Annotated in this window: 42 protein-coding genes and 2 tRNA genes (1 of these 44 cut by a window edge); 23 read left to right on the top strand and 21 right to left on the bottom strand. The window is 33.9% G+C overall.

Features of this window, described 5'->3' with window-relative positions; all coding sequences use genetic code 11:
* The 4 genes in view from IEV10_RS04855 to IEV10_RS04840 are tightly spaced (at most 29 nt apart) and all read left to right on the top strand, a layout consistent with a single transcriptional unit that may run on beyond the window.
* Positions 1–230: the 3' end of a toxin-antitoxin system YwqK family antitoxin gene (locus tag IEV10_RS04855; RefSeq protein ID WP_188373559.1), read on the top strand. The gene continues 241 nt to the left of window position 1, outside the view; 230 of the gene's 471 nt are visible here — the last part of the coding sequence; its start codon lies off the left edge, out of view; its stop codon occupies positions 228–230.
* Positions 227–940: a glycosyltransferase family 2 protein gene (locus IEV10_RS04850; RefSeq protein WP_188373558.1), complete on the top strand. Its 714-nt coding sequence runs from the start codon at positions 227–229 to the stop codon at positions 938–940. The genes IEV10_RS04855 and IEV10_RS04850 overlap by 4 nt, the downstream gene beginning before the upstream one ends.
* Positions 940–2430: a cellulose synthase family protein gene (locus IEV10_RS04845; protein WP_188373557.1), complete on the top strand. Its 1491-nt coding sequence runs from the start codon at positions 940–942 to the stop codon at positions 2428–2430. Before IEV10_RS04850 ends, IEV10_RS04845 begins: the two co-directional genes overlap by 1 nt.
* A 29-nt stretch (positions 2431–2459) precedes the next feature.
* Positions 2460–3854: an MptA/MptB family glycosyltransferase gene (locus tag IEV10_RS04840; RefSeq protein ID WP_188373556.1), complete on the top strand. Its 1395-nt coding sequence runs from the start codon at positions 2460–2462 to the stop codon at positions 3852–3854.
* Here the strand turns inward: IEV10_RS04840 and IEV10_RS04835 are convergent.
* Entirely contained in the window at positions 3851–4135 is a 285-nt protein-coding gene (locus IEV10_RS04835; protein ID WP_188373555.1) for a hypothetical protein, read from the bottom strand. The two genes, IEV10_RS04840 and IEV10_RS04835, sit on opposite strands and share 4 nt — an antisense overlap.
* Before the next feature lie 206 nt (positions 4136–4341).
* On the opposite strand from IEV10_RS04835, the gene IEV10_RS04830 reads away from it, so the two are divergent.
* The 3 genes from IEV10_RS04830 to IEV10_RS04820 all read left to right on the top strand — a co-directional run bounded on the left by IEV10_RS04830 (position 4342) and on the right by IEV10_RS04820 (position 6475).
* Complete coding sequence (locus IEV10_RS04830; RefSeq protein ID WP_188373554.1) at positions 4342–4752, top strand: carboxypeptidase-like regulatory domain-containing protein; 411 nt, start codon at positions 4342–4344, stop codon at positions 4750–4752.
* 9 nt (positions 4753–4761) lie between these two features.
* Entirely contained in the window at positions 4762–5793 is a 1032-nt protein-coding gene (locus tag IEV10_RS04825; RefSeq protein ID WP_188373553.1) for a transglutaminase domain-containing protein, read from the top strand.
* Between the two features lie 154 nt (positions 5794–5947).
* A complete protein-coding gene (locus IEV10_RS04820) occupies positions 5948–6475 on the top strand; it encodes a nuclear transport factor 2 family protein (RefSeq protein WP_188373552.1) in 528 nt (175 codons plus the stop codon).
* Between the two features lie 3 nt (positions 6476–6478).
* On the opposite strand, the gene IEV10_RS04815 is transcribed toward IEV10_RS04820, so the two are convergent.
* Entirely contained in the window at positions 6479–8989 is a 2511-nt protein-coding gene (locus IEV10_RS04815; protein WP_188373551.1) for a DUF5686 and carboxypeptidase-like regulatory domain-containing protein, read from the bottom strand.
* Between the two features lie 85 nt (positions 8990–9074).
* Positions 9075–10052: a pyruvate dehydrogenase complex E1 component subunit beta gene (locus tag IEV10_RS04810; protein WP_188373550.1), complete on the bottom strand. Its 978-nt coding sequence runs from the start codon at positions 10050–10052 to the stop codon at positions 9075–9077.
* 240 nt (positions 10053–10292) lie between these two features.
* Here IEV10_RS04810 and IEV10_RS04805 point away from each other — a divergent pair, with 240 nt between their 5' ends.
* The 14 genes from IEV10_RS04805 (at position 10293) to lspA (ending at position 25601) form a co-directional block, all read left to right on the top strand.
* The gene (locus IEV10_RS04805) at positions 10293–11039 is read left to right on the top strand and encodes an electron transfer flavoprotein subunit beta/FixA family protein (protein ID WP_188373549.1); all 747 of its coding nucleotides are present in this window, start codon (positions 10293–10295) and stop codon (positions 11037–11039) included.
* 41 nt (positions 11040–11080) lie between these two features.
* Positions 11081–12043 (top strand): electron transfer flavoprotein subunit alpha/FixB family protein, encoded by a 963-nt coding sequence (locus IEV10_RS04800; RefSeq protein WP_188373548.1) that lies wholly within the window; start codon positions 11081–11083, stop codon positions 12041–12043.
* Positions 12044–12215: 172 nt separating this feature from the next.
* A complete protein-coding gene (locus tag IEV10_RS04795) occupies positions 12216–12824 on the top strand; it encodes a bifunctional nuclease family protein (protein ID WP_188373547.1) in 609 nt (202 codons plus the stop codon).
* A gap of 10 nt (positions 12825–12834) precedes the next feature.
* Positions 12835–13161, top strand: coding sequence for a hypothetical protein (locus tag IEV10_RS04790; protein WP_188373546.1), 327 nt, complete (start codon positions 12835–12837; stop codon positions 13159–13161).
* 104 nt (positions 13162–13265) lie between these two features.
* Positions 13266–14630: a NupC/NupG family nucleoside CNT transporter gene (locus IEV10_RS04785; protein WP_229719645.1), complete on the top strand. Its 1365-nt coding sequence runs from the start codon at positions 13266–13268 to the stop codon at positions 14628–14630.
* Positions 14631–14725: 95 nt separating this feature from the next.
* Positions 14726–15550, top strand: a complete 825-nt coding sequence (locus IEV10_RS04780) for a thymidylate synthase (protein WP_188373545.1) — start codon at positions 14726–14728, stop codon at positions 15548–15550.
* A gap of 3 nt (positions 15551–15553) precedes the next feature.
* Positions 15554–16024: a hypothetical protein gene (locus IEV10_RS04775; protein WP_188373544.1), complete on the top strand. Its 471-nt coding sequence runs from the start codon at positions 15554–15556 to the stop codon at positions 16022–16024.
* A gap of 11 nt (positions 16025–16035) precedes the next feature.
* Positions 16036–16866, top strand: coding sequence for an energy transducer TonB (locus IEV10_RS04770; RefSeq protein ID WP_188373543.1), 831 nt, complete (start codon positions 16036–16038; stop codon positions 16864–16866).
* A 60-nt stretch (positions 16867–16926) separates the two neighbouring features.
* The gene (locus IEV10_RS04765; RefSeq protein WP_188373542.1) at positions 16927–17859 is read left to right on the top strand and encodes a dihydrofolate reductase; all 933 of its coding nucleotides are present in this window, start codon (positions 16927–16929) and stop codon (positions 17857–17859) included.
* Between the two features lie 155 nt (positions 17860–18014).
* Entirely contained in the window at positions 18015–18899 is an 885-nt protein-coding gene (locus IEV10_RS04760; RefSeq protein ID WP_188373541.1) for an ABC transporter ATP-binding protein, read from the top strand.
* Between the two features lie 21 nt (positions 18900–18920).
* Complete coding sequence (locus IEV10_RS04755) at positions 18921–22502, top strand: M1 family aminopeptidase (protein ID WP_188373540.1); 3582 nt, start codon at positions 18921–18923, stop codon at positions 22500–22502.
* An 83-nt stretch (positions 22503–22585) separates the two neighbouring features.
* The gene (locus IEV10_RS04750; RefSeq protein WP_188373539.1) at positions 22586–24139 is read left to right on the top strand and encodes an NAD(P)/FAD-dependent oxidoreductase; all 1554 of its coding nucleotides are present in this window, start codon (positions 22586–22588) and stop codon (positions 24137–24139) included.
* A 51-nt stretch (positions 24140–24190) separates the two neighbouring features.
* Positions 24191–25084 (top strand): ACP S-malonyltransferase, encoded by an 894-nt coding sequence (fabD, locus tag IEV10_RS04745; protein ID WP_188373538.1) that lies wholly within the window; start codon positions 24191–24193, stop codon positions 25082–25084.
* A 13-nt stretch (positions 25085–25097) separates the two neighbouring features.
* On the top strand, positions 25098–25601 hold the full coding sequence (lspA, locus tag IEV10_RS04740) for a signal peptidase II (protein WP_229719592.1): 504 nt from the start codon (positions 25098–25100) through the stop codon (positions 25599–25601).
* A 35-nt stretch (positions 25602–25636) separates the two neighbouring features.
* On the opposite strand, the gene IEV10_RS04735 is transcribed toward lspA, so the two are convergent.
* The 3 genes from IEV10_RS04735 to IEV10_RS04725 are packed head-to-tail and all read right to left on the bottom strand — an operon-like array spanning position 25637 to position 29074.
* Positions 25637–26908: a metal-dependent hydrolase family protein gene (locus tag IEV10_RS04735; RefSeq protein WP_188373536.1), complete on the bottom strand. Its 1272-nt coding sequence runs from the start codon at positions 26906–26908 to the stop codon at positions 25637–25639.
* A gap of 7 nt (positions 26909–26915) precedes the next feature.
* Positions 26916–27935, bottom strand: a complete 1020-nt coding sequence (galE, locus tag IEV10_RS04730) for a UDP-glucose 4-epimerase GalE (RefSeq protein ID WP_188373535.1) — start codon at positions 27933–27935, stop codon at positions 26916–26918.
* 8 nt (positions 27936–27943) lie between these two features.
* Entirely contained in the window at positions 27944–29074 is a 1131-nt protein-coding gene (locus IEV10_RS04725) for a DegT/DnrJ/EryC1/StrS family aminotransferase (RefSeq protein WP_188373534.1), read from the bottom strand.
* Between the two features lie 111 nt (positions 29075–29185).
* On the opposite strand from IEV10_RS04725, the gene IEV10_RS04720 reads away from it, so the two are divergent.
* Positions 29186–30424 carry a 3-deoxy-D-manno-octulosonic acid transferase gene (locus IEV10_RS04720; protein ID WP_188373533.1) on the top strand — a complete coding sequence of 413 codons (1239 nt, stop codon included), beginning with the start codon at positions 29186–29188 and terminating at the stop codon, positions 30422–30424.
* Between the two features lies 1 nt (position 30425).
* Here IEV10_RS04720 and IEV10_RS04715 read toward each other — a convergent pair whose 3' ends face one another.
* The 15 genes from IEV10_RS04715 to mutS all read right to left on the bottom strand — a co-directional run bounded on the left by IEV10_RS04715 (position 30426) and on the right by mutS (position 56993).
* Positions 30426–31430, bottom strand: a complete 1005-nt coding sequence (locus IEV10_RS04715) for a LacI family DNA-binding transcriptional regulator (RefSeq protein WP_188373532.1) — start codon at positions 31428–31430, stop codon at positions 30426–30428.
* Between the two features lie 69 nt (positions 31431–31499).
* Complete coding sequence (locus IEV10_RS04710) at positions 31500–33329, bottom strand: T9SS type A sorting domain-containing protein (RefSeq protein WP_188373531.1); 1830 nt, start codon at positions 33327–33329, stop codon at positions 31500–31502.
* Between the two features lie 281 nt (positions 33330–33610).
* Positions 33611–34522 carry a glycoside hydrolase family 17 protein gene (locus IEV10_RS04705; RefSeq protein ID WP_188373530.1) on the bottom strand — a complete coding sequence of 304 codons (912 nt, stop codon included), beginning with the start codon at positions 34520–34522 and terminating at the stop codon, positions 33611–33613.
* Positions 34523–34545: 23 nt separating this feature from the next.
* Positions 34546–36093 carry an MFS transporter gene (locus tag IEV10_RS04700; protein WP_188373529.1) on the bottom strand — a complete coding sequence of 516 codons (1548 nt, stop codon included), beginning with the start codon at positions 36091–36093 and terminating at the stop codon, positions 34546–34548.
* A gap of 11 nt (positions 36094–36104) precedes the next feature.
* Positions 36105–37553 carry a glycoside hydrolase family 30 protein gene (locus IEV10_RS04695; protein ID WP_229719591.1) on the bottom strand — a complete coding sequence of 483 codons (1449 nt, stop codon included), beginning with the start codon at positions 37551–37553 and terminating at the stop codon, positions 36105–36107.
* Positions 37554–37620: 67 nt separating this feature from the next.
* On the bottom strand, positions 37621–38913 hold the full coding sequence (locus IEV10_RS04690; RefSeq protein WP_188373527.1) for a glycosyl hydrolase family 17 protein: 1293 nt from the start codon (positions 38911–38913) through the stop codon (positions 37621–37623).
* A gap of 7 nt (positions 38914–38920) precedes the next feature.
* Positions 38921–42379, bottom strand: a complete 3459-nt coding sequence (locus tag IEV10_RS04685) for a 1,3-beta-D-glucan phosphorylase, GH149 family (protein ID WP_188373526.1) — start codon at positions 42377–42379, stop codon at positions 38921–38923.
* A 96-nt stretch (positions 42380–42475) separates the two neighbouring features.
* Positions 42476–45265: a PKD domain-containing protein gene (locus IEV10_RS14385; protein WP_262890100.1), complete on the bottom strand. Its 2790-nt coding sequence runs from the start codon at positions 45263–45265 to the stop codon at positions 42476–42478.
* A gap of 24 nt (positions 45266–45289) precedes the next feature.
* Positions 45290–46138, bottom strand: a complete 849-nt coding sequence (locus IEV10_RS04675) for a glycoside hydrolase family 16 protein (protein WP_188373524.1) — start codon at positions 46136–46138, stop codon at positions 45290–45292.
* 13 nt (positions 46139–46151) lie between these two features.
* The gene (locus IEV10_RS04670) at positions 46152–47603 is read right to left on the bottom strand and encodes a glycosyl hydrolase family 16 (RefSeq protein ID WP_188373523.1); all 1452 of its coding nucleotides are present in this window, start codon (positions 47601–47603) and stop codon (positions 46152–46154) included.
* 8 nt (positions 47604–47611) lie between these two features.
* The gene (locus IEV10_RS04665) at positions 47612–50791 is read right to left on the bottom strand and encodes a glycoside hydrolase family 2 TIM barrel-domain containing protein (RefSeq protein WP_188373522.1); all 3180 of its coding nucleotides are present in this window, start codon (positions 50789–50791) and stop codon (positions 47612–47614) included.
* 309 nt (positions 50792–51100) lie between these two features.
* On the bottom strand, positions 51101–53929 hold the full coding sequence (locus IEV10_RS04660; protein WP_188373521.1) for a helix-turn-helix and ligand-binding sensor domain-containing protein: 2829 nt from the start codon (positions 53927–53929) through the stop codon (positions 51101–51103).
* A 162-nt stretch (positions 53930–54091) separates the two neighbouring features.
* Positions 54092–54175 (bottom strand) — tRNA-Leu (locus IEV10_RS04655).
* A gap of 40 nt (positions 54176–54215) precedes the next feature.
* Positions 54216–54287: transfer RNA gene (locus IEV10_RS04650), tRNA-Gly, on the bottom strand.
* A gap of 93 nt (positions 54288–54380) precedes the next feature.
* Positions 54381–56993: a DNA mismatch repair protein MutS gene (gene mutS / locus IEV10_RS04645; RefSeq protein ID WP_188374191.1), complete on the bottom strand. Its 2613-nt coding sequence runs from the start codon at positions 56991–56993 to the stop codon at positions 54381–54383.
* 122 nt (positions 56994–57115) lie between these two features.
* Here mutS and IEV10_RS04640 point away from each other — a divergent pair, with 122 nt between their 5' ends.
* On the top strand, positions 57116–57646 hold the full coding sequence (locus IEV10_RS04640) for an RNA methyltransferase (protein WP_188373520.1): 531 nt from the start codon (positions 57116–57118) through the stop codon (positions 57644–57646).
* Positions 57647–57671: the final 25 nt, after the last annotated feature.

The raw sequence follows: 57671 nt of genomic DNA, 5'->3' as shown, positions 1-57671 counted from the left end.
AAGGACATTATGAGGCTGACAAAAAGGTAAAATGGTGGATTTTTTATGACAATAATGGTCATGTTAATCATAAATGCCAACTAAGAAACAATCAAAAAAATGGCTATTGTTTAATGTATAAAAACGAAAAACTTACATCGGCTATTAAATATTCTTTGGGCAAAAAAATAAAAGAATGGACTGATTTTAGGTCATTCAAAAAAGAAAATAGATTAAGAGATCTTCAATGAGTAAAACCCATGCTAAGCAAAGCCGAAGTATAAAAGTCATCATCCCTGCTTATAATGAAGCAGAATCTATAACACATGTTATAAAAGACATTCCTAAAATAGTAGACGAGATTATTGTAGTTAGCAATAACTCTACAGATAATACAGAAACTAATGCAAGGAATGTAGGCGCAACCGTTTTAACTGAAAATCAAAGAGGTTATGGTTATGCCTGTCTAAAAGGTATGGATTATGTTGCCCAACAAGCTAACAAGCCAGATATTATTGTTTTTTTAGATGGCGATTATAGTGATTACCCAGAAGAACTTATTAAAATCGTCGAACCTATAATTAAAGAAGATATAGATTTTGTTATCGGCGCAAGAGACAAAAAACTTAGAGAAGCTGGTAGCATGACTGGTCCTCAAGTTTTTGGAAATTGGTTAGCTACTACTTTGATGAAAATCATGTTTAGGTCAACATTTACAGACCTTGGGCCGTTTAGAGCTATAAAATACGATAAGCTTTTAGCACTTGAAATGGAAGACAAAACCTATGGTTGGACTGTTGAGATGCAGCTTAAAGCATTGAAGAAAAAATACACATATAGAGAAATTCCTGTAAACTATCGTAACAGAATTGGTGTCTCAAAAGTTTCTGGAACGGTAAAAGGTGCTATATTTGCAGGCATTAAAATCCTGACATGGATTTTTAAATACAGTTTTAAGTAATGCTTTTAGAATCTATAATAATTGTTATTTATACGATTGCCATCATACTCATTTTTATGTATGCTTTGGCGCAACTCAATTTACTATATAACTACTTATCCTCAAAAAAGAAAAAGGACACTTGCAAAAAATTCGATTTATCCAAGTCTGAAGAAACACCATACGTCACTATACAGTTACCCGTTTTTAACGAGATGTATGTCATGGAAAGACTCTTGGAAAATATTGCTTTAATAGAATATCCTAGAGAAAAACTAGAAATACAAGTACTTGATGATTCTACAGATGAAACTGTTGATAGTACTCGTAATCATATCGAAAAATTAGCAGCCACTGGCCTAGACATAACACACATTACACGTACCGACCGTCAAGGCTTTAAAGCTGGAGCTTTAAAAGAAGGTTTAGAAATTGCTAAAGGTGAGTTTATTGCCATTTTTGATGCTGATTTCTTACCACAACCCAATTGGTTAAAACGTACAATTCCTTATTTTAAAAATGATAAAGTTGGTGTTGTACAAACACGTTGGGGACATATTAATCGTAATTATTCATTATTAACAAGAATACAAGCCTTTGCGTTAGACGCCCACTTTACTTTAGAACAAGTAGGCAGAAATAGTAAAGGACATTTCATCAATTTTAATGGTACTGCAGGCGTTTGGAGAAAAGACTGTATCATTGATGCAGGTAATTGGGAAGGTGATACGCTAACTGAAGATTTAGATTTAAGCTATCGTGCTCAATTAAAAAATTGGGAATTCAAATATTTAGAAGATGTTGAAACTCCAGCAGAATTACCTGTTGTGATTAGTGCTGCGCGCTCACAGCAATTCCGTTGGAATAAAGGTGGTGCAGAAAACTTCAGAAAAATGCTTTGGCGTGTAGTAAAATCTAAAAACATATCTACCAAGACAAAAGTACATGGCTTACTACATTTATTAAACAGTACGATGTTTTTAAGCATATTTACAGTAGCTGTTTTAAGTATTCCGATGTTGTATATTAAAAACGAATATGCACATTTACGTAACTACTTTTACGTTATGAGTTTCTTTGTAACAAGTACGATTATATTCTTTGTGTGTTATTGGTTTATGTACAAGAGTATTTATGGTAGTGGTTTTAAAAAGTTTTTCAGCTACATAGGTATGTTTTTTACCTTTTTCTCAATAGCCATGGGTTTTTCTTTACATAATTCTATCGCAGTATTAGAAGGACATATTGGCAAACGTAGCGAATTTGTACGCACACCAAAATTTAATATCAGTACACTAAAAGATTCATGGAAAGGCAATAAATATTTGCGTAAAAAAGTATCACCACATGTTATTATAGAAGGTGGACTAATGGCTTATTTTGGCTTTGGTATGTATAGCGCATTTGTGGTTGGCGACCAAGGTGGTGATTTTGGACTTTTTCCTTTTCATTTGATGCTTTTTATAGGTTTTGGCTATGTGTTTTTTAAATCTTTAAGTTCTAAAGCATAATAATTCAGAGGTTGCATTATCTTTAATCAATGCTAATAAATTCAAGCTTATTTAAATATCAAAAAATACCTTTATTGTATCTTTTGATTAGTATTGTGTTATATGCAAGTTTTGCATACAACTTGGTTCGTACTGAAGCTACAAAGCTTGTTTTGCTTTATATTTCTCTTTTTGTACTTGCTTATGTTCTAAAAAAAACTGCTGGTTTTAATTTCGGTTTTCTAGTATTAGCTTCTGTACTAGTTCGGTTGGTGTTTTTGCCTGCCATACCTAATTTATCACAAGATTTTTATCGTTTTATATGGGATGGTCGTATGCTTTTTGAAGGTTATAATCCTTATTTGTACTTGCCAGAATCATTTATACAAAATGGGGAATTCCCTATAGCGCAAGCTAAGGAGTTATATGATGGTATGGGTAAATTAAGTGCGTCACACTTTACCAATTACCCGCCAATTAATCAGTTATGCTTCTATATTGCAGCCTTAAGTTCTGGAAAAAGCATTGCAGGTGCTGCGTTAACCATGCGTATTATAATTATTGCTGCTGATATAGGAACGTTATACTTTGGAAAAAAGTTACTTGAAGCCTTAAAATTGCCATCGAGTCGAATTTGGTGGTATATACTTAATCCGTTTATTATAATAGAATTGACGGGCAATCTTCATTTTGAAGGCGTTATGATTTTCTTCCTTATTTGGAGCTTGTATGTATTACATTCTGGCAAATGGCAATGGGCTGCTGTCATTCTGGCTTGCTCTATTTCGGTCAAGTTAATTCCACTAATGTTTCTACCTATATTTTACTGGTGGTTCAATTCGCCTTCGCTTAAAAATCAAAATAAGTGGATTCCTGAAAAAAGAGCATTTTTAAAACTAGTAGGTTTTTATACTATAGTATTAGTAACAACTATCATTTTATTTATTCCATTTTTCTCTATGGTATTTGTAAATAATTATGCTGAAACTGTTGGGCTTTGGTTTAATAATTTTGAATTTAATGCCAGCATCTATTACCTCGCAAGAGAAATAGGATATGCAATTACTGGTTATAATGAAATTAAAATCATTGGCAGTATTCTTCCAATTGTTGCTTTATTAATAATTCTAGGATTTGCTGTCTTTAAAAAGAATTCCACCATACCAAAACTTACAAGCTCTATCCTCATTGCTTTTAGCTGTTATTTGTTTTTAAGTACAACCGTACACCCATGGTATTTGGCAACTCTGGTAGTGCTTTGCGTATTTACAAATTATAGATTTCCAATCGTATGGAGCTTGGCAATTATACTAAGTTATTTGGCATATTTAAGTATCGGTACTGCAGATAAGTCTGAAAACCTTTGGATTATTGCTATAGAATACAGCATTGTATTCTTTGCTTTTGTAAGGGAAATTGTCTTAAAAAAGAAGATTAGAATTTAGTCTTCAAATGTTTCTGGTGGCCGCTGAATATCCAAATCTTCTTCATAGGTTTCTTCATCATAATTTGCCATAGTCATGGCTAAAGTAGAACTCACCTTCACTAAATACTTAGTATCATCAGTAGCAACAGTTACTGCCTCTACAAGTTCATTCTTTGCATTTCTGAAGGATATAATATGTTCGTCATCATAACCATCAGGATACTTAGACACCAATAAAGACATTATTTCTGGTGTTAGTTTTTTAAAATCTACAATTACACGTTTAAGATTGTCTTTCATATCTCAAAATATAATGATTTATAAACCCTAAGATACAAATGAAATCTTTTCAAAAATTAAATCAATAAAAATATTTCATTACTATTCGATTAAGTGTTAACTCAATAAAATACTATATTTACTAAACCATAATCAACAATAACTCATCATTACTTGAAACTAAAGCCTATTGCTTATAGTTTTGAGTAAAACAAAATATATTAATTATGAAAAAAATTGCATTCTTACAAAACAGCACTTCTAATAAAGTGTTATTACTTATGGGCTTTATATTTCTAGCCACTATTTTATGTAACCCATTGCAAGCGCAGAACAAATCTATAACTGTAAAAGGTATTGTTAATAGCGAGATTGGCCCTTTAGATGGCGTTAGTATTTATCTTAAAAACTCTAAAACTGGTACAGTATCAAAAGCTGACGGTAGTTTTACTTTTCCTTCACAGTTAAAAGCAGGCGATGTTTTAATCTTTAGCTATTTGGGTTACGATAAGCAATCTGTTGTTATTACAGAAACGTCTAGTTACTTAGATATTTTCATGAAAGAAGCGCCAATTGATGTACTAAGTGCTGTCAATACTAATAAGCGCTATAAGAGCAAACGTTCAAAAAAGAACTAGACCCTCTGGATGAAATTTCGTTATTTTTTTAGTGGAATACTATTCGTTTTTGTGCTGATAGGTCAAGCTCAAGCTTGGGACTTTAACCATGTCAGTTTTAAAAAAGCAGATAGCCTTGCTATGGCTAACAGAGGTGCTTCATTAGACGATTTGCCAGAATTGGTATATAATCTCACCAATAGTTTGGAAACCGATGCTGAGCGGTTTAGAGCCATCTACCTATGGGTTTGTACCAATGTTAAAAACGACTACGGACTTTACGCAAAAAACAAACGTAAGCGTAAACGCTACCAAGATGATAGCCTAAAACTTGAAGCATGGAACGAAAAATTTAAAAAAAGGATTTTTAAAACACTTCTCAAAAGAAAGCGTACCATATGCACAGGCTACGCATACATGGTAAAAACCTTGAGTCAATTGGTAAATATTGATTGTAAAATTATTAATGGTTTTGCAAAAACAAGCTCTGGAAATCCTGAAGACCTTAGATATCCAAACCACAGCTGGAATGCTGTAAAACTAGACGGCAAATGGTACCTAAGTGACCCAACTTGGGCAAGTGGCGTACAAAATTTAGATAATGGTAGATTTAAGTTTGATTACAACAACGGTCTCTTTTTAGCACCGCCTAGATTGTTTGCTATTAATCATTTTCCTTTAGAAGCAGAATGGTTTTTGTTTAACGATGCGCAACCAACTTTTACAGATTTTTTAGAAGCACCTATTGTATATAATGAAGCCTATAAATTACTCACTGAACATAAAACTCCTCAAAAATTATACAATGAAGTGCCTCGTAACTATACCATGAATTTAGAATGCTTACTAAAACCCAACATCAACCCTAAGAAAATCTCTCTAGACATAGATGATGGGGTTAGTAACAAAACTGTAGTGCCAGATAACTATATTATAAAAAACCAAATACTCTATGTAAAACACAATCTTACAAAGTATGGTTTTTATGACATTCATTTAAGTATAGACGATCAACTTGTGGCAAGTTATGTCTATAAAGTAAAGCGGTTTTCTGAGAACTAATTTTGAATGAATACATAAAAACAAGCAAAATGTAATCTCATAACGGGTTAAATAATTAATTGTTTAAGAGCTTCGTCACACTAAAATATTCATAGAAAAATTTAGACTCCTACATTTTTACTATCTTTAATTCAATTCATCAAGGTCTAAATTTATGTCTAAAAAGCTGTTGTTATTTATCGCTCTTATAAGTCTATTTGCCTTACAAAGCCATTCCCAGTCTTTGACTAATCTTAAAGACATCAATAAAACTTGGGAGAAATTTTATAAGGCTTTTGACAACTTAGATTATACGCTAATGGCCAATATACATTCTGAAAAATTAATTCGTATATCTGGTGGAAATAGAATTACAGATTATAAAACTTATATCAACAATTACAAAGCTACTTTTGATAGAGCAAGAGAAAACAAAACCTCTAATACTATTGCGCTTCGTTTTTTTGAAAGGATAAGCAATGACTCTACCGCAAGTGAAAGAGGTGTCTATAAACTTACCCGAATTGAAAACGGGAAATCACCAAAATCATATTATGGCCAATTTCATGTTATTTTTATAAAAGAAAATAATACATGGAAAATACTAATGGATTATGATTCTAGTGAAGGAAATACCATAGGCGAAGAAGCATATCAAAAAGCTAGGGACATAAACAATTTTGATGCGTTCAAGAATAATTAAGCCCTAAAAGAAGAACCCAAAGCTTCCAGTAATACCAAAACGTCTAGCATCAGGTAAATCTAGATAATTTCCTCTAAAATTAAAATCTATTCGCAAAACTTTAAAGATATTGGCAACACCAACGCTATATTCATAATACACTCGAGAATCTGGCGCTCTTAAAACTATCTCAGCTGGGTTTCCAGTTGTACTTAACAATCTGTTTTCGTCAGATAACTCGCCCCAAACACCACGCACACCTAAAACAGCTCTTAGATTATACTTTTTCAAGAATGGAATACGTGAAAACACACGACCATTAAAATTATGTTCTATATGCAAAGACGTATATGTATCTGTTACAAACTCATAAAAATCTAACTGAGGAAATGTATTGTATATAGAAAAGAACGTTTGATTACCAGGCACAACACTTAGTAGGGCTAATGGGACTTCTCCAAAAGTTTTACCTGCCTCTACTGATGTAGTTAAACGTCCAAAACCTCCAACTTGCCAAGGTTGAATATACGAGAATTGTACTTTTGTATAATCAAAATCACTATTTAAAAACTCTTTATCTCCACGACTAATTTGTGCAAATAGTCGCGCAAAATTATCGTTCTTCTCCTTTCGCTCTACTCCAAAACCAGTCATCTGTCGCTTAGGATAATAAGCTGCTGAAAGTCTTGTTTCAAACTGATTAACTTGTGATGAGACACCACTTACGGTGTCAGGGTCATTATAGTCTAAACTAAACGTTGGTGATGCAGAGCGTAACTCCCGATAACTTCCATCTAAACGTAATACAAAATTACGTAATGGTTCTATAGAAAAGCCAAGGTTAGTAAGGTTAATATTGGTCAGTTTATCGTTAGCACCTGTACCTATCACCGCAGATGATGCCAAGCTTCGACCAAGAACATCCGTAGAACTTGTAAGGCTGGCTCCTATTTGTTCGACATCACGTCGGTTTCCTCCAAAAATAGTAAGTCGACTTTTCTTGTCAAGTAACCATTTCCCCGAAATACCATATTTAAACTTATCATCTCTAAACCCGTATGCCAAAAAGCCTTCTAGTCGCCATAAATCATTAGGCCCAAAATACGTACGTCCGCCTGCTCGTAATCGTAAACCTTCTACATCATTAAACCCAAACGTTGAAAATATAGGTCCATAATCAAGGTTTAAACTCGGAAACTCTATGTAACCCGATGCCAAAATACTTCCTAAGTTATATAGCCTTTTAAACTTCTTTACGGTTTTTAGCGTGTCTAACATTTTATAGACACCTTTTTCGTCTTTATTTAACGCTTCTAGCCTATTCTTTTGCCAAAAATCTTCTTCACGATTATAGACATCTGCATCATAGTTATACACAACTTTATCGTAATATTTTGAGTCTTTAGGCTGATCAAATTTGTAATTATCATAAAGTGTTGTTCGTTTTCCATAAACACCTCTAGACTTCTCCTTTTTATTTAATGCAAAATCAGACAGAAAATAATCACGCTTGATTAAAAACAGAGAATCATTAAGTACATCAAATTCTTGCTCAATATAGATTTCTTTTACCCAGTTTATATTTGCGCTTTTTGAAGCTTGAAGATTAATCTCTTTAATGGCATAGGTAGAATCATTGACCCAAAAGTCCCCTTTAAAAGTCAATTCATTTTTTCGTCTTGGATAATAAATAATATTATAACACCATTTATTATCTATAAAAGCACTATCCGAAAGCACATAGTTATAAGTCTGAACACCTGTACGACTCAGTGGACTTACAAAACTCTTATCAAAGAACTTAAGGTAATTATCATAAACATTATAATCAGAATATAAGTCGTCAATAAAGTCTATTATGATTTGATTATTACTAAAACCAGAGTTTTTATTTCCTATTAAATCTTCTCGTTTTTTTCCAAGCAAATTATCGCCCGAAACTTTTTTTACTGACTCATTTAAGAATATTGGTAAATAGGTTTTACCTGTAACTCGCGAGGTATCTACCTCTTCAAAAACAAATTCCATACCTCTAAAAAGCTTACTCTTTATAAGAGCACTATCTATGGTATTTAAATCAAACTCAACTTTTTCGTATTGGTCGTATTCGTATTGTTTAAACTGCTTTAACCCATTTTGCCGTTTACGTTCCCAAATTTTTTGAAGTATCGCAATCGCAGGATTTTCAGAGGCTTTTTTAGACTGCTTACCTGTAACAATAACCACTGCATCTAGAGCGGCCGCTTCTTCTTTTAGGGTGAATTTTAAGTCGTAATTAACACGTTTAGGTAATTGATACGTCAATATTTCATAACCTAGAAAAGACACTTCAATCGTCTTCCAATTTTCGTCAGACTCTAAATAGAATTTACCGTTTTCATTAGTTGTGGTACCAATTGTAGAACCTTTAAAAATTACACTTGCGTATGCAACAGGTTCATTATATTCATCAAAAACGTAACCGCTAACTTTTGTCTGTGCCAGTACAAAAGCAGAATTTAAGATTACAATAAGTAAGAGTAGTTTATGCTTCATATCAAAAAAACTTCATCAACTATTGTGCTAAACTTAAATTACAATAGAAGATGAAGTTTATGTAACGCAGAAATCTGCAATTTATTTATTTGTACATTACTTTTTTAACAGCTTTTATAACATCGGTATGATTTGGTAACCATTCTGCTAACAAAACTGGCGAATATGGTGCTGGCGTATCCGCCGTATTTATTTTTACAATTGGCGCATCTAAATAATCGAAAGCTTCAGATTGTACTAAATAGGTAATTTCTGTTGCTACGTTACCAAATGGCCAAGCTTCTTCTAAAACTACTAAACGATTCGTTTTCTTTACAGATTCTAAAACTGCTTTTCTATCCATTGGACGTACCGTTCGTAAATCAATAATTTCGCAAGAAATACCTTCCTTTTCTAATTCGTCAGCAGCTTTATAAGCTTCTTTTATAATCTTTCCGAAAGATACGATAGTAACATCTGTACCTTCACGTTTAATTTCTGCAACTCCTAATGGAATTGTGTATTCGCCTTCAGGCACTTCACCTTTATCGCCATACATTTGCTCACTCTCCATAAAAATAACTGGATCATCATCTCTAATTGCAGATTTTAATAATCCTTTTGCATCATATGGATTTGATGGCACTACTACTTTAAGGCCTGGTGTATTTGCAAACCAGTTCTCAAACGCTTGAGAATGTGTCGCTGCTAACTGACCAGCAGAAGCCGTTGGACCTCTAAATACAATTGGACATTTAAACTGTCCGCCTGACATTTGTCTGATTTTTGCAGCATTATTAATGATTTGATCGATACCAACTAGAGAGAAATTAAACGTCATATACTCTACAATAGGTCTGTTGCCTGTCATTGTAGACCCAATTGCTACTCCTGCAAAACCAAGTTCGGCAATTGGTGTATCTATAACGCGCTTAGCTCCAAACTCGTCAAGCATGCCTTTAGATGCTTTATAAGCACCATTATATTCTGCAACTTCCTCGCCCATTAGGTAAATGCTTTCATCTCTGCGCATTTCTTCGCTCATGGCTTCAGCTATTGCCTCTCTAAATTGAATCGTCTTCATACTTGTAGTTTTAATCGAAAAGCAAAAATAGGAATAATGAAAAATTATATAAATGAAATTTCTTTAAAATTTATTATGCACGCATAGTAAATATTTGAAAAAAAGTGCATATCTTCGTAACCGCTTTATTTGTAGATGGTTTTTGTACTTAAAACCCTATAAAACAAAGTGTTTAAGCAAAAATTACGATAACGTTATCGTTAACAAAATCATATTATATAAAAAGATAAAAGAACAGTTATGAAGATTTTAGTATGTATTAGTCATGTACCAGATACAACATCAAAAATTAACTTCACTGATGGTGATACTCAGTTTGATACTAATGGTGTACAATATGTAATCAACCCAAATGACGAGTTTGGTTTAACACGTGCTATGTGGTTTAAAGAAAAGCAAGGTGCATCTGTCGATGTTGTGAATGTTGGAGGACCAGAAACAGAGCCAACATTACGTAAAGCATTAGCTATTGGTGCAGATTCAGCAATACGTGTTAATACTGAAGCCAAAGATGGTTTTGCAGTTGCTAAAGAACTTTCTAAGGTGGTTACCGACGGTGGCTATGATTTAGTTATTGCTGGTAGAGAGTCTATTGATTATAATGGCGGTATGGTACCTGGAATGCTTTCTGGTTTAACTGGTGCTAACTTCGTAGCTAATTGCATAGGCCTTGAAGTTGACGGTACAAATGCCAAAGCAGTAAGAGAAATTGATGGTGGTAAAGAAACTGTAAACACGTCACTACCTTTAGTCATTGGTGGGCAAAAAGGATTGGTAGAAGAAAGTGATTTACGCATACCAAATATGAGAGGTATTATGATGGCTCGTAAAAAACCATTAAATGTTGTTGAACCTGTTGGTGCAAATAGCGAAACTTCGGCAAACAGCTTTGAAAAACCAGCTCCTAAAGGTGCTGTGAAATTAGTAGATGCAGATAATATAGATGAATTAATAAACTTACTTCACAACGAAGCAAAGGTGATATAATCTTTAATCGAATAAGTTTATAACCTTTTAAAAAAGAAAATATGTCAGTTTTAGTATATACAGAATCAGAAAACGGAAAATTAAAAAAAGCGGCTTTAGAATGTGTGTCTTACGCCAAAGCCATAGCAGATGAAATGGGAACTAGCGTTACCGCTGTTGCTATTAATGCAAATGACACTGATGCTTTAGGAAATTACGGCGCTTCTAAAGTTCTCAACGTCAATAACGACGTGCTTAACACTTTTAACGCCAAGCAATATGCTTCAGTAATTGAACAAGCAGCAAAGCAAGAAGGTGCTACTGTAGCTGTATTGAGCTCAAGTGCAGATAGTAAATATTTAGCGCCTTTATTAGCTGTAGGCTTAGAAGCAGGTTATGTTTCTAATGTGGTTGAGAAACCTTCAAGCCTCTCTCCTTTTACAGTAAAACGTACTGCTTTTACCAACAAGGCTTTTGCAAATACAGAAATAAGCACAGATGTTAAGTTAATAGGTTTATCTAATAATTCTTTTGGTGTAGTTGAATCTGGAGGTTCAGCTTCAGTAGAAGATTTCTCACCATCGATTGCAGATTCAGGAGTATCTGTTGAATCTGTCGATAAGGCAGTTGGAAAAGTAACTATTGCAGATGCAGAAGTTGTCGTCTCTGGCGGTCGTGGATTAAAAGGTCCTGAAAATTGGGGATTAGTAGAAAATCTTGCTGAAGTTTTAGGTGCAGCTACTGCATGTTCTAAACCAGTTTCTGATTTAGGTTGGAGATCTCATAGCGAACACGTAGGGCAAACAGGAAAACCAGTTGCTACAAACCTATACATTGCTATTGGTATTTCGGGAGCTATTCAGCATTTGGCAGGCATCAGTGCTTCAAAGGTAAAAGTCGTAATTAACACAGACCCTGAAGCTCCTTTCTTTAAGGCTGCAGACTATGGTATTGTTGGTGATGCGTTTGAAGTTGTCCCTGTTTTAACAGAAAAACTAAAAGCCTTTAAAGCGCAAAACGCTTAATTTTTTTACCTTTAAATAAACTAAAGAACTGTTTAGATAAAGCCAGTAGTTGGTAAAGTCAAAATTTAAACAGTTCTTTGTGTTTTACAACATTTCAAATTAAATTGATAATAAAACAAACCTATTCGAAGTTAACTTCAGAATATTTATAACCTCGATTATCGAGTAAATTATGAGTTTAGTACGCTTAAACATAAAAGGCATTTCGTATAGCCAAACCCAAAATGGCGCTTATGCTTTAATATTAAATGAGGTGGATGGTGATCGAAAATTACCAATAGTCATTGGTGCTTTTGAAGCTCAGTCTATAGCTATTGCGCTAGAAAAAGAGATTCGTCCACCACGACCATTAACTCATGATTTATTTAAAAATTTCTCAGATAGATTCGAAATAATTGTAAAACAAGTGATTATTCACAAGTTGGTGGATGGTGTTTTTTATTCGAGTCTTATTTGCGAGCGTGATAGTATCGAAGAAATCATAGATGCCCGTACAAGTGATGCCATTGCATTAGCGCTACGTTTTCAAGCACCAATTTTTACCTACAAAAACATCTTAGACAAAGCCGGTATTTATCTTAAAGTAAATCCAAAAAAGGAAGACCAAGATAGCATCTTAATGGATGAGCTTATTGCCGAAGAAATTGAAACTACGGTCTTAGGTGATGATATATACAAAGAGAAGTCTTTAGAAGAATTACATACACTTTTAGATGAAGCCGTAGCTAATGAAGACTATGAAGTTGCTGCAAAGATTAGAGACGAAATTTCTAAACGTTAATCCCACTCACATGAAACATTTTTTATTAGCTATTACAGCTATTTTTTTTGGACTTACAATTAGCGCACAAGAGTTAGAGAAAACAACTGATTCTATAAGCAATCAAATTGAAGAAAAAACCAATCCAATTAATGTAGCTGAGATAGTAGATTACAAAATCAATGATTGGCAACTATATGAATATACTATCTATGAAAAATATCCAGATAGTATTCAAGCAAAAAAAGAGTTTACAAAAGGAAAAGAATTTATAAGCCTTGGAAAAAACGGAGAATACGTCTCTATACTAAATAACACTTTTAAAAAGGTATATGGCTTCAGAATAATAATCTTCTAGTATTCAAACAAAAAATTCCAACAACTGTTGATGTCTATTATGAGATTACAAAGCAAGATTCTAACCTGTTGGAATTAAAAAATGGAAATGAAGTATTAACTTATATTTCCTCTGAACATCCAAACTTCCTAAAAAAAGAAGAAGTTCAAGATACAATAATCCCTAGTGAAGGTTTCTCAATAACAAGCTTATGGAGAGGTGCTTTGGGGATGGTTACGTTAATCTTTATTGCATTTTTATTTAGTAGTAATCGTAAAGCCATAAACTGGAAAACGGTTGGTATTGGCTTAGCTTTTCAACTTCTCATTGCCATTGGAGTTCTAAAAGTTGGTTTTGTAAAAACAATCTTTGAGAGTATTGGTCAGGTATTTATCAATATTTTAGATTTTACTCGTGCAGGAAGTGAGTTTTTGTTTAGCGGAGTTATGGATGTTAATTCTTATGGTTTCATTTTCGCTTTTCAAGTGTTACCTACTATCTTATTTTTCTCTGCATTAACATCAGTACTTTTCTACTTAGGGATTATCCAAAAAGTGGTTAAAGCCTTTGGTTGGTTATTGTCTAAACTCTTAAAAATATCAGGCGCAGAAAGTTTGAGTGTTGCTGGTAATATTTTCTTAGGACAAACAGAGGCGCCATTGTTAATTAAGGCTTATCTAGAAAAAATGAATAAGTCCGAAATACTCCTAGTAATGATTGGTGGTATGGCAACTGTTGCTGGTGCTGTATTGGCAGCATATATCGGGTTCTTAGGAGGTGATGACCCTGCATTACGTTTAGTATACGCAAAACATTTATTGGCAGCTTCTGTAATGGCAGCACCAGGCGCCATTGTGATTTCAAAAATATTATATCCGCAAACTGAGGATATAAATACTGACGTAAAAGTTTCACAAGAAAAAATTGGAGCAAACCTATTAGATGCTATTTCCAACGGAACTACAGAAGGCTTAAAACTAGCTGTAAATGTAGGTGCCATGTTATTAGTATTTGTTGCATTCATCGCAATGATTAATGGCGTTTTGGGCTGGGTTGGAGATGTCACTACAATAAATGAATGGGTCATGGCAAATACGCCATACCAGACATTATCTCTAGAGCTAATTCTAGGCTACACATTTGCGCCTCTCATGTGGTTAATAGGCGTAGCCCAAGAAGATATGGCACTAATGGGACAGCTTTTGGGCGTTAAGTTAGCGGCAAGCGAATTTATAGGTTACATTCAACTAGCAGATTTAAAAAATGTAGCTAACGCAACGCATTTAAATTATAACAAATCGGTAATTATGGCTACATATATGCTTTGTGGTTTTGCCAACTTTGCCTCTATTGGTATTCAAATTGGAGGTATTGGCTCATTAGCTCCAGGACAGCGTAAGCAATTATCAAAGTTTGGAATGAAAGCTTTAATTGGCGGTACAATTGCCTCGTTAATTTCTGCTACTATTGCAGGAATGATAATTGGATAGTTTTAGTTAATAACTTTTTATATCATTAAAAGTCTTAAACTTTATGGTTTAAGGCTTTTTTTTATTTTTAACTCCACACAAAATGATGACGATATATGAAGCAATATCACGATTTAGTTAAGCATGTTTTAACTGAAGGTAACGAAAAAGGAGACAGAACAGGAACAGGCACTAAAAGCGTTTTTGGTTACCAAATGCGTTTTGATTTAAGTGAAGGTTTCCCAATGGTAACTACAAAAAAATTACACCTTAAATCTATTATATACGAACTACTTTGGTTCTTAAAAGGCGACACCAACATTAATTATCTTACTGAAAATGGCGTACGTATTTGGAACGAATGGGCCGATGAAAATGGGGATTTAGGACCAGTTTATGGCCATCAATGGCGCAATTGGAATGACGATGAAATAGACCAAATCAAAGACGTCATTGAGACTTTAAAAAACAGTCCAAATAGTCGTCGCATGATGGTTTCTGCATGGAATCCTTCTGTAATGCCGGATACATCAAAATCCTTTTCAGACAATGTAGCAAATGGCAAAGCAGCGCTTCCACCATGTCATGCATTCTTTCAGTTTTATGTCGCTGACGGAAAATTATCGTGTCAACTCTACCAACGTAGTGCCGATATCTTTTTAGGTGTGCCTTTTAATATTGCCTCTTATGCCTTATTTACCATGATGATGGCTCAAGTATGTGGTTATCAACCAGGCGATTTTATTCATACGTTTGGTGATGCGCATATCTACAATAACCATATGGAGCAATTAGAATTACAACTCTCACGTGACCCAAGACCATTGCCAAAAATGATTTTAAACCCTGAGGTTAAAAATATTTTTGATTTCGATTTTGAAGATTTCACTTTAGTAGATTACAATCCGCACCCTCATATCAAAGGTGCTGTTGCTGTTTAATTTATGAACAAACGTTTTATAATTGCACTTCTTTTTATTGGACTCAATAGTTTTGGTCAGAACGGTAAAACATTAAAAGAATTAGACTCTATAACAAAAAACGAAGCTGATGCATTTCCTATATTGGCAAAAAGCATCAAATTCCCTGTTTATAAAGGATGTCACAAAATTGAAGATGATGAAGAAGCAAAAAAATGTAGTATTAAAAAAATCAAGGATTTTATTAGTTTAAGCTTTGACTACGATATTGCTGACAAAGCGCTCCCTAAAGAAAAATCCACTCAATTTGAACTCAATTTTAAAGTTAACAAAAGAGGAAAAGTTGAAGGTGTAACCGCTAAAGCAAATCATAAAGCTATAGCAATTGAAGCCATTAGAACCGCTAAACGTATACCAAAATTTAAATCATCAGGCATGCTCAATGGTAGTCCAATTGATACGCCGATGACCATAACCATGATTATATACTTTTAGTCACAACAGATATGAAAAAAATAGTTCTAAGTTTCTTTCTTTTTATTTCAATTTTTTCTTTTTCTCAAGAAAACAAGCTAAAGTTTAATAGACCTTTTGTGATTTTTGAAGGCTGTGATGAAGCTGAGGATAAAGAGCGTTGTTATGACATCATGCTTAGTGAATTTTTTGCCAAGAAATTAAATACTACTGAGTTAAAAGAAAGAGTGTTTAATGAAGCAAAAAAAGATACTGTTATAGTAAGTTCTTACCTTGTATATAATGAACTTGGTAGTATCGTCACAAATTTTTCCCGTATATCATTACCTCTGAAAGATTCTAAAAAAGAAACTTTAGATATTATGGAACAACTCCCGTCTGTGAAACCCGTTTTGGATAAGTATAATAATGGTGTTTCGGAAGCCGTTGGAAGTATCTATGGTTTTTTATTAGACAGAAACAATGACAAAGTTGTTCCAATTTTAGGTTACGAACCTGAAGTTGTACCATTTGCTATTATTGAAAAAGTCCCTATCTATAAAGGATGTGACAAAAACTTAAGTAATGAAGACTTAAGAAAATGTATGGGTTCCAAAATATCAGAAATCGTTATAAAGAATTTCAAGTCTAAATTAGCTGGTAGACTTCGTCTATCTCCTGGTTATGTGAAAATTTTTGTAACGTTTAAAATCAATAAAGATGGTAAGGTCATTGATATTAAAGCACGTGCTACTCATCCAAAATTAGCTGATGAGGCTATAAGAGTAATAAAAAAGATTCCCAAAATGGATGCGCCAGGGTACCAACGTGGTAAGGCAGTAATAGTACCTTATACCTTACCAATCATGTTTGCTGTAGATTAGCAAAAAAGGCTTCAAAATTTGAAGTCTTTTTCGTTAAATTTAACTTATAAAATTAATCACATGTTCGGAAAAAAGAAACAGACTCCATCTATAGACAAAGATCAATTAGAACTTATCGAAAATGCACAAAGACGTATTAAGCAAAAGAAAAGACTTTACATTCATTTTGTAGTGTTCTTAATTGGGGCTGTTTTCTTAATAATTGCCAATACTATTTTAGGGATTGGCGAAGACTTTACAGTAGCAGGTATTAACTGGTTTGTTTATGCTATTCTAGCTTGGTTATTTTTATTTATCTATCATTTTATTAATGTATTTATCACCAATAAATTCATGGGTAAGGATTGGGAAAAATATCAAATTGAAAAATTAGTAGCCAAACAGCAACAACGCATTAACAAACTTGAAGCTGAACTTGAAAAAGATGACACTAAAATTAAAAAAACTCAAGTATCAGAAGAAGTAAAAATACCACCTACAACTATAGAAAATAAAGGCAATACGGGATTAACTATAATTGTTGCTGCTGGTGAAAACAATGCTATTGGTAAGGATAATAAGCTTATCTGGCATTTAAGTGATGACTTAAAGCGTTTTAAGCGTTTAACCAACGGGCATCATATTATAATGGGTCGCAAAACCTTTGAGAGCTTCCCAAAACCTTTACCAAATAGAATACACGTTGTTATTACACGACAAAAAGACTATAAAGCTCCAGAAGGTGTGATTGTTGTTAACTCTATGGCAGATGCTTTAGATGCTGCTCGCAAAGACGACAATCCTTTTATAATTGGAGGTGGAGAAATCTATAAGCAAGCCATGCCGCTTGCTAGTAAATTAGAAATTACAAGAGTCCATTCTGTTTTTGAAGATGCTGATACTTTTTTTCCAGAAATAAATACCTCTGTATGGAAAGAGCATAGTAGAATCACTCATAATGCAGATGAGAAACATGCACATGCTTTTTCTTTTATCACATACAAGCGTAAATAGTTAACGACTACCCTCAGGCAACCTTTCTTATAGATTTATCGTCTTTTAAAGTATAGATTCTTTTTTATAAATTGAATCGAAAATATTAATGACCATTGTAACACATACAAAAAATGGTCGTCTTACTAAAAACCATCAATCAAAAACTCCAATTAATGAGCACACTCAAAATCTCTAATTTATCAAAAACATATGCTAATGGTGTAAAAGCATTAGATGATGTTAGTCTAGAACTCGAAAACGGAATGTTTGGTCTTTTGGGACCAAATGGCGCAGGAAAATCATCACTCATGCGTACATTGGCTACCTTACAAGAAGCAGACTCTGGCTCGGCAAGTTTAGACGATATAGACATTTTAAAACAACCTGCTGATCTTAGAAAAGTTTTAGGATATTTACCTCAAGAGTTTGGTGTGTACCCTCGTATTACTGCAGAACAATTATTAAATCATATTGCGGTTTTAAAAGGTATTACCAATCCTAAAGAACGTAAACTCTTAGTAAGATACTTGCTAGATAAGGTTAACTTATTTGATAAGAGAAATAAATCTGTAAAAGGATTTTCTGGCGGTATGAAACAACGTGTAGGTATTGCACAAGCTTTAATTGGAAATCCAAAACTCATCATTGTAGATGAGCCAACTGCTGGTCTTGACCCAGGTGAGCGCAATCGTTTTTATAATCTTTTGGCAGATGTCGGTAAAGAAGTTATTGTTATTCTTTCGACACATATTGTAGATGACGTTAGGGAGTTGTGTACAAAAATGGCAATTATGAATTTTGGTGAAATCGTATATCAAGGTTCGCCACAAAGTGCCATTGATAATCTCGGCGGTAAAGTATTCCAGAAAATTGTAGAGAGAGACCAATTAAACGACTACGCCGCAGACTATAAAATTATCTCTAATAAAATGGTAGGTGGCCAACCATTAATACATGTATATAGTGAAGACCATCCGCAAAATGGTTTTGAACAAGTGACTCCAAATCTGGAGGATGTTTTCTTTTCAAAAATCAATACAGCAAACGTACTTGTTTAATTTTCATTAACCTTATATATCATGTTTAAGACATTTTTTCTATCGGAATTAAAGTATACCCTAAAACAACCTATGGTGTATATTTTTATGCTCATCTTAGGCTTAATGGAATTTTTTGCCACAGTGAGTGACAATGTACAAGTTGGAGGCGCTATTGGTAATGTATACAGAAATTCGCCTTATACCTTGACAATTCATGTTACAATATTTTGCATTTTCAGTTTATTAATGGCTGTAGCATTTTTTAATAATGCAGCATTACGTGATCATAACAATGAGTTTAACGAAATTCTATTTACCACACCATTAAGTAAACCAGGATACTACTTTGGACGCTTTTTAGGTGCATTGTTTGTATCTACACTTCCATTAGTTGGTGTATTTATAGGAATGCTTCTGGGAACGTATTTAAACTCCATTTTTAATTGGATAGATACAGAACGTTTTGGTCCATTCTATATAGAAGCTTTTGTCAATAATTATTTACTTTTCATTTTGCCTAATATGTTTCTAGCTGGAACAGTAATTTTTGCTATGGCCAACAAGTGGAAAAGCACAGTTATTTCTTTCGTTGGTGGTTTAGTCATTATCGTGGCATACATTGTTGCAGGTTCGTTTGCTTCGGATGTAGATAATGAAACAGTAGCTGCATTAACAGATATGTTTGGTATTAACACCTACTCTATTGAAACCAAATACTACACACCAGTTGAGAAAAATACATTAAGTCCTGGATTCTCTGGACTATTGTTATATAATCGATTAATTTGGATTGCAGTCGGTTTTGTTATTTTAGCTATTTCCTACTTTAGTTTTTCATTTAAGCAGAAAAATAAAAAGATTAAAAAAGTTAAGAACGAAACTAGTAAATCTGATAAGGTTTTCGACTTACCAAAACTTAATCCGTCTTTTACTGGCACTACTAATTGGCAACAATTCAAGAGTTTTTTCTACACTAACTTCCTGAGTATTATTAAGAGTGTAACCTTTAAAATTCTATTCTTATTCTGTATTATTATTTTAGTAACGGACCTTACTGGCGGTTTTGAATATTTCGGACTACAATCGTACCCTGTAACCTACAAACTCATCGATTCTATAAAGGACAATACAGATATATTCATCATTATTATTGTTGTATTTTTTAGTGGTGAGCTCATTTGGCGAGATAGAGATAATAAAATTAATGAAGTTATTGATGCTACAGCACATACATCATTTATCTCAATGGCCGCTAAAACTTTATCGTTAATTAGTATAGCTACTATCCTAAATCTTTTCTTTATCGGAATAGGTATTATATACCAATTACTAAATGGTTTTTCACGTATAGAAGTCGATGTCTATTTGTTAGATTTTTTCTATGATAATTTACCATTATTTATTGTATTTGGCGCAGTAACCATATTGGTACAAGTTTTGTCGAGTAATAAGTACATTGGATATTTTATTGCCATCCTTATACTTCTTGTTTTAGAGATTGTTCTTAGCATATTAGACATCAACTCTAATATGGTAGACGTAGCTGGTGGCCCATCTGTTTTGTATTCAGATATGAATAGCTTTGGACCTGGTTTAAAAGGCGCTTTATGGTTCAACCTATATTGGACTATTTTCTCAGTATTGGCCTTACTAATTGCAGGAGCTTTATGGAATCGAGGCTCTAAAAGTTCGTTATTGAGTCGAATTAAAACCGCTCGAAAAGAAGTCCCTAAAAGTTATAGAGGTGTCATTATTGGCGTTACTCTTTCATGGCTAGCAGTTGCAGCATTTGTTTATTATAATACGCAAGTATTAAACCCATATAGATCAGGTGACACCGAAGAGCAATTAATAGTAGATTTTGAAAAAACATATGGTAAATATCGCGATATGGCTACACCAAAAGTTACAGATGCCAAATATTATATAGATATATTTCCAAAAGATCGTGACGTCTTAACAAAAATTGAAATCGGATTAACTAATGCTACAGATAAACCAATAGATTCTGTCTTGTTTTTTAACAATGAAAATTGGGATACCAAAATCAATATTCCAAATAGTGAGATTGTTTTCAGAGACAGTACCTATTTAATGTCTATTTACAAAATGTCTCCACCATTACAACCTGGAGACACTATTAACGCAATTATAGAAGCTAATTACGTTACTAAAGGTTTTGAAAATGGACGCGGTAGCACACGGATTATTAATAATGGTACATTTTTAAATAATGGTGAAATTCTGCCAACTATGGGTTACAATTCAGGCTACGAATTAAATGATAAAAATCTTCGTAGAAAGTACGATTTACCGGAAAAAGAACGCACACCAAAGTTAACACCTGGTGTTACGGACTTGCATCAGGCAAATTACTTATCAGGCAGGCAAGCCGATTTTATTAATGTAGAAACTATTATATCAACATCTAAAGAGCAAACAGCAATAGCACCTGGTTCATTGATTAAGCAATGGGAAGAAGATAATCGCTCCTATTTTCATTATAAGGCAGATACACCATCGTTGAATTTCTATTCATTTATTTCTGCCGATTTCCAAATTGCTAAGCGCAAATGGAATGATGTGGATATAGAGATTTATCATGATAAAAAACATGATGTAAATATCGACATGATGTTGGATGCTGTAGAACGTTCATTAAAATATTACACCGAAAATTTTGGCCCATATTATCACAAACAAGCCAGAATTATAGAGTTCCCAAGATATGCCAATTTTGCACAAGCGTTTCCTGGCACGATGCCTTATTCTGAGTCTTTTGGGTTTATCACTAACCTTGAAGATGAAACTGATAATAATGTTATAGACTTTGTAATTGCTCACGAGATGGCGCACCAATGGTGGGCACACCAACTTATAGGCGCAGATATGCAAGGTGGCACATTTATGAGTGAAGGTTTTTCTCAATATTCTGCAAGTATGACGATGAAGAACATTACTGAAAACCCTATGAAAATGCGTAAATTTTTGAAGTATGATCACGATCGATATTTACGTGGGCGTAGTGGAGAACGCGAAAAAGAGTTACCGCTTTGGAAAGTTGAAAACCAATCTTATATACATTACGGAAAGGGTAGTGCGATTTTGTATGCCTTACAAGACTATATAGGTGAAGACAACCTGAATACCGCAATGAAAAGCTTCTTGGAAGAATACCGTTACGCTGGCCCTCCATATCCAAGTTCGCACGATTTTCTGCGCCATTTAGAACCGCAAGTACCAGACTCATTAAATTACTTAATCAAAGACTGGTTTAAAGAAATTACACTATACGATAATCGCCTTAAAGACGCGACTTACAAGAAACTAGACAACGGAAAGTATCAAGTAAAATTAGACATTGAAAGCTATAAGATAAAATCAGATAGTTTAGGAAACGAAACCCGAGTTCCTATGAATGACTGGATAGATATAGGTTTCTTTATGGATGACGATGAAGACCAATTATATGGGCAAAAACGACTCAAGTTTAATACCGACACATCGTCTTTAACTGTAGAATTAGATTCGCTTCCTGTAAAAGCTGCAATCGACCCAAGGCATATTTTAATAGATCGTGTTTACAAGGATAACATTAAAGGTTTGAGTATAGAAGAATAATAAAAATCATGTGAAAATTAAAAACACCCTTTCTATTTACTATAGTTAGGGTGTTCTTATATATAATTTGCTAATTTCGTCACATGATTAAAGCCTTTCAACTTCGTTTAAATTTGCATCAAGAAGGAAAACCTGATGGTTTACTTAATAAAGCGGCTTACGATTTAGACATTGACAAATCAAAAATTCACGGTATTAAAATTTTACGAAAGTCTATAGATGCTCGTAAAAAAAATATCATGTTTAATTACAAAGTTGAAGTATACATCAACGAGCCTATGCCTGAAAACTCAGCGTATAGTTTTGATTACAAAGATGTATCAAAAGCAAAACCCATACATATTATAGGCTTTGGTCCTGCTGGTATGTGGGCGGCATTACGTTGTATTGAGTTAGGTTTTAAACCTGTTGTGTTAGAACGTGGTAAAAATGTACAAGATCGTCGTCGCGATTTAAAAGCCATTAACCAAAATCATTTTGTTAACGAAGATTCTAACTATTGTTTTGGTGAAGGTGGTGCAGGCACTTATAGTGATGGCAAATTATATACTAGAAGCCTTAAGCGTGGTGATGTCCGTCGCATTTTTGAAAATCTGGTTTTTCATGGTGCTACAGAACAAATCTTAGTCGATGCGCATCCGCATATAGGCACAAATAAATTACCTAAAGTCGTTCAGAATATAAGAGAAACTATTCTAAAGTTTGGAGGCGAAGTGCATTTTGAATCTAGAGTTACAGATTTTAAAATAAAGAATAGTAAGATTGTTAGTATCCAGCTTCAAAATGAAAAAGAATTAGACGTTGACAAAGTCATTTTAGCTACAGGGCATTCTGCTCGAGACATATTCTACTTGCTTGACAAAAAAGAAATCCCATTGAAAGCCAAATCTTTTGCAATGGGTGTAAGAGTTGAACATCCACAACACATTATTGATGGCATTCAATACCATTGTAAAGGTGAGCCTCGCAATGAATTATTACCAGCTGCAGCTTATAGCTTAGTACAACAAGTAAATCATCGTGGTGTGTATTCATTTTGTATGTGTCCTGGTGGTTTTATAGTTCCTGCGGCTACGGCGAATGGTGAGGTTGTTGTTAATGGCATGTCACCTTCGAAACGAAATAATAAATATGCCAACTCGGGCATTGTTGTCGAGATAAATGCAGAACGCGACTTATATAAATATGAGCAATTTGGTGCTTTAAAAGGTCTCGAATATCAGAAGAATTTAGAACGCCTAGCCTTTACATCAGGTGGTCGGACTCAAACAGCACCAGCGCAACGTTTAACAGATTTTGTTGAAGGCAAATTATCTACAGACTTAAATGACACATCGTATCAACCCGGATTAAAATCATCGCCATTACATTCGTTATTTCCTAAACTCATTGGCGGTTCACTTAGAAAAGGTTTTAAAGCTTTTGGAGAAAAAATGAATGGTTTCTATACAGAAGAAGCAAATATTATAGGTGTAGAATCAAGAACATCATCACCAGTTAATATACCCAGAAAAGAGACTTTAGAACACCCTGAAGTTTCTAATCTTTTCCCATGTGGCGAAGGTGGCGGATATGCTGGTGGTATTGTATCTGCAGCAATGGATGGCGAACGTTGCGCAGAAGCGGCTTGTAAGTAACTAATTAAGAATATTTATCCTATTTTTGCACCACTAATTTGAAATTAAAAAATGAACGCATATATATTCCCTGGACAAGGTGCGCAATTCTCTGGAATGGGATTGGACCTTTATGAAAATTCGCCTTTAGCACAAGAGCTTTTTGAAAAAGCCAATAATATTCTTGGTTTTTCTATTACAGACATTATGTTTGAAGGTTCTGCTGAAGATTTAAAACAAACTAAAGTTACACAACCAGCTATCTTCTTACATTCTGTGATTTTAGCAAAAACACTTGGAGAGAGCTTTAAACCAGATATGGTAGCTGGGCATTCGTTAGGAGAGTTTTCTGCATTAGTTGCTGCTGGTGCATTAACCTTTGAAGATGGGTTAAGATTAGTATCTCAACGTGCGCAAGCCATGCAAAAAGCATGCGAAATTCAACCAAGTACCATGGCGGCAGTTTTAGGCTTAGATGATGATATTGTAGAAAAAATATGTGCCACTACTGAAGGTGTTGTAGTTGCAGCAAATTACAACTGCCCTGGTCAATTAGTTATTTCAGGAGAAGTTGAAGCCATTAACAAAGCCTGTGAAGCTTTAAAAGAAGAAGGTGCCAGACGTGCTTTAGTTTTACCTGTTGGTGGCGCATTCCACTCACCAATGATGGAGCCAGCTCGTGAGGAGTTAGCCGCGGCGATTGAGAACACAACGTTTAGTAAACCAAACTGTCCAATATATCAGAATGTAACTGCTTCTGCAATTACAGATGAAAATGAAATTAAAGCCAATCTTATTTCTCAATTAACCGCTCCTGTACGTTGGACACAATCTGTACAACAAATGATTGCTGATGGCGCTACACATTTTACTGAAGTTGGCCCAGGAAAAGTACTTCAAGGCTTAGTAAGAAAGATTAATCGTGATGCAGAAACAGCTTCTGCTACATTTGAAACTAACGCCTAAATCCCCATCGACTTTGAACAGAAATCTATTTATTGCGCTTATCATAATTTTTAATGTTGCTATTGACCAAATCTCTAAAGTGTTGGTTAGAGCTAATATTAGCGAAAACCCTCGTGAAGAAATTGAATTAATTGGGCAAAAATTTATTATGACCAATGTTTATAATGAAGGTGCTTTTTTAGGAATGGGTAGTGATATGCATCCAACACTTCATTTTATATTTTTAAAACTATTGCCTTTACTTGTTTTAGGCTATGTTATCTATTACATCACAAAAACCAAAAACTTAGACCGTACAAGTCTTATCGCATTTTGTTGTATTGTTGGTGGTGGATTAGCTAATGTTTTTGACCGCTTTGCTTTTGGAAAAGTAACTGATTTTCTATTTATAGATTTAGGAGGCGTATTTAAAACAGGTATTTTTAATATTGCCGATGTCGCTGTAACAACAGGAATGTTTATGCTAATTTTTAGCAACTTTATCATGAAGAAGAAAAAGGATACTGCTAACGCATAGTATCCTTTTTTATATCACACATGTATTCTTAAGCGTTACTGCTTATACACTTTTCCTTCTTTCATTACAAAGACTACGTTTTCCATTGTAGAGATGTTTTTGATTGGGTCATCATTAACAGCAATGATATCTGCAATAAAGCCACCTTTAATCTGACCCAGCTCATCTTCCATTTTTAGAATCATAGCATTGGTTATTGTAGCACTTTGAAGTGTTTCCATAGCTGGCATACCAGCTTCAACCATATAACCAAACTCTTTCCCATTATCACCATGAAAAAAAACAGCAGCATCTGTACCAAATGCAATACCTACTCCATTTTTATATGCACGGGCAAACATATCTTGAATTTTAGGTCCAATATCTAAAGCTTTAGGCACTATGATTTCAGGATAATACCCTTTAATTTTTGCTTTATCAGATACAAACTTACCTGCAGTAATAGTAGGCACAAGATATACATCGTGTTTTTTCATGAGTTCCATTGTTTCAGTACTCATTAACGTGCCATGCTCAATGGTTTTTACACCTCCTATTATAGCGCGCTGCATACCTTCATCACCATGTGCATGGGCTGCCACATGAAACCCATAGTCTTTAGCTGTTTCGCAAATAGCTTTAATCTCTTCAATAGTGAATTGCGGATTTTGTCCACTTTTGGCAACGCTCAATACGCCACCTGTTGCCGTAATTTTTATTAAATCGGCACCATTCTTATAACGTTGTCTTACAGCTTTTTTAGCATCTTCAACGCCATTAACTACACCTTCCTTTGGTCCTGGATTACCTATAAGACTCTTTTTAGCACCATTAGTTGGGTCTGCATGCCCACCTGTTGTCGCCAATGCTTTTTCAGCTGTAAATATTCTAGGCCCTTTTACTTTTCCTTGATTTATAGCATTACGCAAAGATACGTTTACTCCTGAACCACCTAAATCTCTAACAGTTGTAAAGCCATTCATTAAAGTGACTTCAGCATAATGTAAAGAATTATAGGCCACATCTGCATCGTTCAATGTGTATGCTTGAAGGTATTTTTTGGGGTTAGTTTCTGATTCAATATGTACATGCATATCTATTAAACCTGGCATGACCGTTTTAGATTTTAAATCTATTACATTGCCTGACTCTGGTTTAAGATATCCATCAACTACTTCTATTATTTTATTTCCTGAGACAATGATTGTCTTCTCACTTAAAACTTTTCCAGATTTTGTATCTACAAGTTTACCACAATGCAAATACGTATTTTGACCAAATGCACTAATGGCAAATAAAAAAACAAACAATTTTAATAATGCTTTCATATCTATTCTATTTAGTTCTTAATTTCTGTTCCCACTTCCAAGCATCAGACATGGCATCATCTAAGGTATATTTAGCTTTCCAACCAAGTTTACTGTTAGCTTTTGAAGTATCAGCAAAAGCAGCAACAACATCTCCTTTTCGCCTATGAGCAATTTTGTAATTCAACTTTTGACCTGAAACACGTTCAAAAGAATAAATAACTTCTAGTACAGAGCTCCCTTTTCCTGTTCCTATATTAAACACATCAAAATTAGAATCTTGCTCATTATTTATTAGTCTTTCTAAAGCGACAACATGCGCTTTAGCGACATCTACTACATGAATATAATCTCTAACACATGTACCGTCTTCCGTAGGATAATCATCCCCAAACACAGATAATTGTTCTCGCTGACCAATGGCCGTTTGCGTAATATAAGGCACCAAATTCTGAGGAATACCTATTGGTAATTCACCAATATTTGAAGAATCATGTGCACCAATAGGATTAAAATATCTAAGTGCGATTGTTTTTAAGTTTGAGTTTATTTTGCAAGAATCTTTTAAAATTTCCTCACCAATCTGCTTTGTATTTCCATAAGGAGATTGTGCTGGTTTAATAGCTGAATTTTCATCAATAGGATGTTTATCGGCTTCACCATAAACGGTACAAGAGGAGCTAAATATAAAATTCTGTTGCTTTAATTTTTGTAGTTCTTGCAACACATAAATTAAGGTAGCTACGTTATTTTCATAATAAAATAAAGGGTTTTCAACACTTTCGCCAACGGCCTTACTAGCTGCAAAATGTACAACACCATCTAAGCCTTGATGCTGTTCGAAAAAATATTGAACTTTATCTTTACATCTTAAGTCTAGCTCTTGAAATTCTGGAGTAACTCCTGTGATTTTAGTAATACCTTCTAAAACTTTGGTCGTCGAGTTTGATAGGTTATCTATAATAACAACATCATAACCTGCAAGCTGTAACTCTACTACTGTATGTGAGCCAATATAACCAAGTCCGCCTGTGACTAAAACCTTCATTTTATGAATTAATCGTCAATAAAGTCTAACACCGTTTTAGTGATAAAGTCTATTTGCTCATCATCCAACTCTGTATGCATAGGTAAAGAAATAACTGTTTCGCATAAATCTTCTGTTACAGGAAAATCACCAGAATTGTATCTAGGATCTGTGTATGCTTTTTGCAAGTGAAGTGGTATTGGATAATAGATACCACTTGGAATATTATTATCTGTTAAATGCTGTCTTAAAGCATCTCTATTAGAATTAATAAGTTTTAAAGTATATTGATGAAATACATGAGTAGAATAAGATGCTTTTACAGGCGTAACAATTTTTGGATGATTTTTGAAAGCCTCAGAATATTTAGCTGCTGCTATATTCCTGGCCTTATTATAACTATCCAATTGTCGTAATTTAATCCTTAAAATTGCTGCTTGAATACTATCTAATCTTGAATTCACTCCTACTTCATCGTGAACATATTGAACAGATTGTCCATGATTTGCTATTTTACGTAGTTTAGCTGCTAAAACATCATTATTTGTAAAAATTGCACCACCATCTCCATAGCATCCTAAATTTTTAGATGGAAAAAAAGAGGTACACCCAATTGTACCAATTGTACCTGCCTTTTTTTGAGATCCGTCTTTAAATATATAATCAGAACCTATAGCTTGGGCCGTATCTTCTACAACAAATAAATTATACTTCTTAGCTAAATCCATAATAGCCTCCATATTAGCACATTGACCAAACAAGTGAACAGGGACAATTGCTTTGGTTTTAGGCGTAATTGCTTTCTCTAAAGCTTGTACATCAATATCAAAAGTATCTGGTAGAACATCTACTAATACTGGTTTTAACTGAAGTAATGCGATTACTTCAGCTGTAGCAACATAAGTAAAATTGGCTGTTATAACTTCATCTCCAGGTTTTAACCCCAAAGCCATCATAGCCACCTGTAATGCATCAGTACCATTTGCACAAGGAATCACATGATCAACATCTAAATATTTTTCTAATTCAGATTGAAAATTTTTGACTTCAGGTCCATTAATATAAGCTGTAGAACTTACTACGTCTAAAACTGCATTATCAACATCTTCTTGTATATCTTGGTACTGACTTTTTAAGTCTACCATTTGGATTTTTTTCATTACTTAATATTTAATTATAATACGCTTTTGCTTGCAACGAATTTACAAAAATGTTATGTGTCGTCAATGTATTTAATTGAAAGAAATGTATTTTAGCACAAATCGAAAACGTTGAGATTATTTTATTCCATAGGAATTTATTTGACAAGCCTTATTTTACAAGTGCTTTCTCTTTTTAATCAAAAAATTAGACTTGGTGTTTCTGGAAGAAAAAGTACCTTTAAGATTCTTAGTAATAATATCTCTAGATTAGACAAAACTATATGGATGCACTGTGCATCTTTGGGAGAATTTGAGCAAGGATTACCAGTATTGCAAGAGCTAAAGATTAAATACCCTTCACACAAAATAGTTGTATCATTCTTTTCTCCTTCTGGTTATGAGGTTAAGAAAAATACATCAAACGCAGATGCTGTTGTTTATTTACCTCTTGATACTCCAAAAAATGCTAAACGTTTTATAGATAGTATTCATCCGGATTTAATTTTATTTGTAAAGTATGAAGTATGGCCAAACATAATTCTAGAAGCAAAAAAGAGAGGTATTAAATCACTGCTTATTTCAGCAACATTTAGGCCTAGTCAATCTTATTTTAAATGGTATGGCCATTTAATGAGAAACGCTTTGTTTTCTTTTGAGCATATCTTTACCCAAGATGAAAATTCTAAAAAATTAATTGAACGTATTGGTTATAAATCTGTATCTGTTTCTGGCGATACCCGTTTTGATCGTGTTATCAACCAATTAAAAACCGACAACACTGTTGATTTTATAGAAGAATTCACTAAAAATAATACCACTATTGTTTTTGGTAGCTCTTGGCCAGCAGATGACGCACTTTTTATTCCTTTTATTAATAGCACTAGTAATGATAGTGTAAAATACATCATAGCACCTCACAATATTAAAGCGAGTTATGTTGATTCTATTACAAAACAACTTAAGCTAAAAACTGTTTGCTTCTCTAATATGCATGGAAAGGATTTATCTGAATATAACGTGTTTATTCTAGACACAATTGGATATTTAGGGAAAGTATATAGCTATGCAGATGTAGCTTATGTTGGTGGTGCAGCAGGAAATACAGGACTACATAATATTTTAGAACCAGCGGTTTTTGGAACACCAATTATTATTGGAAAAAATCATAAGAAGTTCCCTGAAGCAGAAAAACTTGTACAACTTAATGGAGTTTCTGTTGTAAAAAACAGCAATGAACTAAATAACATCCTTTCATCTTTTATAAAAGATGAAAAATTAAGGAAAGAGCAAGGAAATATTAATTTGGGGTTTGTCCAAGACAATAAAGGTGCTGTTAAAAAAATACTAACCCATATTAAGAAAGTGTGACTTATACTTTTTTGCTAGTATCATTAAGGTTCAGTTGACTTTTTACCATAATTGTTTTATGCTTAACCCTACTTTTAGAGTTAAGTTCTTCTAATAATAATTTTGCCGAAGTTTCTCCTATTTCAAAACCTTTTTGATTTATCACTGAAATATTTGGACTCGATACATATTTTGAATCTGCATAACCAAAACCTATAATGGAAATATCTTCTGGTATGTTTTTACCAAGTAATTTAGCCTTATTTAAAGCCATAATACCTGTTATGTGATCAATAGATACAATTGCATCTAAATCCTTATTCTCTTTTAAGTAATCAAAGATTAATGGCCTAGGATTTAATTCTCTTCCCAACTTTAAAACTTTAGTTTTTAATCCAGCTTCTTCAATGGCTTTTGTATAACCATCTATCCTATATTTTCCAACACTTAATTCTTCTATGTTACTTATTAATAGAATATTTTTTCTGTTCTCTCTTTCTATAAAATATCTGGTGGTATCATAAACCGACTGATAGTCATTAACTATTACCTTGCTACAAGCCACATCATTAAGAACCCTATCAAACATAACTATTGGTGTAGTTCTACTTACATTTTCAAAATGTTTTATGTTGTGTTTTGTTTGAGTTTCTCTAGCAACTGCAACTATAAAACCGTCAACACTTCCTGTAGATAATAAATCAAAACTTCGCTGTTCTTTTTCTAAACTCTCATTAGAAATACACACTGTCATATCATAGTTATGGCTACCTAAGGTCGTTTCTATACCATGGACAACTTCTGCAAAAAAAGGATTCATAAGACTTGGCACAACAACGCCAACAACCTTAGTCTTACTAGATTTAAGTTGTTGAGCAATCCTATTAGGCTTATAGTTAAGCTCATTTGCTAGCTCCGTAACTCTACGTTTTGTGCTTTCACCTATTTCACTACTATCGCTTAAAGCTTTTGAAACCGTAGAAACTGAAACATTTAATAATTTTGCAAGCTCTTTAAGTGTGACCATTTTAATGAATTAAAAAGCCACATTAAATAATTTTAATGTGGCTTAATTTATATTTTATAAAAATACAGATTAATTCTTAACTAATTTTATTGTTTTTACTGCATCTCCAGAATAAAACTTAGCCAAATAAAGACCGGTCTTTAATCCAGAAGCGTCTATAGTCGTTTGCTGACTATTAGGATTTAAAGTCTGAACTCTTTTACCTAAAATATCATAAACTTCTATAGTATCAATAGTACTATTAGCACCTTCTATATTCCAACCATCATTTGTTGGGTTAGGATATACTCTAATAGAATTAATATCAAAATTGTTAGTACTAAAAGAACTTTCGTTAGCAGCAACGGTGAAGTTCCCAGGTACTCTAGTAGTACCATCATCATTAACTCTTACATAATATGTTGTACCATTTACTAATCCCGTTACAGCAGATGTACCTGGATTACAAGCAATCTGGGTTAATGCACCACAAGAGCCACTATAAACTGATAAGTTTGGTGCATTTGTTTGGAAGTAAGCCTCTTCAGTGATAGTGGCATCAAAAGAATACCAAACATCTGAAACAACACCTGTGCCACATGACACTCCTCCTTCTCCAGAATCTGTTGCTCCAATATTACTTATACTAAATGATGTACCATCTAGTGGAATTGAAGTAGCTGTTCCACATGTATCATTAGCTGGACCAACTTGATTATAAAAATAAACATTATCAAAATATAAGATGCCTTGTCCCTCAAGTTTCCATTGAACAATATCTGTTCCATCCCATGTTCCATTGATTAAAGCTGCGTAATTAGAAAAAGCTGTCAAAGGAATATCTACACCAATCCATTGACCTTGTACTAATGGCTCATCTTCATTTGCTCCACCACCACCAACAAAATATCTTGGTTCTTCTGCATTTCCACAACATATTGTAGTACCTAATGACGCATCTAAAGCAAAAAATTGAAAAGAAGAAGCGGTTTGCGCATAATAATCTAAGTGAACAAAATCATAAGAAGATACATCAACTGCATCCCATCTTGCTCCATAGAATCCATAATTCTCTATTCTTACTGCAGAATTACCATCTAAATCAACTTCAGAAAATACGGCAGGGTTACTCCCAAAATCATATAAATTTAGATTCGTTACACCTGAAGTATATGCTCCACTATATACTGATAGCACTTCTGATTGAGCAATTGTTGGCTCAGGAGCACCAGTAGTTGGAGCTTCTATACATGCCGCACAATCAGGCCCGCCGCAATCTACACCAGTTTCATTACCGTTTTGTATACCATCGTCACAAGTTGGTGCATTCTCAGTAGCAGTTATAACTACATTATCTACTAATATACTACCACCTGAACCATCGATAGGTGCTGTAGCCATATTAAAGAAGAAAATCAAAAGATTTCCATTGTTGTCGAAATCCGCAGGCGTTGGTGTCATATTGTATGTTAACCTTGTCCATTGTCCTAACATAGCTGCGTTTTGGATATTTTCATTATTTACAACAACAACACCTCCTCCATTTCTAGAAACTTGTGTTTGAAATTGTAAATTGGTATTTGATAAAGCAACATCAATTCTTATATCGAAAGAAATTGAGAGCGTGCTTGCATTACCAAAATTGAACATATTGTCTTCATATAGATACTGAAATGATCTTCCTGGACCCATGTCACCTGGATTATTTACTACACCTACACAACTTAATGAACCTGCAGGGTTACCATTTGTTGAATCAAAAGTTAAAGATTGTTCACTTGTAAAACCAGTATCAATAATCCTCCAATTATCCAATGCAGGTGGATCCGAGGTAAAAGGTAAATCTAAAATATCTGTTTGAGTTTGGGTAAAGCCAAACATAAAACACAATAAGAAAATAGCTAAAGTAATTTTTTTCATAGTTGATAAGTTTTAATTTAATGAATTACTAAAATTATAACATAATGTTTGAGAATTTCTCAAAATCAACACAACACAACACATACAAAGACTATTATATATGTTAAATATTGTAATATGCGAAATTCACAGTAGAATTGGGAGTTTATAGTATTTAATTATGTTTTCATATTATATGACATGTCTTTATTTAGTATTATGTTGTGGTAATGTTGTAGCATCCATATCCATACAACATGTTATACTAAAATAACCTCATCCATGAAAGGACAAAAAAAGGCTTAAAACTTAAGCTTTTCATGTTTATCCCAAAGTCCCCAATAAGCGCCTACATCACCTTCGTCTCCAGTTTTCCATGATTCATCAAATGATGAAAAATAGAAAATTGGGATATCATTTTCTTTAGTCCAATTCATAGCATCAATAAAATACTTCATAGCTGCTTCTGAGCCAGCTAAAGCGCCTTTTTCTCCACCACCTTCACTAGGCCAACCTGTTTCTGTAATAATTATTGGTTTTCCTTGAGCGGCATCTACTACCTGACCATACATAGCTTGCATATGACCTAAAGCATATTCTATAGGACAGCCTTCCCAATATGGATAAAGGTTAGCTAGTATTACATCTGAATGCTCTACCAATTCTGGATGACGAGAGAATTCGTAATAAGCATCTACATAACCCACAGGAATATCTAAACCAGATAATGCTTCTTTTACGCGTCTTATATAACCTAGCAATTCTTCTAGGGAAAGGTCATTTCTATACAAAACTTCATTTCCTACAGCAGCAACATCTACATGTCCAGCTTTAGCAAGTGCAATCAATCCTTCAATCTCTTTTTCATTATCATCTTTGTCATCACTTAACCAAGCGCCCACCAACGTTTTTAATCCGTATTTTTTTGCAACAACAGGGATATGTTCATTGCCTTCAATACATGAAAAAGAACGTATTGCACCTACATAAGGTTTTAAAATCTTTACACGTCGCTCTACTTGCTCTATACTGATTTCATCTCCTGGCTCTTGACCATCTTCGTACATGCTAAAACAAATACCATGCATCCCATCTTGAATAGTTTTGCGCCATAAAGCTTTTAATTCTTCTAAAGAATATTTTGATAAGTCAATACCTTGCGTATTGATTTGACTATAGTTAGATTTATAATATGATTCTTCTCTATAAGACATTATTTGATTTTTGTTTTATATCGTTATAATTCGCCTCTTCGTTTAACTAACTCTTCTTTAATTTCTTTTGCTCTACTTTCATTCAAGCTATATTTCCACATTACCCATACAGCTAATGCTGCAGTACCTGCAGGAACTATTATATCTGCTATCCTAAGATTATTCATAGTTTCTAAGGATTGTTCGGTAACATTAGGATCAAATCCAACTATACTAAGAATTACTCCTCCAAGAACAAGTGCCATAGATTGTCCTATCTTAACCATTAACCAGTAAATAGCTCCGAAGGTTCCTTCTTTTCGAGGCATCCCGTTTTCTAATTCATCTAAATCGCAAACATCTGCTGTCATGCTCATCATCAATGTAAAAAGTCCGCCCATTCCAAAAGCAAATAATGGGATTGGTAAGAATATTAACCAAGGAATTTCGCTACCTGGATCTATACTAAACCAAGACATACCTACACTTTCTAGCATAGGATTAAGAGATTCAAAAAGAGAACCAACACCAGAAGTTAAACTTTGACCTAGTTCAGTCTGGTTAAACTCACTATTTAATTCTTTATCAAAGCCCCACCATTTTAAAATATAACCTATGATAGATATAATAGTAGATATAATAAATGCTCTTCTCTTCCCCCATTTATTAGCCATTCTTGAAATGATAGGTATTACTATAAATGCAGTTATTATAGCATTGATTGTATTAAACCATGCAGGCCATGTTCCTGCTAGTTCATAACTACCATTATACATATAAAACACAATTATAAAAACACCAAACGCAGCTACTAATTGAAAACCATTAAATACTAAAAAAGTAGCGCCGCAAAGCTTCATAAATGGTTTGTTTTTTGATACTTGTAAGATACCTTGCCATAACTCCACCATATTTGACGATAAGGTTTTCCATGTGATCTCTTTACGATTTTCCATGTTAGCAGAATCGATACCTTTACAAAACAATGCAGGCAAAATTCCAAATACCACACACATGACTCCAACAATAAGAGCCATTGTGCGCACGCCTTCGGTTTGAGTATTAAAAGTGTTTGAGTCAGGTATAATAACATATAGCCAAGGAACAATCATCCAAGCTATTTGACCCATAGTATTTGAGAAAGCCATCAAACGCGTACGTTCATTATAATCAGACGTCATCTCATATCCTAGACCAACTAATGGTGTAGCAAACATGGTATTACCAATAAGAAATAACAATTGAATAATCATTACATGCCAAATGATGTAAGACTGAGATGCATTATCGTCAATTTGCCACATTAAGAAGAATAAAATTCCACTTATAATAGCTCCAACAAATATGTATGGGCGTCGCCTTCCCCAACGTGATTTTGTATTATCGGATATAAAGCCCATTATAGGGTCGGTAATCGAGTCAAATATTCTTGGTAAACCACCTAAAAGACCTGCCCATAATGGATCAACACCCCATGCTGTGAGTAAAAAGAATTGAATAAAAACACCTAATGTTCCTGGTAGAATATTCAATATGAAATGACCTGCACCAAAAGCAGATTTTTGACCAATAGGGACTTTAGTAGTACTCATAATTATATGGTTTAGTTAGTTGGTATCATTATTGTCTGAAGTGCTTGAGCACTAATAGTTATATGTTTTGATTTCCCGTTAAGAGAAATATTAAAATTCTTAGGCGTTTTCCCTTCGTTAAAAACAACTACTGCAATTGTTCCGTCAGGATTTTGGGCTGCTGTTATTTGAAGTTCTTTATCAGAATTCTCAACACCTATCACTTCTGCACTAGGCCGTATATATTTACTAAAATGAGCCATAACATAGTACAATGGGGTATAATACACCTCATCGCTATCCGGGTCAACAATTATTGGTGCTACACACCAATTCTTAAACCAATTTGGTCCACCTTGCCTATCTAAAACCATGTTCCAATCTACCCATCCATCTACCCAGTTATTTAGACACCCAATAATATCTCTGGCATATCTGTTTACAGGCGCGTATTTAGGGTGCAAGTATTTTTCTTCTTCTTTTGCCCAATCCCAACCCCAATCTGTCGCTTCTTTTCTCCAATACCAGGCATCATCTTTCCAAACTGGCACTTGAGAATCTATACAACCTTCGGTTTCTATTAAGTACTTATTTGGTGCTTTGTTATGAGCATACTGCAAATCTTCAGAGTAAATCTTATAAGTGCTTTCGTACCAATGTATCGCTGTACCATCAAAATATTTAGAAGTCTCTTCGTTTTTGTACATAGAATCTACCCATTCTTTTAATCCAGCTCGATTTTGATCGTAACCTAAAATGATTTTATCGCCATGCCCATCGGCTTCTAATTTTGGACCTAAATGATTCATGACAAAGTTGGTCATTTCATCTGGCGTATAATGCATACTTTCCCAGTTATTGCCATTGCCATGCGGTTCGTTCTCTACAGTAAAACCCCAAATATCAATACCTTGTTCTTTGTAAGCATCTACATATTTTGAGAAAAATAATGCCCAAGTATCATAATATTTAGGTAATAATTTACCACCAACCCAACCGTTATTGTCTTTCATCCATGGAGCTGCTGTCCATGGTGACGCAAAAATTTTGAAGCCCTCTTCTGAGACAGACATCGCATCTTTAATCATCGGAATCAAATCATCCATATCGTCTTTTATAGTAAAATGCTCTAAATCCATGTCATCTACTACTGGCGAATACGAATATTGCGATAAGGAGAAATCACAAGAGTTCATATGCGTTCTTGTTAAAGAATAATTAGCACCCTCTTTACTGAAGTAAGCTTTTAAAATTTCATCTCTATTGTTTTTACTAAGCTTATTTAACAAATAGGCTGAAGACTCTGTAAAAGCACCTCCAAAACCTGTTATTTTTTGAAATCTCTTGGTTGTATCAATACGTACGGTAGCCGTTAAACTATCTTCAGATTTATTAAATTCAGAAATCTCAGTTAAACTATTACCGCTCTCTGAAGTCTCATAAACTGAGACATGCAATTGATTATCATTACTACAGCTCATTATTAACGTTAAAACACAAATGATACAATACGTCTTTAATTTCATCTTATTACGATTAATTTTTCAATTAGCGAGGCGCCATAATCTCATGTTTTGTAGGAGGCGCTAAGACATTTTCTATTAACTTAGCTTGATTTCCATCATATGTCTTTTTTATAGGATTTCCATCTCTAGTTAATCCATCAAAAACACCTTTATCTACCAAATCCCAGATTGGATACTTTGCTTTACCATCTATGGTAAATAGACCAAAATGATTTTCTGAACCTAATGGATTTCCGGCATCTTTCCATTGCTCATTAAATGCTTCAAAATAGAAGCATGAAATTCCTGCTTTGTTTGTCCAATTACGCATTAGCTTATAATAAACACCTTGCTTATACTCGTCAGTAGCTCTCGAACCATTATCACCATAAAAACCATTCGATACTGTTGCCCAACCTGTTTCGCCTATATGTATAGGTTTATTTACACCTAAACTTTTCATGTAATTAGTAACACTATCGTATTGTCGTTTAGAAAACTCAATGGCACGCTCCATAGCAAAATCGACTTTTTCTCTTTTTGACAAAGCCTCTTGTTTTTCCGGCACTCCCCAAAACTCCGGGTTATAATGCGTGTTGTGATAAGGATAAGTGTGCATTGAAATATAATCCACAGCTTTAATTAAATCTTCTAAGTCTTTAACGTGATACTGCTCTTCTCCACCACCCCAAGACGCAAAATCATCTGAGCTTGTTATCCACAAATCTTTAGGGAGTTTTCCTTCAGATTTTAAGTTTTGCAAGTGATTAACCCATTTTAAAATTACATTTGGCTGCACATAATAACTTGTTGCCCATTTTACCATTGCTTCATTACCAACTGCTATGACCTTTACAATTTCTGGGTATTGATTAGCTAAAGCAACTGCTCTATCTATTTCGGAAGCATTATTTGGGCTTTCTATATCGTGATTTGGAGCTAAATCCGTCCAAGCATTAAGGCAGTCTATCCATGCTCCAAGCATAACATACATCTCAAAATCTTGATTTTCAGATTTTAATTCCGATATCGCTCTAAGAATATTAGATGCATGCGGTAATTTTGGTTGTACGTTATATGTTCTTATAACTTTAATGCCCATTGCCGAAAGCAATTTCATATCCTCTTTTAATTGCGGTATTGTAGGTTGGCTATCTCTAGACTTTTTTCTATAGCCGCCATAGGAAATGGCTAAATAGTCAGGATTACCTAATATATCTTTTGCTGTCACTTTTTTATGTGTCTGCATTGTTTTCTCTTCTTTTCGATTTTGATTACAAGCTATGATGAATAGACTAAAAACAATACAAATTGATATGTTAAAATTCATCTTCATCTTGATTCTATTTTAATATTGATGGTTTAATATTTACAACGATACTTTCTATTTCGCCACTTCTTGTAAATATACTTTCGCTTATAGTCTTATCTATTCTTAATCCGTCTTGCATTAGTTTTGTGCCATCCGATTTAGAAACCTCTATTGTATTTGATTCTGATATTTTATAAACTACCGGTATTTGACAATAGGTAAATGCTAAACTATTTTCCGAAAGTTGCAGTGATTTTAATTCTGACTGTATTGTCATATAATCAAATCGTTTATTAGCCTCTAAAAATTCTTCTTTTCTAAGTAAACATGGGTTAAATGTTAATTCTCCTTTTTCAACAAAAACACCTAATTCTCCTATACGGCTTAGTATGTCTTCTTTTACCTGACCCGTCATTCCTGGTTGTTGTGCACCTTTTCCTGCTGGCGTATGAGAATATGGATCTGTTGGAAAAGCACCATATAATTGTGGTGGTTTGTGTGCACCAATACCTTCATTAATTTCATAATAGTGCTCTAGTAACCTACCAACAACCTCATCACTTTCGTTATCACGAACAGCTTTAATCGCACATTCTTGAACCGCTAATTGCAATTTAGATACCATATGCCAGTATATCGAACCTAATCCTTCATATCCATAAAAAGTTCCTGAACGACCTGTGAATGCCTTATGATTAAACACATCTTCATAAGTTTGAAGTATTTGTGAACTTTCTTCTCTCACTGATTCTTCATAGTCTAGGCCCAACTCATTTAATGCATTTTCAAGGCTATTTGCATTATTAAAATTGCCATTAAAATGATAATCACCTTTAATGTCTTCTGTAATGATTTGTCGATTTCCGTTTTCTAACAAACGTGTTAGCAATTTTGAGTCATGAACTGCATTTTTTGGAATATTGTTCTTTTCCATAAAACGCGGTAAATCTTTATTAGGATAGAGTAAATAACTATATTGGTCAGGACGAAATATTTTGCTATTTTTCATACTATCCAGAACAGCAATGGCTTCATTAGAACTTAAATACCCTGAACTTAAAGCTGCAACTTGACCTTCAAGCATTTCGTCTAAATACGAAATTTTTATTTCGTTATCGTTTACAATAGTAATAAGGTTGTAAGCATGATGCATATTATCTGAACGCCTATTAGCGTCTATAGTATGCTCTAAAAATCTTAACGTAGTTTCTATAAAACTATTTAAATTTTCATTTTTTAATAATGTTTTATCTCCAGAAAAGGCTTTGTTATAAATAGTAGTTCTGTAAAAGCTTCCTGCTTCTCCTAAACCGTCTAAAATAGATTTTCTATCCTTATCTGAAATCACATTAGTTAATCGCTTTTTATGATTTTCTAGAGTTGAATGCACACTATCGAAGAAAATTTTTAACTCTTCTGATATTTCAAAACTCTCTAAAGATTGCGAATTAATTATATGCTTGAAAAATTTGAGAAAACGTCTCAAATAATTAAGTGTAACCATTGACACACCATTACCGACGAGCGCATTATTAGCGTCGTTCCATTCTGGACGCTGTGTGTTTAACCAGATACCTGCTTCGGGGATGAAATTTGAAACTTTAGCTAGTACTGTAGCTAATATTTTCTCGACAAAATTAACTTTATAAATAAAGTAATTTTTATCTCTAAGTAAAGCACCATCTGCCCCAAGCTGCTCACGCTTTACATGAATTTCTTCGTCTGTTTTTTCATCAAAATCTATAGTATCCTTCGGGTTTTTAAGAAGGTCTTGATACGATTTTATTCTATATGGCACATTGGCATAAACAAATAAATCTTTATCAAAAAAGCTGGCTAATCTTCCTGGTTTATGGTCTTCTATAAATTCTAAAAACTTGAGTAAATATATTATTTGATGATCACCCCAATATCCAATATAAGACCAAGGGTCATCTGGCTCTATGGTTTCCCAATCAAAACCATCTTTAGTTACTCGGTAAGGATTATAGCCATCAAAGGTTGTAGCGTTTAGAAACTTATGAATCATACTTTCTACAAATTCAGGAAAAGCATGCGCTAAAGCTTCCCAATTCTGAAAAATATCACGCCAATTGCCCTCATAATCTAAAACTTTAGACCCATCAATTTCATTACGTGTATTTATTGAAAATTTGTTCCAAGGTCTACTCGGGTCTCCGTGTCTACGACTAAACTTGAGTGGCATGTACTCTAGACATAGTCTTCTAAAATTTTTGTCATCACTAGCATAGGCCATGTCTCTTAAGTGAAACAAAGAGAATGTACTCGGTAAGTCTTTTAAGGCATTAGTAGACTTAGCAAATACTTTTTTATTAGCTTTTGAGATATAGTTAGTGAAGTCCCATTTTTCAATAGTATAATTATCATCAAATATACCGCCACGCATGATATTAAATAATGTATTTGCAAAATGCCTTGTATCCCTTTGCGTATCATTAGTTAATTGCAATGCATCTGAAGACGCGTTAAGTTTTATTAATTTCTGAGTTCCTCTCTTTATATCTTCATCAATAACAGATTCTATAGTTGCATCAGACTTTATTTGATGCATCAAATTAGCAATATCGGAATGGTCTTGGTTAACGTTGGCTACCAACATCCATTTCTTTTTAGAATTAGAATTTAACTCTACTCTAGCATTTATAAAATAAGCGCCTTTTTCAGCTTTAACATCTGTCTCTGGTATTATTTCTCCAGTTTTTCTAAAAGTATCTAATTGTAAAGATGAAACTAGGTATTTAGGGTTATCTAATCCATTGGACCAAACTGTATTAGCTTTTAGAGCCTCGCTTGGCTCTGCTTTATCTACTATTATTGCACTTAATGCAAAAACACCTAAGCCATACTCCTCTTCTAATTGATTACGCTTATATGCATCAACTAAATTACTAACTCTCATTTGTGTATCAGATGGCACACCATATGGCAGAACATTTTGAAGTCCATCTAATACTTTTACATTTAATTTAGAGCTACCATTGTTTTCTAGCGATGATTTTTTAGCAAAACCATAAACATCACTTGTATTCCACGCGTACCTGTAAGTAAGGTCTAAATCATGGTTTATTTCTTCAAAAATAATTTTGTTTCCATAAATATTCTTATAAAGATTTCTAGATGTTTTATATAAACCTTCTTGCCTAATAGAAAATGGCTCCCAAAGATGTTCTTCATTTATCCAAAAAATAGACTTACTACCAGTAATTTCAGAAGACTCTGTAATTTTATCATCTGTATAATATGGAAAAAGAGAGAATTCACTATTTTTTCTTCCAGCAGAAACGCCTCCATTACTTGATATAAACATCCAGTGATTAGAATCACTAACTATGCTCATAAAGAAAGGACGCATCTCGTCGCTATTTGAAATTTTAAAATAAGACTCTTTGTCTATAATTACAGTTTCAAAACCTACATCTCTATTAAGATTTAAATCTTTTATATTTTCTTGTAAAACAGGGTTACCCATTGACTTAATTATACTTTTAATAGTTTTTATAACAAAAGGCTAACTCATAAATTAAATAGCAGTTAGCCTTTTTTGTTTTTTCACCTTAATTTAAAGTTATTCCATTAACTCTATATCATCGATATAGTATGTACCACCATTAGTAATAGGGCTGTCAGCCATATCATTATCAGGTTTAATAACTAATCTAAAATATGCCGTTGGTGCTGGAATAGCTGTAAATGTGAAGGTTACTTCTGTCCATTCATTTGCATTAGGAACTGTCACAAACGCACCTGGCGGATTACCAACTCCTGGATCATCTTGTGCTACCTCCATGCGGAATGTAACGTTGGCTTTTGTTGAGTATATTTTCATTTTAAACTCATGAGCCGCATTTGATAAATTGAAATTGCTTGCAAAGTTATTTTGAACGCCTGCAAAGAACTCAGAGCCCGTTGGTTTATCTATTCTAAGTACATAATTTGAAGTATTAATACCTGATGGATTTGGGTTATCATCTAAACCTGAAGTTAATCCACTACCAAAATTTAAACTTTGAGGGAAAGTTTCACAACCTTCAAAGTCTAATGGCAATGCTGTTGCGGCTACTTCTCCAGTAGTACAATTTCCACCAGTAGGTCCGCCACCACCGCCAGGTGTGCCATATACCATTAAATCGTCAAAATAATATGTGCTACCATCTGCCACATTGAAGTTAAAGAAAATAACAATCTTATCAAATTGAGGCGTTGCAGTTGCTGCAAAATCATATGTTAATTCTGTCCATGTATTTGCGGCTCCTGTTGTTTGTAAAATCTCAACAAAGTTTCCAGAGTTACCAATTTCTTCTAATTTTAATAAAACTGGGGTATTTGCCACTGGAGACCAAACTTTCATTCTCATACCTTCAGAAGTATTGAAATCAAGTTTGTCTGCTAAATCAATTTGTACATTATCAAAAGGAGAATTATTAAATCTTATAACCTCAGCAACTCTACAAGAGCTATTTACAGGTCCTGCAAAATCAGGGTTATCAATATATGACACTCCAGTGTTATCTCCAATTAAGGCAGGTGTATCTGTCTGGAATGTAATATTTAAATCTGATGCTGAAGTAGACTCTGATGTTTCTGGCGTACAAGTTGCTGGGCCACCGCCACCACCACTGTAAACCATTATATCATCAAAGAAATAAGTACTACCGTCAGCTACATTGAAATTAAAGAAAATCACCATTTTATCAAATTGTGGTGTAGCTGTAGGTGCAAAATCATAAGTCAATTCTGTCCATGTATTTGCAGCACCAGTTGTTTGAACTATTTCAACAAAATTTCCAGGATTACCTATTTCTTCAAGTTTTAATAAAACTGGTGTGTTTGCAATTGGAGACCAAACTTTAATCTTAATGCCTTCTGATGCATTAAAATCTAACTTATCTGCTAAATCTATTTGAAGATTATCAAACGGAGAATTATTAAATCTCACTGCTTGACCAACTTTACAAGACGTATTTACCATATTATCAAAATCTGGATTGTCTATCCAAGTAAATCCTGTATTATCTTCTATAAACGCAGGTGTATTAGATTGGAACGTAATATTTAAATCTGCTGCTAATATAGATTCTGATGTTTCTGGTGTACATGGTGGACCAGTTACTACTGATACTTGTTCTATATCATCTACATAGAATGTTCCCGCATCTGTTTGGTTAAATGCTACAAAAAGCACCATATCATTATATGACCCTGAAGAGTTTATAGTAAAGGTTAATTCTTCCCAACCGGTTCCTGTATGCATTTGTAAATTTTCAACATCTGCTTCTGTACCATCTTCAAACTTTAATAGAATTGGAAGTGCTTGATTAGAGAATAATTTTAGTCTAATCCCTTTATCTGTAGAAAAATCAACAGGAACATCAAAATTAAAGAATGCATTTTCAAAATTATCTCCAGCATTTGTTATCTCACCAACCATTGAAGGCATATCATTGATACCTGACAATTCAGGGTTATCTATCACGGTAAAGTTTACATTACCTACTATCTTAGTTGCATAATCAATACTTTCACAATCAAAATCAACTGGCAATTCTAAATCTGTATCTGTACAAGGAATATCAGCTGTATTGATTTGCGTAATATCATCTATATAAAATGTGCCTGCTGTTGTTCCTGGACCATCAACAAAGAATGTCACAACATTGTAGCTCGCCGCAGAATCAAAAGTAAAATACAACTCTTCCCAACCTGTACCTCCATGACTTGCAGTAACCTCAATATCTGCTGCTGTTCCATCCTCTAATTTTAAAAGTACATCCACGGGAGAAGTAGACCAAAATAAGATTTTAACTGTTTTATCTGTAGTTAAATCTAAAGGCTCACCTAACTCAAAAAAGAAACCTTCGAAAGTAACTCCACTGTTAACAATCTCACCAACATTAGACACTGTTGAGTTTGCACCAGATGCATCTGGGTTTTCTACTATTTGAAATGTGGGAGCTGTTGGTGTGCCAAATACCTCCACACCATAATCAACTAATGGATTGTCAAAAGATATAGGAAAAGCTACTTCTTCTGGTATGGCAATAGTAAAAGTATCTTCAAAAGTATCTGATGCTCCTGCAACATTTTTGGCTTCCATTACTACTGTATATGTCCCTGAGGTATATACTTTTGTTGGATTAACTTCAGTAGAAGATGTTCCATCTCCAAAATCCCAAGAATAACTATCTGCATTTGTTGATGTATTAATAAATGCCACTACACCAGTATCTTGGTTAATTGTTTGCGTGAATTCTGCGTTTATTTGTGGTAAGACAGCATCATCTTCATCACAACCTAAATATGCTAAAGCCAAAAATAAGACAGATAGCAATTTTATTCCTTTGGTTACTTTTTTCATAATATTATTGTATTGCATGATTTTTTATTGTTGGTAAACTCGTACATAATCTACGAGCATGGTTTGTGGAAATTCTGTTTCTGAATTTGGTGGACCTGGTAAATTACCACCAACTGCTACATTTAAAATGATATAAAATGGTCTATCATTAAACACCCATTCGCCTTGACCATTTGTTTCTTCATCAATATCTTCAGGTGTAATTTGATTGTAGAGCACATCATCAATGTAATAATTGATATAGTTAGGCCCCCATTCTATGCCATATACATGAAATTCTGTATCTACTCTAGAGTTCTCCAGTGTGTAATTTTTTGATACAGATTCAGCTCCAGAATACCCTGGCCCATGAACAGTTCCAAATATTTGTGTTGGCTCATCTCCAACATTTTCCATAATATCAATTTCTCCTATTTGAGGCCAAATTGAACCATCACTATCATCTCCTAGCAACCAAAATGCAGGCCACATACCTTGACCATAAGGCAAACGAATACGAGCTTCGAAGCGTCCATACTGTTGCTGAAACTTATTTTTTGTCTGTAATCTTGCTGATGTATACTGAGCTCCATTAAATGCTTCTTCCTTAGCAGTTATCAAAAGAAAGCCATTTTCTACAGTAGCATTATCTGGTCTATCGGTATAATATTGTAATTCGTTATTACCCCAACCAGGAATTCCTTGTGCAGTACCATCACCGATGTCAAAATTCCATATTGTTGTATCTATTACGCCATCGATATCAAAGTTGTCCTCAAGAACTAGGTTATCGAAAGTAGCTACGGTTTGTGTTTCGTCTGTATTACAGCCTAATAAAACCATAGTAAATACTAAAGTATATGCTGCTATTCTATTTTTAAAAATCTTTTTCATCTTTTAAAATTTATTAATCTCTGTAGAAGTATATATTATCAACTGCGAAAGAACCTCCGTTTGATACTAAGACAACTCTTGATATGTTATTTAGATTAGGAGAACCAAAAAATCCACCGCCTGTTCCTAGAGTAAAGCCGTTTACAGGTATATCTATACCAACCCATGTTCCTTCGACTAACTGCGAAGCAGGCACAGAAAAACCACCTCCTGTATCATCACCCCCACCGTCAGCATTGTCTGCTCCAAAATCTATCAATTCGATAGTAAGATTAGGACTCATAGAACTTGTAACTTGAACATCTATGTGCAGAAATTCCATAGCGGATACATTTTCTGTACCATCCCAACCAAGACCAACAAAGGTTAGATTATTATAGTTGACTATATTATCGCCACCTAAATTTTGTGTTTCAATTTGAACATCCGAGTCATTAAATACTGCAAAGTTTAAATTATCAACATTTGTATAAGCATCACTAAAAATTGATATAACATCAGCAGGATCACGAACTGGTGGCGTGTCTGCTGCATCAAAACTACCTCCAACTTCTAAAGTTAAAGACCCTTCTGCAAGAACTCCTGCAAGTTGGGCAGTAATTATTGCTGTACCTTCACCTATTATAGACACTTCTCCTAATTCATTAACAATAGCTACATCTAGGTTCGAGGATTTAAAATCAAAATAAGAAGCTGCAGGTTCTACTGTAGTATTACTACCATCTTCTAGATTGAATGTTTGACTTAATCCTACAACAGTTACCGAAGTATCGGTAAAACCTTGCTGCATAACGTCTTGTCCATTAAAAATTCTAGGTCTAGGTTGCGCAACAGTGCCTAGGTTTTCGAATCGTAGCTCATCTATCCAAAAGGTAAAACCAATTTCATTTCCGTTAGGAACTGAATCTATTATATCCAAACCTCCAGCAGAGAATATAAACATCCCTTTCTCTTGTATTAATTTTGAAGCATCAGGAATTGGGATTGTATACTTTCGCCAATCTGTCGAAAGTTGTGTGTTTAGTTTACCAACACTGAATTTATTTTCGCCAAAATCAGTACCAAATCCAAACAGCCCAATATTAGCAGTTGTTGATGCTCTTGCCCAGAATGTCAACGCATCGTAACCACTAAGGTCTCTTCCAGCTCCGCGATCAAGAAAAATCCCTCCAATAAATCCTCCATTAGGATCATTAGGCGCAGGCACATCTATTCTAATTGAAGACGTTCCTTCGAAAGCCTCATTATCGTCAGTACCAAAACCTTCAGGATTTGCTCCACCAGCAGGATCAAATGAAACAAAAAACTCATCTGTAAGACCTACAGGTGCATCTGTAAATATGTCTCCAGTCGTTGGAAATGATGCAAACTCAACATCATCTGACAATCCTCTTTCACAAGCAAACATAACTGATAGTACAGTTAGGAGTATAAATGCTCTATTTATGTTATTAATTTTTTTCATCTTAAAAATTATTTTCCAATGTTAATGTGTACATAAGTTCTAATCTCCCATTCTTGCCCATTATCAAAACCTACAGCACTTATTGGTGGTACAGGAGGGAACGTATTTGGTGCAACAAAGTTTGGCCCAAATCGAGGTGAAAACTCATTTAAGGATCTCCATGTGCCTCTAATCCCAATTCGAGTGCTCGGCAAAATAAACCAGTCTGGCTTTCCAATACTAGTTGATAAATCAAGCATAAGCTGCAAAGGGAACGTCAGGTTAAAATCTCTATGATAGTCAAAAGGCCCCCAGTCATTTACTTTCACATGTGCTTGTAACATGTTCTTTTTATAGATAGCTCTTATGTCACCACCAAAACGCTTAATCAGTCTATCACTATCTCCATTTGCTTGACCATTTCCATAGTAGAAGTTTCCAATAATACCTAAGTCATTGTCAAGTTTAGATACCATTCTTGAATTTATCTCCCAAAGATCTTCAGCAGGTGCTGATTGCGGAAAAGCAAAAAACTGTCTATTAGCAAGGAAACCGATATGTGCATCTGTAGTCGTAGGCAATCTTCTATATGTGAAACCAAGATTAGCAGCAAATTTTGCATCCTCAGCTCTATCATTGTTCCATTCGTACATCCATGTTCCAGGAGTTGGATCGTAAGTCACTAACATTTCATAACCATAAGTTTCACGGTTACCATTTCTTACTGCAAAAGGATCGTCAATAACATTTCTCAATCGTCCAGGTCCTTGTACATCATTAGGCATTGGATCTACTAAAGGTTTTTGATACATAAAGTTTGGAGCTAATTGAAAGTCTCCCACTGTATATGTAAATCCAGATAATACATTAACTTGATTTCCGCTACCTGAGTCTCTCAATCTCCAACCTGTGAAAGTCTGTGTTTGATCAGCCCCACCATTAGCTACTAAGCCCATGTATGAACCCTGACCGTACCAATTGAAGCGGCCACCTTGGTACATAACTTTAAACTTACCTCCCCAATTATCACTAGATTGGATTCTATCTTCATAAACTACATAGTTGCCAGGTGTACCTCTTACATCTTGAAACGTCAAGCCATTTAATGGACTTCCTGCCCAAATACCTCCTACCATGACATTAAATTTTCCAAAGTCTTTTTCAACTGCAAGAGTTGCTCTTTCTGTTGGAAATGCTGGAATAATACCACTTCGGACCTGATTAGCATCAAGCACACGTTGACCGGTAACAGGATCTATTTGTATATCTGTTTCAAAATCTCTGTGATATATACCAGTTATATCATAGCCTTTATAATTTTTAGAGTATTTAAATAACATTGTAGGATTAGCTCCCCACCAAAGTTGAGGGCCAATTGCAGCTTTCAAACCTTTAAAAGCGCCTTTACCATCAATTTCTGCACCTAGGATTTCACCACCATAAATATCTAGGTTTGGTCCATAATTAGCTTCTGGATATAACCCAAAGAAGTCACCCTCATAACCCCAATGATAATGACCTGTTCTGTAAAATCCTCTTAAATCGAAGTCTTTAGCATTCCATTCAAATTCAGCGTTGTATACTTGAACTCTATTATTGTCATTTAGAATTATTTCTTCACCATTTGCGCCTTCAACAGTTACTGGTCTTGCTCTGTTCTCATAAAATATTTCATCTATGGGATTTTGTGCCACATTACCTACTATATTAAAATTAACATTAGCTCGCATATTTGAAGCAGGTTTCCCTTGAATTCCAATAAAATACGACTGCATATGATCAAAACCTAACTGATTAGGAAATGTATTTGAAGTAGGGTCAGGAGTATCTGGTGTTGTAATCAAATTTCCACCTGTACTAAACGTAGAAAATCTTGCACTCAACTGACTTATGCTTAATTTTCCTGAGTCAGTGGCTCCAAGTGCTGCTTTATCACCTCTGGCTTTTAAAACAGCATCCATAAGATTAATATTTTTAAAATAATTCTCTACAAAATCAGAATCAACACCTTCATCATATGGGTTTAATTGATGTGCTTCTTTTAAGGCATAATATACTGCACGAGGATACAACTCATAAAGCCCACGCTCATTAGTTGGTCCTTTGGCACAAATACCAAACCACTCTTCATTCATATTGTTACCACCTGGAGCTAAATCTCTTTCGTAACCTCCGTTAGGCCATGTTGCAATAGTATTATGAACATCAAAATCTTTAGTCTGGTTCCACTTCCACCATCCGTCACTAGATTGAAAAGTAAAACCACCTATTGAATTACCTGTTTTACCTAATCCTGCTGCGTTTTGATATATCTCTTTCCAGTTTCCAATGTTATAATATGCTTGGGTAAATTGATCTTCTTTATTATCAATTGCATTGAATGCATCAGCTCCAAATTCTGCAAATAAAATTGGCATATCCAATTCATCGTTTACTTTTTGGAAAGCATCACTAAACGAAATACCTCGATACATATTAGTTCCATAGATATCAATATCTTTACAATATTGTTTCACAATATCGATATAAAGTAAATCTCCATTACATATTGCAACTGGGACTGAAGTATCAATTTTTTTAATTTCTAATGCAGCATCATTAAATGCTTTGTAAAGTCCTTCAGCTGCTAGTCTAATTCCTGGATCAACACCATCAATTGGAATTGATTCTGTTTCTGCTCCCGTCCATGATAAGTGATAGTTATTTTCGTTACCTATCATATATATTAAAAGACCTGGTGTGTTTTTGTATTTATTAGCCATGTCCGTAACCTCTTTCATGAGAACTTTTCTAGTTTCAGCATCTGTATAATCGGTTTGAGGGGTCCATGCACCATTTATTGTAAGACCATAAGCACCAAACTGCGTATTTAGCATTGTGTAAATACCATAGTTTTCATAGATGTATGTAATCCACTTAGGTTCTAACCCATATGTACGAATAGCATTTACTCCCATATTCTTAAACAAAGCCATTTCAGAATCTAAAGCTGACTTTATTATATCATCTGATTGGTTCCAAATTCCTTTATCAAGAATTCCATTACCAATTGGGACATAATCCCAATTTATACCATTGACAATGAATTCTTTTCCATTGACAACTAACTTTTTTCCAGAAGCATCACTAACAACAGAAATTTTTTCTGCTTGCGCAAAAATTGAGGTTGAGATTAGGATTGTAAACAATCCAAGGATTAGTTTCTTCATTATTATTTTCTATTTATAAGTGTAATTAACAAAAGCTTCATCAATTTGATAATTGAGATATCAGCAAAGTGAAAGCGCTTTTCTTACGGTTTTGGTAAATTTAGAGCATATCTTTGCGAATTTGATAAAATTCACCACAATAAAAAACATACACTTTAAAAAATGTATGTTAAAAATGATAAAACGTTAAACAAAACTTAAAACCTACTGTAAACTAAGGTTTTATTAAGTGTTATAAATAAAGTGATGTATAATTAAAAAGCCATTTGTATAGGTAATGTTGTATAAAAAACTACAAATGTTGTTGATTTATATCTCTAATATATAATTTGTTAAGCTTGCTTCATGCGGTAATTCCATCTTTTTTCGCAAACGATATCGCTTTACCTCTACACTTCTATGCGAGATATTTAATAATGGTGCTATTTCCTTTGATGAAAGATTAAGTCTAAGATAAGCGCATAGCTTTAAATCATTTGGTGTTAATGGCGGATGTAGCTTTTTAATCTTCTTTAAGAAGTCTTTATCAGCATTATTAAATGCTTCTTCAAAGAACTTCCAATCTTCGGTATTATTAATATTCTTATCTATAATCTTAATGATTTTGTTTAAGTCTTTACCACCATCTATATTGTTTAATTCCTTTTTAAGAGTATTCAAAAATTCGTTTTTACGAATTAAATTCATTGTAGATAACCCAAGCTCTCTATTCTTACTATCGATATCTTGCCTAAGTGTTTTATTTTTAAAAGCCATTATTTGCTTTTGATTTTCTAGTTCTTTTATCTCAAACTCTTTTTCTTTAGCGATTACAAGTTTTTGCTTTTGTCTTTTATAATACATCCTGTTTAAATACTGAATCATAGAAGCTATTAGAAGAAATAAAAGTATATAGCATACTATTGCTAGAGGTTTTAAATACCATGGTTTTTGAATTGTAAAGGAATAGGAAGCCGTATTAACTGACAAATCATTACCAACTTTAGCTCTTGCCTCAAAAGTATAACTTCCATGAGGTAAATTATCAAAAAGAATATTTGATTTTGGCGACCAACTACTCCATGTATCGTAAATTCCTTTAAGCCTATATTGATATAAAGATGGTGTTAACTTATCAAAGTCTGAAATACTATAATTGAAGTACAAATCATTTTGTTTGTTTTGCAATGATACTTCTTCGGATATGTTAATGGGCTTTATATCTTGTTGCAATGTAGCATAAGATGCATTATTAATAGATATATTATATTCTCGTTTCTTAAACTTGTTTATGTCAATTACCAGATAACCGTCAGTAGTACCCATTAAATAAGTATCATCTCTTAAGTGTAGTATGTTTTCGAATCCCAGTTTACTTTTTCTTAAATCACTAGGCAAATCAATAGTATTAATTGTTGGTTGGCCTGTTAACTTACCTGGCTCTACATATAGCAACTGATCTTTAAAAAAGCACCAAAGCCTATTATTTTCTTTGTCATGTATTAATTTTCCTGATACATAATTGTATTCAGAGAAAAAGTCTTTTAAAAATTCACTCTTTTTTATGGTTTTATTGGTTTTATCATACACATAAACGCCTTCTTTAAATGTATATAATATACTATCTCTATAACTGACTACACTCGACCCAATACCCTTTTCTACATCTTCTTTTGTATACTTCAAAACATTTTTAAGAGAGTCATCAAATCTTATCCTATAAACACCTTTATACTCATGACTCATTAATAGCTCTTTATTATCTATAAACTCAAAATATCGTGTAGATATATTAAAACCATTAACCTTATGTTTCAACTGCCAATTCTGGTTTTGATTTTTTTCAAGAATGCTCAACCCATTATAATTACCTTGGATAAGCATATCTGGATTACCATTAATAGGTTTAATGTTCCAAGTTCCTTTTTCTTTAGAAACTTGAATTGCAACTCTGTTTTTAATTACAAAACTCCCTTTATCATGCCCGCAAAACAAAGTGCCATTTATGAGCTTTAAAAACCAAACTTGTCCCTTTGTCCCTGGAACCAAACTAAATTTTTCACTACTATTTAATGACCTATAAAATAACCCTTGGTTTGTTCCTAAATAAAGTGCTTCTTCTGTTTTCTCTGAAGCATATACTGTCCCCAAATATCCCTGATTATCGGTATAAACTCTATAAGGGGAATTTAAGTTAAGTACATTAATACCATTATCTAATCCCAACCAGATGTTGCCTGACATATCTTGAAAAGCAGACAGAACAGTATTATTTGATAAGCCATAATTTTTATTAATTTGGAACAATAAGTTGCCCTCAGCATCTAGCTTAATTACACCGTTTGAAATTGTACCAAGAATAAAATTTCCATTTCTAAGCCTTATACTATTATAGACACTAACACTAGAAAGCAAATCATTTGCAGTAATATCCCATTTTTTTATTTGCTCCTCCTGATAGTCAAAAAATCCATTTTCTCTTGTCTGAAACAACAATCCTTTGTCGTTCTTAAAAATATTAACAATCTCTCGATTACTTAAAACTGATGTATTTGTAAGTTTAACAACTTCACCATTTTCAATTTTAGAAATACCTACACCACTTTCTTGAAAATAAATAGATTCATCTACTTTAAAAGCTTTGACAATTCTTGCTTCTGAATCAATTATTCTAAATTTTTCTGTTTCTGTATTATAAATATAAATGCGATCTAAGGACTGAAAAAGAATAAACTCACCAAAGGAGATTATATTCCAGAACTCCTCATCTTCAACTAAATTTTCATCTAAACTATTAGCCAGAGATTTATATATCAGCTTCCCAAAGGCATCTCTTTTCCAACAGCCAAAATCCATATAACTTCCTGTATAAACTAAATCGTTTATAACCGCTACTGATCTTAAGATTGATTGGTTTGGCGTATTGTAGAGCGTCCAACGAGCTCCATTATATTCTAAAAGCCCTTTATTATTAGCAATGTATATATTTTCTTCACTACTCTGACTTATGGACCAATTCTGATCATCTGCCATATAATCTTGCGGCGAAAACCTTTCAATAGGAGGAAGCTCTTGTGATTGAACTGCAGAATAAAAGAGAAAGAAAGCAAAACAAAATAATAGTCTAAACTTGGAGGCTTTTAAATTATCAAAACTCATGGAATATTTTTTTGTTAAGGTAGTAAAAACTAAACAAACCAATAGAGCAAAGGCTTTTAAGCTACAATGCAACATTTATGTATGGTTTTTAATCCTTACAAAATTTAATTGTAATAGCCTTAAAACAAAAAAAGCTCAATCTTTCGATTAAGCTTTTCTTTGTACTGAAGGCGGGACTTGAACCCGCACGACCCAAGGGTCATTGGATTTTAAGTCCAACGTGTCTACCAATTCCACCACTTCAGCATCTAGTTACGCATGTAACTAATTTGGTATATTATATTTGAGCGAAAGATGGGATTTGAACCCACGACCTCCACCTTGGCAAGGTGATGCTCTACCCCTGAGCTACTTTCGCAATTTTTAAAGAACTTTCGCCGTAAAAGCGGATGCAAATTTAAAATATTTATTAGAAAAGCAAAGCCTTTTTTAAAAATAAATAGAATTTATTTTAAGCTTGCTTTTTCTTAATTAACATACGTTTTATTTCGTTAAGCTTCATCAAGGCTTCGACTGGTGTTAGTGTGTCAATATCTGTATGTAAAATTTCATCCTTTATTTCTTCTAGCAATGGGTCATCTAAATTAAAAAAGCTCAATTGTAAATCATCTTTAAGCGTCTTTACTTTATCTGTTAATTCTTCGCTAGAATGTGACTTTTCTAACTTTGATAATATCTTATTAGCACGACGTATCACTTGCTGCGGCATTCCTGCCATCTTTGCAACATGGATACCAAAACTATGCTCACTACCACCTTCTACTAGCTTACGTACAAAAAGCACATTATCTTTCAATTCTTTTACCGCAACATTGAAATTCTTGATACGAGAAAATGTCTCTGTCATTTCGTTAAGCTCATGGTAGTGTGTTGCAAATAAAGTTTTTGGTTTTGCTGGATGCTCATGAAGGTATTCGCTTATAGCCCAAGCAATAGAAATACCATCATAAGTACTTGTACCACGGCCAATCTCATCTAATAGCACTAAACTTCTATCTGAGATATTATTTAAAATTGAGGCAGTTTCATTCATTTCTACCATAAAAGTAGATTCTCCCATAGAGATATTATCACTAGCGCCTACTCGGGTAAATATTTTATCAACCAGTCCTATTTTAGCTTCTTGAGCAGGCACAAAACTTCCAATCTGAGCTAATAAAACAATTAAAGCTGTTTGTCTTAAAATTGCAGATTTACCAGACATATTAGGTCCAGTAATCATAATAATTTGCTGAGATTCTCTATCTAAGTAAACATCGTTAGCGATATAGGGTTCACCTAATGGTAATTGCTTTTCAATTACTGGATGACGACCATCTTTAATCTCCAAATCATAGCTGTCGTCAATTTTTGGATAATTGTAGTTATTAGCTTTTGCCAAACTTGCAAATCCACAAAGGCAATCTAACTGTCCTATGAGTTGTGCATTCTGTTGTACCTGAATGATAAACTGATGCATCCAGGCAATTAACTCAGAGAATAGTTGTTGCTCAATAGCCAAGATACGTTCTTCTGCACCTAAAATTTTTGCTTCGTACTCTTTAAGTTCTTCTGTAATGTAGCGCTCAGCGTTTACCAGTGTTTGCTTTCTTATCCACTCTTCTGGCACTTTGTCTTTATGCGAATTACGCACTTCGATATAATAGCCAAATACATTATTAGATGCTATTTTAAGCGATGTAATGCCTGTTCGCTCACTTTCGCGCAGTAACATGTTATCGAGATAGTCCTTTCCAGATTTAGACAACCCTCTTAACTCATCTAATTCTGATGAAAACCCTGCAGCAATAGTATTACCTTTTAACACATTTACAGGTGCTTCTTCATTAAGTGTCTCTTTAATTTTTTCGCGAAGTAAATCACAATTATTAAGGTTTTCGCCTAACTCCTTCAAAGCTTCATTCTCACAAGTTTCGGCAATAGATTTTATAGGAACAATAGCTTCTAATGAATTTTTAAGCTGAACGACTTCTCGTGGACTTACTTTAGTCGTGGCGATTTTTGAAATTAAACGTTCTATATCACCAATATGCTTTATTTGTCCTCGAATCTTTTGCAAAATAGGCTCGTTATCTAATAAATACCGAACCACCTCATGACGTTGTTTTATTTTATCAGCATGCTTTAAAGGCAAAGCCAACCAACGTTTAAGCGTACGACCACCCATTGCTGAAATAGTCTTATCAATGACATTGATAAGCGTAACTGCATTGGCATTAGTAGAGTGGTATAACTCTAAATTTCGAATGGTGAATTTATCCATCCACACATAATCATCCGTAGCAATTCTCGATATAGTAGCTATATGTTCTAACTTGTTATGACGTGTTTCGGATAAATAATGCAATACAACACCTGAGGCAATAATACCCTCATATAAATCTTCGATACCAAAGCCTTTAAGTGTCTTGGTATTGAAATGTTTGACCAAAGTTTCATTTGCGTAATCGGCTTGAAATACCCAATCTTCTAAATAAAAGGTATGAAAATCATTTCCAAAAGTTTTGGTAAATTCTTTTCTGCTTTTCTTAGAGATTAAAACTTCACTTGGATTAAAGTTTTGAAGTAGCTTGTCTATGTATTCGGCATTCCCTTGAGACGTTAAAAACTCACCAGTAGAAATATCTAAAAACGAGACGCCTATATGTCTTTTATCAAAATGAACTGCAGCTAAGAAATTATTAGATTTAGAATGCAGAATATCATCATTAAAAGCTACACCAGGTGTGACTAATTCGGTCACTCCGCGTTTTACAATTTTTTTGGTTTGTTTAGGGTCTTCAAGTTGGTCACAAATGGCCACTCGCTCACCAGCTTTAACCAGTTTTGGCAAATAGGTGTTTAAAGAATGGTGCGGAAATCCTGCTAACTCTGTTTCGCTCTCACTACCTGCTCCACGCTTAGTTAAAATAATATCTAAAATCTTAGATGCTTTTACGGCATCGCTACCAAAGGTTTCATAGAAATCACCTACTCTAAATAACAATAATGCATCGGGATACTTTGCCTTTATGGCATTGTATTGCTTCATTAATGGTGTTTCTTTTTTTGCGGTTTTAGCCAATGGTTTTATGTATTTTTGTTCCGATAGATATCGGGATTGTAAGATTGCTAATGTAGCCAAATAACCGAGTTTTATAAAGCTAAAAGAATAGAAGTTATCTACAAAAAGACTAAGATTTCAACATGCGAAAATTAAAAAATAGCGAATTAGACCGTTTAGAGATTTCAGAATTTAAAGACGCTGAGAAATCACCAATGCTGATTGTTTTAGATAATATTAGGAGTCTGAATAATATTGGTTCGGTATTTAGAACAAGTGACGCTTTTTTAATTGAAAAAATCTACTTGTGTGGTATTACGGCAAAACCGCCACATAATGATATACGCAAAACAGCACTTGGCAGTACTGAAACCGTTGATTGGGAATATGCTGAAAGTACATTAGATGTCATTAAAAAATTAAAAACAGAAAATGTACACATCTGTTCTATTGAACAAGCCGAAAACGCCACGATGCTTAATGATTTTAAACCTCAACTAGGCACTAAATATGCTTTTGTTTTTGGTAATGAAGTAAAAGGCGTAGCTCAGAATGTGGTCGACACAAGTGACACTGTGATAGAAATCCCTCAATATGGCACCAAACATTCTTTAAATATTTCTGTAAGTGCTGGTGTTGTGATTTGGGATGTGTTTTCAAAGTTAAATCAATAAAATTTTGAAAAACCCTTGGCCTACA

The sequence above is a fragment of the Winogradskyella haliclonae genome (assembly GCF_014635865.1).
Classification (GTDB): Bacteria; Bacteroidota; Bacteroidia; order Flavobacteriales; family Flavobacteriaceae; genus Winogradskyella; species Winogradskyella haliclonae.
Note: the sequence above shows the minus strand (reverse complement) of the source record. Positions and strands in the feature narration are given on the sequence as shown.

What these genes read in the sequence shown, in the direction of transcription:
- IEV10_RS04850 (WP_188373558.1), top strand. Translation starts at nt 227, where the DNA reads ATGAGTAAAACCCATGCTAAGCAAAGCCGAAGTATAAAAGTCATCATC.
- IEV10_RS04845 (WP_188373557.1), top strand. Translation starts at nt 940, where the DNA reads ATGCTTTTAGAATCTATAATAATTGTTATTTATACGATTGCCATCATA.
- IEV10_RS04840 (WP_188373556.1), top strand. Translation starts at nt 2,460, where the DNA reads ATGCTAATAAATTCAAGCTTATTTAAATATCAAAAAATACCTTTATTG.
- IEV10_RS04835 (WP_188373555.1), bottom strand. Translation starts at nt 4,135, where the DNA reads ATGAAAGACAATCTTAAACGTGTAATTGTAGATTTTAAAAAACTAACA.
- IEV10_RS04830 (WP_188373554.1), top strand. Translation starts at nt 4,342, where the DNA reads ATGAAAAAAATTGCATTCTTACAAAACAGCACTTCTAATAAAGTGTTA.
- IEV10_RS04825 (WP_188373553.1), top strand. Translation starts at nt 4,762, where the DNA reads ATGAAATTTCGTTATTTTTTTAGTGGAATACTATTCGTTTTTGTGCTG.
- IEV10_RS04820 (WP_188373552.1), top strand. Translation starts at nt 5,948, where the DNA reads ATGTCTAAAAAGCTGTTGTTATTTATCGCTCTTATAAGTCTATTTGCC.
- IEV10_RS04815 (WP_188373551.1), bottom strand. Translation starts at nt 8,989, where the DNA reads ATGAAGCATAAACTACTCTTACTTATTGTAATCTTAAATTCTGCTTTT.
- IEV10_RS04810 (WP_188373550.1), bottom strand. Translation starts at nt 10,052, where the DNA reads ATGAAGACGATTCAATTTAGAGAGGCAATAGCTGAAGCCATGAGCGAA.
- IEV10_RS04805 (WP_188373549.1), top strand. Translation starts at nt 10,293, where the DNA reads ATGAAGATTTTAGTATGTATTAGTCATGTACCAGATACAACATCAAAA.
- IEV10_RS04800 (WP_188373548.1), top strand. Translation starts at nt 11,081, where the DNA reads ATGTCAGTTTTAGTATATACAGAATCAGAAAACGGAAAATTAAAAAAA.
- IEV10_RS04795 (WP_188373547.1), top strand. Translation starts at nt 12,216, where the DNA reads ATGAGTTTAGTACGCTTAAACATAAAAGGCATTTCGTATAGCCAAACC.
- IEV10_RS04790 (WP_188373546.1), top strand. Translation starts at nt 12,835, where the DNA reads ATGAAACATTTTTTATTAGCTATTACAGCTATTTTTTTTGGACTTACA.
- IEV10_RS04780 (WP_188373545.1), top strand. Translation starts at nt 14,726, where the DNA reads ATGAAGCAATATCACGATTTAGTTAAGCATGTTTTAACTGAAGGTAAC.
- IEV10_RS04775 (WP_188373544.1), top strand. Translation starts at nt 15,554, where the DNA reads ATGAACAAACGTTTTATAATTGCACTTCTTTTTATTGGACTCAATAGT.
- IEV10_RS04770 (WP_188373543.1), top strand. Translation starts at nt 16,036, where the DNA reads ATGAAAAAAATAGTTCTAAGTTTCTTTCTTTTTATTTCAATTTTTTCT.
- IEV10_RS04765 (WP_188373542.1), top strand. Translation starts at nt 16,927, where the DNA reads ATGTTCGGAAAAAAGAAACAGACTCCATCTATAGACAAAGATCAATTA.
- IEV10_RS04760 (WP_188373541.1), top strand. Translation starts at nt 18,015, where the DNA reads ATGAGCACACTCAAAATCTCTAATTTATCAAAAACATATGCTAATGGT.
- IEV10_RS04755 (WP_188373540.1), top strand. Translation starts at nt 18,921, where the DNA reads ATGTTTAAGACATTTTTTCTATCGGAATTAAAGTATACCCTAAAACAA.
- IEV10_RS04750 (WP_188373539.1), top strand. Translation starts at nt 22,586, where the DNA reads ATGATTAAAGCCTTTCAACTTCGTTTAAATTTGCATCAAGAAGGAAAA.
- fabD (WP_188373538.1), top strand. Translation starts at nt 24,191, where the DNA reads ATGAACGCATATATATTCCCTGGACAAGGTGCGCAATTCTCTGGAATG.
- IEV10_RS04735 (WP_188373536.1), bottom strand. Translation starts at nt 26,908, where the DNA reads ATGAAAGCATTATTAAAATTGTTTGTTTTTTTATTTGCCATTAGTGCA.
- galE (WP_188373535.1), bottom strand. Translation starts at nt 27,935, where the DNA reads ATGAAGGTTTTAGTCACAGGCGGACTTGGTTATATTGGCTCACATACA.
- IEV10_RS04725 (WP_188373534.1), bottom strand. Translation starts at nt 29,074, where the DNA reads ATGAAAAAAATCCAAATGGTAGACTTAAAAAGTCAGTACCAAGATATA.
- IEV10_RS04715 (WP_188373532.1), bottom strand. Translation starts at nt 31,430, where the DNA reads ATGGTCACACTTAAAGAGCTTGCAAAATTATTAAATGTTTCAGTTTCT.
- IEV10_RS04710 (WP_188373531.1), bottom strand. Translation starts at nt 33,329, where the DNA reads ATGAAAAAAATTACTTTAGCTATTTTCTTATTGTGTTTTATGTTTGGC.
- IEV10_RS04705 (WP_188373530.1), bottom strand. Translation starts at nt 34,522, where the DNA reads ATGTCTTATAGAGAAGAATCATATTATAAATCTAACTATAGTCAAATC.
- IEV10_RS04700 (WP_188373529.1), bottom strand. Translation starts at nt 36,093, where the DNA reads ATGAGTACTACTAAAGTCCCTATTGGTCAAAAATCTGCTTTTGGTGCA.
- IEV10_RS04695 (WP_229719591.1), bottom strand. Translation starts at nt 37,553, where the DNA reads ATGAGCTGTAGTAATGATAATCAATTGCATGTCTCAGTTTATGAGACT.
- IEV10_RS04690 (WP_188373527.1), bottom strand. Translation starts at nt 38,913, where the DNA reads ATGAAGATGAATTTTAACATATCAATTTGTATTGTTTTTAGTCTATTC.
- IEV10_RS04685 (WP_188373526.1), bottom strand. Translation starts at nt 42,379, where the DNA reads ATGGGTAACCCTGTTTTACAAGAAAATATAAAAGATTTAAATCTTAAT.
- IEV10_RS14385 (WP_262890100.1), bottom strand. Translation starts at nt 45,265, where the DNA reads ATGAAAAAAGTAACCAAAGGAATAAAATTGCTATCTGTCTTATTTTTG.
- IEV10_RS04675 (WP_188373524.1), bottom strand. Translation starts at nt 46,138, where the DNA reads ATGAAAAAGATTTTTAAAAATAGAATAGCAGCATATACTTTAGTATTT.
- IEV10_RS04670 (WP_188373523.1), bottom strand. Translation starts at nt 47,603, where the DNA reads ATGAAAAAAATTAATAACATAAATAGAGCATTTATACTCCTAACTGTA.
- IEV10_RS04665 (WP_188373522.1), bottom strand. Translation starts at nt 50,791, where the DNA reads ATGAAGAAACTAATCCTTGGATTGTTTACAATCCTAATCTCAACCTCA.
- IEV10_RS04660 (WP_188373521.1), bottom strand. Translation starts at nt 53,929, where the DNA reads ATGAGTTTTGATAATTTAAAAGCCTCCAAGTTTAGACTATTATTTTGT.
- IEV10_RS04640 (WP_188373520.1), top strand. Translation starts at nt 57,116, where the DNA reads ATGCGAAAATTAAAAAATAGCGAATTAGACCGTTTAGAGATTTCAGAA.